Raw genomic sequence first — 57,671 nt, forward strand, 5'->3', positions numbered from 1 at the left:
CACAACGGAATGCCGCTGAATATCCTGCAGGACCAGAACCAAGTACAACAACCTGGGCTTTAATTTCTTTGCTCATTTTGACCTCTTGTAGTCATTATCCCTAACAGCTCGATGGGTATCTTATTTTTCTTGGGGCGCCAACAGTTTACAAACTTGTTAACAGATTAAAAAATAAATCCCTTTGGGCTGTGAGCTAGACAACACTTCGGTTTACTCTAGCGCCGGTTTTCAATTGCGCTGCACCAAAATGTGTCTGTCATAATGTAAATTGCCATCATGCGTTAGCAAGATGGCAATAGTATGTAGTGTTATAGAACCAAGCGACGGATGTCAGATAGGCAGCCGTTTAGGTACGTAATAAAGCGTGCACCTTCAGCGCCATCGATCACTCGGTGATCGTAGGACAATGACAGTGGCAGTTGCAGACGCGGTTCAAACTCTTTACCGTTCCACACAGGCTTCATCTCAGACTTAGATACCCCAAGGATACCCACTTCTGGTGCGTTAACGATTGGCGTGAACGCGGTGCCGCCAATGCCGCCAAGGCTTGAAATAGTAAAGCAGCCACCTTGCATGTCGCCAGCGGTCAATTTACCTGAACGTGCTTTCTTAGAAATCACCATAAGCTCTTCTGATAGCTCGTAAATGCCTTTCTTATTCACGTCTTTAAAGACAGGAACAACAAGACCATTCGGAGTATCAACGGCGATGCCCACATTCACGTATTTCTTCAGAATGATGCTCTCACCGTCTTCTGACAACGAAGAGTTAAACGCAGGGAACGCTTCTAGCGCTTTCGCTACCGCTTTCATAATGAATACAAGTGGCGTGATCTTAACGCCAGACTCTTTCTTCGCTTCTACCGCGTTTTGCTCTTTACGGAATCTTTCTAGCTCGGTGATATCGGCGTTATCCCACTGAGTAACGTGCGGGATCATCACCCAGTTACGATGTAGGTTAGCGCCAGAAATTTTCTTGATCTTAGAAAGCTTCTGCTCTTCTACTTCACCAAACTTAGTGAAGTCGACTTTTGGCCAAGGCAGTAGACCCAGCGCTGAGCCATCGCCTTTACCTGATGCAGCTGCACCAGACTCTAGGCGTTTAAGCGCATCTTTCACGTAAGATTGAACGTCTTCTTTAAGGATGCGACTCTTACGGCCAGTGCCTTTCACTTTAGAAAGGTTTACACCAAACTCACGAGCGATACGACGAACCACAGGAGATGCATGCGCATACTCGTGATTCTCTTTGAAATCGCCCGTTGTTGCAGCAGGTGCCGCCGACGCTGGCTCTGCAGCTTTCGGTGCTGGAGCTGCGGCAGCCGGTGCGCTTGCAACTGGGGCAGCAGCTGGAGCGGCAGACTGAGTCTCGAATACCATGATGAGAGAGCCAGTAGAGACTGTGTCGCCTTCAGCCACTTTAATCTCTTTGATGGTACCAGCAAATGGCGCTGGTACTTCCATTGAGGCTTTGTCGCCTTCAACGGTGATCAAAGATTGCTCTTCGTCCACGCTGTCGCCCACAGCAACCATGATTTCAGTCACTTCAACTTCGTCACCACCGATATCCGGCACGTTCACTTCTTGCAATGCTGAAACAGCGGCAGGAGCAGCCGCTGGTGCTGCCGCTTCAGGATCTGCTGCAACAGGTGCACCGGCAGAAGCCGTTTCAAATACCATGATCAATGAGCCAGTGGTCACTTTGTCGCCTTCAGCGACTTTGATCTCTTTAAGCGTGCCAGCAAATGGTGCTGGTACTTCCATTGAGGCTTTATCACCTTCAACAGTCAATAGCGATTGCTCTTCGTCAATGCTATCGCCAACAGCAACCATGATTTCAGTGACTTCCACTTCATCGTCGCCGATGTCAGGTACATTCACTTCAACCAATTCGCTAGCAGCAGGCGCTGCGGCAGCGACTGGTGCAGCCGCAGGTGCTTCAGCAGCTGGAGCCGCTGAGTCTGCTTCAAATATCATGATCAGTGAGCCAGTGGTCACGTTGTCGCCTTCTGCGACTTTGATCTCTTTTACAACACCTGCTTGAGAAGCAGGTACTTCCATTGAGGCTTTATCACCTTCAACAGTAATCAGGGACTGTTCTTCTTCAACCTTGTCGCCAACGCTTACAAGAATCTCAGTAACTTCAACCTCATCAGCACCGATGTCAGGTACATTAATTTCGATTGCCATTGCTTATTTACCTTCTATTAATGCGCTGTATTAAGCGTACTGTGGGTTAGTTTTTTCAGTGTCGATATCAAACTTAGCGATGGCTTCTGCAACCACAGACTTTTCAATATCACCACGTTTTGCCAATTCGGTTAGTGCGGCAACAACAATGTAGCCTGCGTTAACTTCAAAGTGGCGACGTAGGTTTGCACGGCTGTCAGAGCGACCAAAGCCATCAGTACCCAGTACTTTGTAAGACTCGCTTGGCATGTAAGCACGTACTTGCTCAGCGTAGTTCTTCATGTAGTCAGTGACTGCAATTGCAGGCTCTTTACCTAGTACTGTTGTGATGTAAGGTACTTTCTCTTCAGCTTCAGGGTGAAGCATGTTGTCACGCTCTACCGCTTGGCCATCGCGAGTCAGTTCGTTGAACGACGTTACTGAGAACACGTCAGAAGCAACACCGTACTCTTCACTTAGAATCACAGCTGCTTTGCGAGCTTCGTTCATAATGGTGCCTGAGCTCATTAGTTGAACTTTGCCTTTGCTACCCGCGTGTGTTTCTAGCTTGTAGATACCTTTACGGATGCCTTCTTCAGCGCCTTCTGGCATTGCTGGCATTGCGTAGTTCTCGTTCATCACCGTTAGGTAGTAGTAAACGTTCTCTTGATCAGGACCGTACATGCGACGGATACCGTCTTGCATGATAACCGCTAGCTCATAAGCAAACGTTGGGTCGTACGAGATACAGTTAGGGATCGTATTCGCTTGAATGTGCGAGTGACCATCTTCGTGTTGTAGACCTTCACCGTTTAGCGTTGTACGACCTGCAGTAGCACCCAATAGGAAGCCACGTGCTTGTTGGTCACCTGCTAGCCATGCCATGTCGCCAATGCGTTGGAAGCCAAACATTGAGTAGTAGATGTAGAATGGGATCATTGGAAGATTGTTGGTGCTGTATGACGTTGCCGCCGCAACCCAAGATGCCATTGAACCTAGTTCGTTGATACCTTCTTGAAGAACCTGACCTGACGTCGCTTCTTTGTAGTAAGACACAATGCCCTTATCTTCTGGCGTGTAGTCTTGGCCGTGTGGGTTGTAAATACCCACCTGACGGAACAGACCTTCCATACCAAAGGTACGTGCTTCATCACAGATGATAGGAACGATGTTCTTACCAATGTTCTTATCTTTAAGCAGGATGTTTAGCGTACGAACATAAGCCATTGTGGTTGAGATATCACGCTTTTGCTCGCCAAGTAGTGGTGCAAATGCCTCTAGCTCTGGCACTTTAAACTCTTGAGTAAACTTAGGGCTACGTGCTGGTGTGTAACCGTGTAGCGACTTACGACGAGCGTGCAGGTAGTCGTACTCTGGTGTGCCTTCTTCTAGTTTCAAGTAAGGCAGCTCTGCAATTTTGTCATCAGAAAGAAGGTCTTCTAGGCCTAGACGATCACGTAGGTGTTGAACGTGAGTCATGTCCATTTTCTTCACACCGTGTGCGATGTTCTTGCCCTCAGCCGCATCGCCCATGCCGTAACCTTTTACAGTCTTAGCAAGGATAACCGTTGGTTTGCCATTGGTTTCTTTCGCGTTGTTGAATGCTGCGAACAGTTTCGATGAATCGTGACCACCACGCTTAAGTGCGAAGATTTCGTCATCAGTCATATCGGCAACCAATGCCGCTGTTTCTGGGTATTTACCAAAGAAGTGCTCACGCACGTAAGCGCCATCTTTAGATTTGAAAGTTTGGTAGTCACCGTCGATGGTTTCGTTCATTAGTTGAAGAAGTTTACCCGTGGTGTCTTTCGCCAGTAGCGCATCCCAGTTGCTGCCCCAGATAACCTTAACCACATTCCAGCCAGCGCCTTTAAATAGGCCTTCAAGCTCTTGAATGATGCTACCGTTACCCATAACAGGACCATCTAGGCGCTGTAGGTTACAGTTGATTAGGAAACATAGGTTGTCGAGTTTCTCACGTGAAGCAAAAGAGATAGCACCGCGTGATTCTGGCTCATCCATCTCACCGTCGCCTAGGAACGCGTACACACGTTGTGCGCCGGTCTCTTTCAGGCCACGGCCTTCAAGGTACTTAAGGAAACGAGCTTGATAAATAGCAGAGATAGGGCCAAGACCCATAGAAACCGTTGGGAATTGCCAGAATTCAGGCATCAGTTTAGGGTGTGGGTAAGAAGGAATACCTTTACCATCCACTTCTTGACGGAAGTTATCCAGTTGCTCTTCAGTCAATCGACCTTCAACAAATGCACGAGAGTAAATGCCAGGAGAAATATGGCCTTGGTAATAAACAAGATCGCCACCGTCCGTCTCATTTGGAGCACGGAAGAAGTGGTTGAAACAGACTTCGTAGAAGGCAGCCGCCGACTGGTAAGACGCCATGTGACCGCCAAGGTCTAGGTCTTTTTTCGACGCACGAAGCACAATCATGATTGCGTTCCAGCGGATGATCGAACGAATACGACGTTCAAGAGTCACGTCACCTGGGTAAGCGGGCTCTTGCGTTGCTGGAATAGTGTTGATGTAGTTAGTGTTGATACCTGTAGGCATATCAACGCCATCTAGACGCGCTTTATCAAGTACCGTTTCTAGAATGTACTGTGCGCGTTCAACCCCTTCTTCACGAACTACGGATTCAAGGGCAGCAAGCCACTCCTGAGTTTCTACCGTATCAACGTCATGCTTCATATCAGACATGTACTAGTTTCCTTTTGTTTATTATTTTTGGGTAAGTCCTACGACTCACCACCCTGTTGAACTCGACGTAAAGATCGCTCTCTGCGGCTCTCTTCTTTGGTTAAGTCCAACAACGTTTCTTCAATGTAGGCCAGATGTGAGTGTGACATTTCACGAGCTTTTTCTGGTTGCCCAGAAACAATCGCATTCACAATGTTGGCTCTGTGGTTGTTAACTCGCTGTATCGCTTCTTCACGGCGATGCAGCAATTCTAGATTCTGTTCAATATTTTGCTCAAGCAAGGGGGCAAGACTTCGGATAATGTGAAGCAGAACAACGTTATGTGCTGCTTCACAGATGCTTACTAATAGGTTCATCACCGCTTTTGATTCGGCGTTGACGTCACCTTGCTGTGCTTCTATGGCTTTACAGGCTACCTCGATGCGTTCCATATCCTCTTCAGTACCGCGCAATGCTGCATAGTAGGCGGCGATCCCTTCCATCGCGTGTCGCGTTTCTAGAAGGTCTAGTTGTGTCTCAGGATGAGTGGACAACAAATTTAGCAAAGGGTCAGAAAAATTCGTACTGAGTGTTTCACTTACAAAAGTGCCGCCGCCTTGCTTACGAGTCAGTAGCCTTTTGGCTTCTAGTCGCTGAATCGCTTCTCTAATCGACGGGCGAGAGACATCGAATTGTTTCGCCAACTCGCGCTCTGGTGGTAACTGTTGGCCTGGAGACAGAGTGCCCTCAAGTATTGAGCGTTCAAGTTCCTGCTCAATAACGTCTGAAAGTTTGGGCTGTCTAATCCGTTGATAAGCCATCGTTGCCTTGGGTCCTTTTATATGAGTATTCGTATTTCTCTGCCTGTAAATTGGTATGACCAATTTAAAGTGCGGGCAAAAAATACCATGTTTAAAACCAATTTGTCCACCAAAAATTGATTTACATCATTAAAAGGGGTCTGGCTTAACAAAATTTAAACCTTATACAAATTAAACGGAAAACTATTGGTCATACCATTCACCAGAGGCATATACATTCCCTCAATGACACAGATCAATAAAATCATGAGGTTAGCGACTTGGACTTAAAATAAGACAACAACAGTTATGGCAAGTTCCACCCAAAAAGTGGTCATGCCTAAGTGATTGAATTGAGCAAATACTCAAGCTCGCAAATTTCTCGATATGTCGACGTCATATTGTGCTTTCACGGTCAACAAAAGGGTTTGCTCCCGTTTCTACACAGGAGTACAATTTGACCCAACTCAATTAATGACCCTGTTTGGCCAGAACGACAATGATCAAAACTCACGATAGCGATGCACGATTAGACTACCTAAAACAAGCCCTACCCGCTGAGGTAACAAGAGCGGTCACCGACACATTGCGAGAAGATCTTGGTGGGGTTTTAGACGCGAATGTTGATATAACAGCGAACTTAATCGATGAAGCTACGCAAGGAGTTGCAACCATCATCACTCGTGAGCATGGCGTGTTCTGTGGACAAATGTGGGCCGATGAAGTGTTTAAACAGCTGGGCGGAAAAGTGTCTATCGAGTGGCACGTCAGCGACGGCGATCAGGTCGAACCTAATCAAACATTATGTACCTTAAGAGGCCCAGCGCGCACATTATTAACCGGTGAGCGTAATGCAATGAACTTCATTCAAACGCTATCTGGATGCGCAACAACTGTCGCAGAGTATGTGCGTGAGCTCGAAGGAACAAAGTGCAAGCTTTTAGATACTCGCAAGACCATCCCTGGTCTGCGCAGTGCACTAAAATACGCTGTAGCATGTGGTGGTGGCTATAATCATCGAATCGGTGTGTTTGATGCGTTCTTAATTAAAGAAAATCACATTATTGCTTGCGGTGGAATTGTTGAAGCCATTAGCAAAGCCAAAGAGTTGGCCCCTGGCAAACCTATTGAGATCGAAACTGAATCACTAGAAGAGTTGACTGTTGCCATAGATGCAGGCGCCGATATTGTCATGCTGGATAATTTCACGTTGCAGATGATGCGCGATGCCGTTGAGATAAACCAAGGCCGTGCAGTGTTAGAAAATTCTGGCAACGTTACCTTAGGCACGTTAGGTGATATCGCGCAAACTGGAGTCGATTACGTATCGGTCGGTGCACTAACCAAGCACCTTAAAGCAATGGATCTGTCCATGCGATTTCAATAAGTAAAATTGAAATCCCTTATCAAGCTAAAATAGCCGCGTAATTGCGCGGCTATTTTTATTTAACGGCAAGCAAGACTACAACACGCCTTTGCCTTTCATCATTCTTAAGCCTTCACGCTTAATACAATCCACCAGCGGATTGTCCACCATATCTCGTCGCCAGACAAAAGAGAGCATTCTCTCCATCTTTAACTCAGGAACATTGATACTGGCCAAGCGTCCTGCTTGAATATGCTGCTCTACATCCAACCAAGGTAAGCACGTGAGGTAAGAGCCATTTTCGACCAAGCTGCGGATAACCGGAACGTGCTCGTACTCGCGCCACACATCTAAATCATCTATTAAATGATGAATGGTACTATCAAAAATTTTGCGAGTCCCCGAACCGAGCTCTCGAAGCACCCATTTCGCTTGTTCCAATTGGGCCAAAGTAACCCGATCAAGGTTAGCAAATGGGTGGTGTGATGAAGCAACAACGGTTAAGTGATCGCGGCACCACACCTCTTGCTCTAAACGGTGCTCATCGCAGCGCCCCTCTATGATCCCGAGGTCACACTTATAGTCCAACACATCTTCAATAACGTGTTTGGTACTCTTCACATCTACGTCAATTCGCATCTCAGGAAAGGAGGTATCAATTAAACTGATGAGATCCGGAACCAAGTGTTCTGCTGGTGTCTGACTAACATGTAACTGTACCGCACCACTTAATAAATGTTGCTCATGAAAGCCCATTTCTATCTGTTGAGCGTCTTGCAGCAACTTCTTTGCTTTTGGCCTAAGCCACTTTCCCCAGTGCGAAAGCATCATCTGTTTGCCATTACGTTCAAACAGTTGTCGCCCTAGGAGCTTCTCTAATTGAGAGAGCGACATGCTTGTCGCCGATTGTGTTAAGCACAGTCTTTCTGCCGCTTGGCTTACGCTGCCAGTTTCGGCCACAGCATCAAACACTGCCAATTGTTTTAAAGAATATCGCATCTATGCCGCCTACGTTGAGTTTTACCAATAGGGTAACTCTATCGCAATGACCCATCAATATTATTGATGTATCCATTCATTACTATCAATTTTTTATCTGCATAAAATTGCCGTAATTTAGATTGTGTTGTCGAGGTGTAGAACACAAAACAACAAATTACTCATTATTTATTAATTCATTACAGGAGGAGTCATGGACGCACAACCAGTGCAAAACGAGCTTTGCTTGACTCCCAAGCAAATGATGGAACAAGCCGAGCAGTATGCGCTTGGTAAATCGCAAAAGCCGACAACCACAACATTGCTGTTAGCAGTGATGGCGGGGGCATTTATCGGACTTGCGTTCTTGTTTTACATTACCGTCACTACTGGCAGCAGCGGTGAAGCTTGGGGATTAAGTCGCTTTGTAGGCGGCATCGCGTTTGGCCTAGGCCTTGTGTTGGTCGTACTTTGCGGAGCGGAACTTTTTACAAGCTCAGTACTGTCGGCCATATCACTCGCGAATAAACAGATAAACCTGGGACAAATGCTTTCCCTTTGGGGCAAAGCTTATGTCGGTAACTTTGTTGGCGCTATTACACTTGCCTTTTTGGTGTTTGGAGCCGGTCTCTACAACCTTCACGATGGTGCGTGGGGACTGAATGCACTATCAATCGCTGATCATAAACTGCACCACAGTTTCACCGAGGCATTTATTCTTGGTGTGCTTTGTAACCTTTTAGTTTGTCTAGCGATTTGGTTAACGTTTAGTTCTAAAACGGCACTTGGAAAGTCGCTATTGGTGCTATTGCCTGTCAGCCTATTTGTTAGCAGTGGTTTTGAACACAGCATTGCCAACATGTTTATGGTCCCACTTGGCATTGCAATCGTAGAATTTGCTCCTGCGAGTTTTTGGCAGTCCATCGGTATGCAAGCAAGTCAATTTACAGACCTCAATGTAAGCCACTTTATTGTCGCTAACCTCATTCCCGTCACACTAGGCAACATTGTCGGCGGTGCGGTATTAGTCGGATTGACCAACTGGGTGGTTTATCGTCGCCCATCACTAACAACAACCCCAACAACAAAAATTACTCCACTATCACTTTCGCCTTCGGAGGCCACTATGTCTATGTCAGTTACTGTTAAAGAAATCCTTAACCCTACTCCAATCACTGTTGTTGCTGGCAGCCGCGTAGCAGTCGCTATCGACAAGTTGAATGAAAATAACCAAACCAGCGCTCCGGTAATCAATCAATCGGGCAACTTGGTAGGCTTTTTCTCTATTCATGATGTCATGGTAGAAATGTGGTGCACCGATTATCGTGCAACAACCGACTTAAAAGTTGAACAAGTGATGAGCAACGAACTGATTACTGTCGATGCGAATCAAGATATCTCTGCGGTCATCGAATACCTATGTATCGATAAAGAGCAGCTTTACCCAACATCTACTATGGGTTACGCGACTCGCTTAGCAACAGGAACTCTTTCAGAACGTGCTCGTGCACTTAAAGTAAGCCGTCCAAAGATTATCCCAGTAATCGAAAATGGTGAGTTTATTGGTACAGTAAGTCATAAAGAAATCCAAAGCGTCCTTCGTCCACTGTTTGGTGCAACAGAAAGCCAAGCGACCTTGAGCGAAGTCGAAGATGCGCAAATGGCATAATTGAGCTTAGTTCGACACTAATTGAAAGGGCGAGTGCTAGGTACTTGCCCTTTTTGCTATCAATAACCTAATCGCCTTGGTGCTTATTGCCACTGCCGTACCCAATGTAAAAATTGTTGCTTTTTCTCTACAGGGCCGAGTAAACGTATCCAATTTTTCTTTATTGCTTCTGACAAACTAATGGATCCACTCGCGATGCCATCAAGTACATCCCACTCCGTGATCACCACCAGTTCTTGAGGGGTAATATCACTATTTTTTCCGGTAATACTTGTACCATTCACATCACTTGCATGACCCCGAATTGCTTCAAACACTACAAACTCAAGCTGATCTTTGCTCTCCTTTGAAAGCTGACTACGCACTGTAAAAAGCTGAAAGTTAATTGGCTTGTTCTGATTGTTAAAACGATCATGCTGGCGAGCCTCAACAACAGCGCCAAAAACATCCAATGATCCAGGTAAAGTTACCATTGAGAATCCAGTACTCTGATGCAACCCGCAAGCTATCGCGATACTTGGAAGCATGAGTAATAAAAACAGCAGTTTTTTGGTCATGGTTGTATCAGTCCTTATCCATTAACAATAAAAAAGGGATCATTGTTAAATGATCCCTTTAATACTTAGTGCGTCATGCTTTTTTGCTGCTTTTATTAGCGAACAATTAGCATCAGCTGTTCTGGTGACATTGGCTTATCAAAGTAGCTCATGAATAAGCCAAACTTCTGAATGTCGCCGTTGGCAAACGAAAAGTTACCTTGTTGCATGTTAAGACCAATAGTCTGCTGAGCGTTTGGACCCGCTAGCAAGATTTGGTTCAATACATCTCGAGTCGTATCGATTTGCACGTCAGCTTGGCTGTTGTCGCCAATGTGTAGCTGAGCAATACCGTTGCGAATTTCGATGGTGAACGCTTCGTTAGTGTCGGAGAAGCGATACGTCAGCATCATGTTCACATCAAGCGTGTTCTCAGCAATCAACGTTGACGTCATCATGTCAAAGATTTGCTGGCTCGGCAGCGCGGTCATTACATCCACAGACGCAAAGCTGATCATGTTAGAGAAGTCACGAGTACCTTCAAGCTCAGCTGCGGCATTGAGTGCCCAGTTTCGCCAGTTGATATTAACCTGTTCTGCAGCCCAAGCCTTATAAGCGACCGCTTTAAGTTCGCGCGCTTCCATATCGTCTTTATTTACCGTGATTGGGTACGACAAAATTTCTGCTGCAAAGGTATAGTTACCGGCATCAATAGCTGCTTGTGCGGTAGTCATGATGTTGTCACGACCGCCCATGATTTCTACGAACGCTTTAGCGCGCTGCTCGTATGACATTGGCTCAAGCTGCCATGGATCCGCTTCGAAGAAGCCGTTATAACCCACATAGATTTGGCGTACAGCATGAGCAACAGTACCGTAGTGCTCACCCAACCATGGATGTGATGCTAGGTGATCCGGTAGTTTCACAACTTCCACCAACTCGTCTGGGGTCATACCCTTATTCATGTAACGGATGGTTTGATCGTGCGTGTATTGAATCGCATCGCGGTAAGCCGTCAGTACGTTAGATACCGCTTCTTTACCTTCTACTGGGCGACCGTGTGAGTTGATCATTATTTCTGTATCGAACTCACGCATCACGTCAATGCCTTTAAACCACATTGAAGGATCACGGAATTTAGTCCCGCGGATGGTGTGAAGGTTAGGGAAGTTTTCCCCTTGCAGAACTTCTGCAGCATGCAGGATTTTTTGTTCTGGCAAGTAAACCACAACTTCGTCTTTGGTCTCAGAAGGAACGTTGACGATTTCTAAGTTCACGCCTGCAATGGTGGTTACAAGCTTATCTTTAAATACAACGTTCGGCTCGATAAACGAGATATCACCTTGCATGAAACGGGGCCCTAGGCCATCGTTTACTGTGCCGTGCTCGCCCTCTTCTACATGCTTGGCACCGGTGTAAGACGTGCGATGACCAAATAGCGTTCCTAGGTTAGACGACCAGTTAGCAACCGCTGCGGTTAAACCTTCTTGAGCAATAATCTGCACTTCACCCGATGCGACTTCTTCGTCTGTCGCCCAAGCACGTACGCCAGAAATGTGGTCAATGTGGTTGTGAGAGTAAATAATCGCTTTTACTGGCTTGTCGGTGATAGCGCGGAACTGCTGTTTCACTGATTCTGCCATTTGCACTGACTCACCTGGATCAACGATGATAATACCGTCGTCACCTTCAATCATCACAGGAGTATCAAGACCAAAGCCGTAACCTAGGTAAACATTGTGATCAACTTGAATGATCGCTTGGTCCATTTTGCGACCATGTTTAGTCAATATTGGGTGTACGTGCTCAGACTCTTGAGTGTAAGCCAGTGAGTCGCCGGTTTTTGACAGCACTTTAATGCGCTCACCCGGTCCCCAGAACAAGTTTGATTCGTGCTCAAACAGCACACCATCATTGTAGCGTTCATCAAATTGAACATTTTGATATTGAGCTGCTGAACTGGTGCGCAATTCATGCCCGACGGTAGAGGTAGCTTCATCAACGGTGGGTGAGTTTATGCAACCGGACAGAGCTATGGTGCTTGATACAGCGAGCATTAGACGAGTAGGTGTAAGAAATGCTTTCATTAACGGAACCTTGTGTAAGAAGTATTCATCATTTGTGGCATAGCCTACTTGTTTCAATGACATACAAATACGATTAGTATCGATATTGATATATCGTATTTACGATATCATTAAGTCGAAAAATGCGAGACACTATGTACAGATTGAGCCTTGTAGTCGTAGGCCAAACGAACAATTAAATCGTCACTTTGAGCTTTAGATATTGATGAAGTGCATATAGGTGAGTAGAGTTGAAAATGACCCATCGTGTTCACGATAGATAACTCCAATTAGAGTATTAGGTTAATGCGAAACGATATACCAAACTTTAATCTGCTGGCTGTGTTTGCCGCAGTCATGGAGCATGGAAGCTTTAGCCGCGCTGCGGATTATATGGATACAAACCAATCAACGATCAGCACCGCGATCAATCGTCTAAAAAAACAGATCGGGAAAGAACTGTTTATTCGTAAGGGGCGCGGAGTCGTTCCAACCACCTTTGCCAATAATTTGTATGCTCAGATTAAATTGCCTATTCAAGAGCTTAATAATGTGTACAGTTCACTCGGTGAGTTTAACCCTAAACTCGCATCACGGCAGTTTGTGATCACCGCCCCTGAGCATCTTCAAGGGTTGTTGCTAGAGCAGTTTCACGACAATCAATGTCCAAATCTAACACTCAAGGTGTTTGATCAAAAAGCGGATGATCAAAGAGTCTTCGACTCATTGCAAACACAGCAATACGATCTAATGATTGATATTGTGCCGCCGACACACCACAACATTTTGTCCAAAAACTTATACTCGGGACAGTTTGCGATTGTCTGCAGTCATCAACACCCGCGCATTAATGGGTCTTTAACCGTTGAGCAGTATTTGCAAGAAACTCATGCGGTTCTGGAGCGTACTAGGAAACAAATGCACACTCTCGCGCATTTTACCGATCTCGACCTGAGTCAGCGCAAGGTCTCGTATCATGGACGCTCTCTATTTAGTAATTTGTTAATGACCAGTCAATCGGAGTGCTTAACTGTGGTTCCATTGTCTATGGCAGAGCAGTACGCCGAGCGATTACAGCTACAAATACTGACGCCTCCATTTAACTATCAGCTTGTTAATAACTACATGATCTGGCTGAATAAAATGGACAACGATCCGGCCCACCTTTGGCTTCGACAACGAATAACCGACATCATTGATCGCAACAAAAACTCTAACGAGGCCTAAGCGTCCATTTTGGGTGTACATACCCGCATAAAAAAAGCGCTAACCGAGTTAGCGCTTTTCTAAATGGATATTCGTTAGAGTGTATTAACGACCAAATGGTCCGCCCATTCCACCCATACCGCCCATGCCACCCATCATGCCTTGCATGTTGCGCATCATGCCGCGCATGCCACCTTTTTGCATCTTCTTCATCATTTTCTGCATTTGAGTGAACTGCTTCAGCATACGGTTGACGTCCTGAACCTGAGTACCAGAACCAGCTGCAATACGCTTTTTACGCGATCCTTTAATGATCTCTGGGCGCTTGCGCTCTTTCATGGTCATGGAACTGATCATCGCTTCCATCTGCTTAAACATTTTGTCGTCGACCTGATCTTTCACATTGTCTGGTAAATTCCCCATACCCGGGAGCTTATCCATCATGCCCATCATGCCGCCCATGTTTTGCATCTGCCCAAGTTGTTCGCGGAAGTCTTCTAAGTCGAAGCCTTTTTTCTCTTTGAACTTCTTAGCCATTTTTTCGGCGGATTGAGTATCGACATTACGCTGCAGATCTTCAATCAGTGACAACATGTCACCCATACCAAGAATACGTGAGGCAACACGATCTGGGTGGAAAGCTTCTAATGCGTCGGTCTTTTCACCGACACCCAAAAACTTAATCGGCTTGCCAGTAATATGACGAACAGACAGCGCAGCACCACCACGGGCATCACCATCGACTTTGGTTAAGATAACACCGGTTAATGGTAGAGCATCACCAAAGGCTTTAGCGGTATTTGCCGCATCTTGACCCGTCATTGCATCAACAACAAACAACGTTTCTACGGGCGTGATCGCGTTGTGAAGCTGCTGGATCTCGTCCATCATTTCTTCATCAATGGCTAAACGACCCGCGGTATCCACCAACAACACGTCGTAAAATTTCTTTTTCGCGTGATCTATCGCTGCATTAGCGATATCGAGCGGCTTTTGATCCGCAGACGAAGGGAAGAAATCAACATTGACGTCATTGGCTAAGGTTTCCAACTGTTTTATCGCCGCAGGGCGATAGACGTCGGCAGACACAACCAATACTTTTTTCTTGTCGCGCTCAGTTAAGAGCTTCGCAAGTTTACCGACACTGGTAGTTTTACCCGCACCTTGTAGACCGGCCATCAATACGACCGCAGGCGGCTGCGCAGCTAAATCAAGTGCTTCGTTCGATTCCCCCATTACGGCTTCAAGTTCAGATTGAACAATCTTAATGAACTCTTGGCCAGGTGTGAGTGATTTGTGTACTTCTACACCTACCGCACCTTCTTTAACACGCTTAATGAAGTCCCGTACAACCGGTAAGGCAACGTCTGCCTCCAAAAGGGCCATGCGCACTTCACGCAGGGTCTCTTTAATATTGTCTTCAGTGAGTCGACCTTTGCCGCTAATGTTTTTTAGCGATTTGGATAAGCGATCCGACAAATTTTCAAACATACTAAGTTTCGCTCTAAAATCCGATAAATTGGCACAAGTATACCCGAACACCACCATGATAAGTAGCGCTTAACCTGACCATCCTCTCAGTTGTAAATGGGGGCATTGGTCAAAAATAAAACCTCAGAGCTAAAATTGGAGAGAAGTTGGGGTATGTAAAGCCATCAACTCGCAACAAATTGTGTGTATAATGAGGGAATTGACACTCTTTCATCAAAGTATATGGACGCACTACTAGTCATATTAGCCATTGTTGCTTACAGCCTTGCTATGGCCGTGATCCTACCAGGATTGTTGCATAAAAAAGGTATCCCGATGTCCAAAGCACTGACACTTTCTGGTGTAGGACTGCTTGCGCATGGTGCGTTGACCGCGTCGTTAATATTTGAAGGCCAAGGGCAAAACTTAGGCTTACTGAATGTGACCTTATTGGTCAGTTTTATCATCTCCTGCGCGCTCACAATTACTATACCAAAAACCAAATTGTGGTTTTTGCTGCCAATTGCGTATGGATTTTCCATTCTAAATCTAATTGCAGCGACCTGGCTGCCTGTTGACTACATCACTCACCTTGAAGGACGAATTGGCATTGTCTTTCACGTATCGATGGCCCTATTTTCCTATGCTACGCTAACGATCGCTGCACTTTATGCGCTGCAGATGGCGTGGTTAGATTACAAACTCAAGCACAAGAACTCCCAAGCCCTTAATCCAAACTTACCACCGTTACTTAAAGTTGAGCGTCAATTGTTTAACCTTATATTGGTCGGCACAGGATTACTGTCGGTGACACTCGTCACGGGACTTCTGTTTGTACCAGACATTTTCGCGTCAGGAAAAGGTCATAAAATTTTGTTCTCATTCGCTGCATGGATCATTTACAGCGTATTGATTTGGGGACATTTCAAACAAGGTTGGCGCGGTAATAAAGTCACTTGGATGACGCTAATTGGCGCGATATGCCTCACTTTAGGGTACTTCGGCAGCCGATTCGTGCGGGAAGTTTTATTGACTTAACGTATTGAATAACCACTCAAGAACCCCAATAGATCATTGACAGCGCCTAGCGATTAGGTCATTAATTAACCATATCGACTCTCATAATTCGACTCACAAAGGACCATTGCATTGGATAGTATATCCACCGAGCTTCTGTTTGGCTTGCTTGCCGGATTAATCATAATTTCTGGTTATTTCTCAGGCTCTGAAACGGGCATGATGTCTCTAAACCGTTACCGTTTAAAACATCTCTCTAAGCAAGGCCACAAAGGCGCTCAGCGAGTTGAAAAGATGCTTGGTCGCCCAGACCGCCTCATCGGCCTCATTCTCATCGGCAATAACCTCGTTAATATTCTTGCTTCTGCCATCGCCACCATTTTAGGTATGCGCCTGTATGGTGATGCCGGTGTGGCTATTTCTACCGGTCTACTCACCTTGGTGGTGCTGGTCTTTGCTGAGGTCACGCCAAAAACTCTAGCCGCTCTTCACCCTGAGCGTGTAGCGTTTCCAAGTAGTGTGGTACTCAGCGTTCTTATGCGTTTGCTGTCTCCATTGGTTATCTTGGTTAATGCCATTACCAATGGATTTTTGCGTTTGATTGGCATAGGTACCGCTCACACCGTTGAAGAGCACTTAAGCTCGGAAGAGTTGCGCACCGTGGTGAATGAAGCAGGCAGCCTCATCCCAAGTCGCCACCAAGATATGCTCATTTCTATTCTGGATTTAGAGCACGTTACAGTGAACGACATAATGATCCCACGTAACGAAATCACCGGCATCGATATTAATGATGATTGGAAATCAATTGTTCGCCAACTGACCCACTCTCCGCATGGTCGAGTGGTGCTCTATCGCGATCAAATAGATGAAGTGGTCGGCATGCTTAGGCTGCGTGAGGCTTATCGTCTAATGCTCGAGAAAAACGAGTTCAACAAAGAAACGCTACTAAGAGCTGCTGACGAGATCTACTTTATTCCAGAAGCCACACCGCTGAATGTTCAATTGCTCAAATTCCAGCGTAACAAAGAACGCATTGGCTTAGTGGTTGACGAATATGGTGACATCATCGGTTTGGTGACACTAGAAGACATTTTAGAAGAGATTGTGGGTGAATTTACAACCTCGATCGCTCCAAGTTTGTCAGATGAGATCACCCCTCAAAATGACGGAAGCTTCCTAATCGAAGGCAGCACTAACATTCGCGACATCAACAAAGGACTAGGGTGGGCACTGCCTACAGACGGTCCCCGTACGTTGAATGGATTGATTGTTGAACATCTCGAAGATATTCCCGAGAGCCACTTGAGCATTGAAGTTGCCAACCACCCTATGGAAGTGGTTGAGTTTGCTGAAAACAAAATCAAGATGGTTAAGGTCTACCCTCAACGAGGCTAAACCAACCAGTCAATAAAAAAGGAGCCATTTGGCTCCTTTTTTGATTCGAACTGATCGCTATACTTTTAGCTCGTTAAGCATAGAATCAGGCAGCGCTAAATCGTCATTTCTATTTACGCCTACACCCTTTGCAATAATATCTTCTGCAATGGCTTTTGCTTCTTCAAGCGAGTGCATAGCTGCGGTGCCGCATTGGTATTCGTTGAGCTCTGGGATCTTGTTTTGGCTCTCGACTTTTAGCACATCTTGCATTGCCGCTAACCACGCGTCCGCAACCTGTTGTTCCGTCGGAGTACCGATAAGGCTCATGTAAAAGCCTGTACGACACCCCATAGGTGAAATGTCGATGATCTCAACGCTGTCACCATTAAGGTGCGCACGCATGAAGCCTGCGTACAAGTGCTCAAGAGTGTGAATTCCACGCTCAGACAATAGCGACTCGTTAGGTTGTGTAAAACGCAGATCGAACACAGTGATGGTATCGCCTGATGGGGTCTGCATTGTTTTTGCTACGCGAACCGCAGGGGCTGCCATGCGTGTATGATCTACAGTAAAGCTATCCAGTAATGGCATGACTTTCTCTCCTTTAGGTTGCCCTTTTAGGCAACGTTTTCGATTCAATTCTGTTTATTTAGTCTATTGATTTAAGTAATCAAAATAGTCGGCGAGGAAGGTATCAAAGTCCTTATCATCCGCCGCTTCAATATTTTGCTGTTTGAGTTCAGAGTCTTTTCGTTCATGCTCAAACGTGCAGTTACTATAAACCCTAAATTCTCGTTTAGCATAAGAATTGGCATACTCTTCACCCAACAGTGAACCCACTGTCGTTTGGCCGCCACGAAGCTTGATATCGCGAAGCAGTTGACCCGATATGGTCAGCTCAGGATCGTCGATCCAAGTTTCAAATTTAGAGATCGCTTCTTTATAGAAGTGACCTCCTTTGGCGTTATCCATCTCAATGGCGATGGCTTTAAAGTCGACAAATATGCGTTTGGCCCACTCTTGAAGTGAAAGTTTTTCGCCTTCACAACCAATCGTCAGCATCAGGCCTTTCTCACGACCCTTCTCAATTACCGAGTTCCAGTTCTCACGCCAGCAGTTGAGCTCGCAATCGTCCATAGGCGCCGAATCGCTCAGTGCGCACCATGTTAAGAATATATCCAAAAACAGGATCTGCTCTTTTTTGATACCGATTGAGCTGTAAGGGTTAACGTCAAGAGAGCGTACTTCAATATATTCGACACCTTCTCGGCCAAGCGCTTCTGACGGTTTTTCACCGTGACGAGCAACGCGTTTAGGGCGGATGGGGGCATAAAGTTCGTTTTCGATTTGCAGAACATTACTGTTCAACTGCTTGTACTCACCGTCGACTTTAACGCCGAGTTTGGCAAATTTCTCAGAGGGTGCACGAATGGCTGAATTCAACCCATCCAAGTAGTGGTCGAGCGAGTTAAAGCCTATATTTAATGAGCTCTGCTCACTGTTGGTGTAACCAAGATCACTTAATCTCAAAGACGTTGCCTTGGGCAAGTAGAGAGTGCCATTTAGATCTTCAAACTCTAAGTCGGTTTCACGACCGTTTAAAAACGACGAACAGATTGCTGGCGATGCGCCAAATAAGAACGGGATCAACCACCCAAAACGGTAGTAGTTTCTGATCACGCCAAAGTATGCGTCAGATTGAGAGCCTTGTCTTTGCTGCGCATCTTGCTCACCAAACAATTCGTCCCAAAACGCTTGAGGGAATGAAAAGTTGAAATGAACACCCGAGATAATCTGCATCAAACTGCCGTAGCGGTTACGCAGACCTTCACGGTAAAGCGTTTTCATTTTGCCGCTATTCGACTGTCCGTACTGCGCCAAATTAATATCAGTTTCTGCACCAACGTAGCAAGGCATCGACATTGGCCACATTTTTTCATCACCTAATTGAGCTTGAGTGAAGTGGTGAATATCGGTTAATTGATCTAGAAGCTCATTCACATCATGCGAAACAGGGGTAATAAACTCCAGTAACGATTCAGAATAGTCTGTAGTGATCCACTGGTGAGTAAGCGCCGAACCGAGGGCTTTTGGATGTGGCGAAGTGGCTAAGCTCCAATCACCTTGATAGCGAAGTGTTTCACGCTCTACCCCGCGCCCTATGTGTAAAAAGGCGTCCTTGTTGCGTGCTACTCGACGAAGCCGCGTTGAAAAATCAGTCAAAACAGTAACCACTTACCTTAAATGCGCCGTCCCCACTTCGCCCACTGCGAAAATGTGTGGCACTAAAAAACAAAGGGGATTTTCCCATCCCCTTTGTATATGTTCGCTATGGTGCAATTTCAAGTTGCTGTAGCGGAATATTTAACGCCTTGAGCTGTGGGATCAATGATTCAGCATCCCCGACAACGACAATTTGATAGTCGTCAGGGTTAAACCATTTTGCTGCCATCTCATCGAGCGTCTGTTTATCGACGGTTGCGGCAATACGATTTCTTGTATTTAAGTAATCATAATCAAGGCTATACGTGAGTATACTACTTAAAAGCTGAGCTTTCTGCCCCGGAGTCTCATATTTTAGAGCGTCTTGTTGCCCTACCGCCATACGCATAAAGTTTAGCTCTGCATCCGTCATACCTTGACTCGAATATTGCTCAAGTTCTAACAGTATCTCTTTAATCGAGTCCACTGTTGAATCAGCCCTTACTTGCGCATTAAACACAACAATGCCCACTTCTCGATTGCTTGCAAAGTAGCCGCTGGCACCATAGGTGTACCCTTTGTCTTCTCTAAGGTTCTGATTTATGCGGCTGTTAAAATTACCTGCCAAATTAAAGTTAGCCAATTGCGAAAGGTAAAGCTCACCTGTGGCGTCAAACGGCATGCCATTGCGCACTAATCGCACTATGGTTTGAGGAGCTCGAGGCTTATCAACCACATAGATAGATTGCCCTGTTGGCGCATCGATAGTTTTGCGACGTAAAATTGGGGCGGTTTCCCCTTCCCAGCGTTCAAATCGTTGCAGTTGTTTCTTTAGCTCTCGTTCACTGATATCACCGACAACCAGCACTTGTGCGCCGTGCGGTGAGTAGTGTTGTGCATAGAACTGCTTCACATCATCTAAGGTTAAAGATGCAACAGAGTCGCTAGTACCGTCGCTGCTGCGCGCGTAAAAGGAATCACCAAATGCCACTTGTCGAGTTGCTTGAGACGCCAACCAAGAAGGCGTTTGATGTTCATACACCAAACCTTCTAGGGCTTGCTGTTTGATACGGGCAAAATCTGATTCATTAAATGCAGGTTTAAAGAGCGCCTCTTCGACAACATCTAGGGTTTCTTCAAAATGCTCGCTCAAACTCGACACAGTGATGCTGGTGGTGTACTCCCCAGAGCGAATTGACACACTACTACCCAACCCATCGAGTTGAGCTTGTATCTCTTCACTGTCGCGCAATTGAGTTCCTTCACTCATCATTGATGCCGTTAAGCCTGCAATGCCTTCTTTTCCAATTGCAGCATAACGATTACCTGCAGGCATCCGTAATTGGAATAGCACTGTTGGCGTTTCACTTGAAACAGTGCCCAGCACCTCTACGTCGTTGTCGGTGTGGAACTGATACAGTTTGGGTAAGGTCACGCTAACAGCGGTGCCCACTTGTGGCATCACGCTGCGATCAAAATTATCCACCGCAGTTCGAAGATCAAGCTGATCTTCTGACACCTTTTGGTATTCAGGCAATGTGCGTTCTGGCGTGACAAAGTTAGCCGGTCTGGCCGCCAATTGACTCTCACCCTTAGGCACTACGCTTAGCGTCACGCGTGGCTTGTCTTTGACATAAGTAAGATAGCTTTGATACACAGACGCTTGATCAACGGCATTAATCGCTTCTAAGTTCGACTGCAATCTATCTGGTTGCCCATAAAACGTCTCGTTTGAGGCAAGCATAGAGACTTTACCCGACACACTTTGCAGCGAGAATATAGAGCTGGCTTTAGCTGAGCCGGCGATTTGGTCTAGTTGGCTTTGCTCTACTTGCTCTAAGGTAAAGTTCTCCATAATGTCAGAGACTTGATCATAAATAGGCCCAAGGTTTGCCTCATCGCCAGAATTGACCATCACTACCACATAGAAGTTGCAAGCGAGTTCTGAGCAATCACTGTACGCCGCTGCACTCAGTGCTTTTTGGGTTTTCACCAACTCTTGATACAAAATACTGTTTCGACCATTGCCTACTATTGTGGCCAATGCTTCTAGCGAGCGCTGATCGTCAGCACCGCGGTAAGAGGTAGGCCACCCCATAACCATCATCGGTTGGCGGATTCGATCTTCTAAAGTCACAAATCGATCTTCAGGCAGTACAGCTGGCTGTTTTGGTGCAGACTCTACAGCTGGCCCTTCTGGGATCGACCCAAAATACTGACTTATCCATTCCATCGTTTGCTGTTCATCAATGTCGCCGCCAATAGTCAACACCGCATTGTTGGGGCCATACCAGCGAAGGAAAAACGCTTTTAGGTCATTAACATCGACGCGATCTAAGTCTTCAACGTAACCGATGGTTTGCCACGAGTAAGGGTGTCCTTCTGGGTACATCGCTTCGCCCAGTTTTTCCCATGTGAGGCCGTATGGGCGATTGTCATAGTTTTGCGCACGCTCATTTTTAACAGTGTCTCGCTGGATTTCAAACTTACGCTGAGAGACCGCCTCAAGTAAAAAACCCATTCTGTCTGATTCCATCCACAACACTTTTTCCAGTTGGTTAGACGGAACCGTTTGGTAGTAATTTGTTCGATCGCGGTTGGTGGTGCCGTTTAAATCACCGCCGGCTTCAGTAATGATCTTAAAATGTTCTTGATCGCCAACATGCTTAGAGCCTTGGAACATCATATGCTCAAAGAAATGAGCAAAGCCTGACTTCCCTACCTCTTCACGGGCCGAACCGACGTGGTAAGTCACATCGACGTGCACCAATGGGTCGGAATCATCAGGGCTTAAAATAACGGTTAAACCGTTGTCGAGAACATATTTGGAGTAGGCAATTGAGGCAACATTGGATTGTTTCTCTACTTGCTCGACCAATGTGTAGCCAAGCTTTTCTTCTTCAACCGGTGCTTGAGAAGACGGATTGCTGCATCCGACCAAGATCGCACCCAATCCAAGCATGGTCACACTTGTGGCCAGTTTGTTTACCCAATTATTTTGCATCTTTTCCCCTCAAAAAAACCCATAGTACAGTGCGGCCATCGTTGCATACCGTAGGGCTTTACCTATGGCAATGGCGATCACACAGGGTATAAACTTTAGCCGTAACCACCCTGCAGCAAGGCAAAGTGGGTCACCAATAACCGGCAACCAACTAAAAAGTAAAGCAAACACGCCGTAGCGCTCTATATAGTGTATAGCCTTTTGACTGTTTTTTTGGCGACTAGTTCGATTTGGTAGCCACAATCCAATCCAATAGTTGGTTAATCCACCAAGCGTATTCCCGACAGTTGCAGCAACTAAAATGGCCACCAAGGGTTCAGAGGCCTGGTTAAGTGCAACCAATAGAGCGGCCTCAGAACCACCTGGTAATAATGTGGCACTTAAAAAACCTGTCCAAAAGAGTATCAGTAATGGGGATCCTGCAAACCATTCAGCGATCCATGAAAATATCGTTTCCACTAGTGACTAAGATCTAACAATACTTTTCCGCGTGTATGCCCCGTTTCAACTTGCTGGTGCGCCTTGACGACATCGGCCATCGAAAAGACCGTCTGAATGTCAATTTTCAACGAGCCGTCACCCACCATATTAAGCAACGTCGTAAGTTGTTCAGTATTAGGCTCAACAAGCATTCCTTCGGCGGTTACGCCGATGTTTTCAGCCTCTGCCTTTATTTTATCGGCAGTAATGGTGGGAATAGTGATGACTCTCGAGCCTGATTTTAGGCATTTCATTGCATCAAGTGCGACGTCGCCACCAATCAGATCAATCAGCACGTCAATGCCCTGTAGCTGCTGAGATGCGGGGGCAACATGATAGTTAATCGCGGTCGCACCGAGTGTTGCCATGTAATCCAAATTAGTTGCGCCACAGGTTGTATAAACATCGGCACCTGTTGCTACGGCCAATTGAACGGCAATATGTCCCACGCCGCCAGCTCCACCTAGAATCAAAACCGATTGACCAGGCTCTATGCTGGCTTTTTGAACCGCCTGCATCGCCGTTAATCCGGCTAAAGGTAGTGCTGCTGCAGCTTCGAATGTAATCGAGTTTGGCACTTTTAGAAGCTCTTGGCTCACCACATTGAGGCGCTGAGCATAAGCACCCGCCTCGAGGGGAAACCCTATGAACCCGACAACATGATCGCCAATGGAAAAGCCTGATACAGAGTCACCGACAGCCAATACTTTGCCGACTAGGTCGTAACCTGGCGTCCAAGGTAAATTGTCTTTATTGCTTTGTGCTGCCCACCCAAGACCGGCTCGCGTCTTCACATCGATAGGATTAATCGATGCAAACATACCTTCAACTTGCACCTCATTGTCTGCTGGTGCTGCAAGTTCCGCTTCAACAATTTCTAAGGTTTCCGCTGGCCCAAACTGGGGAATGACGACTTTAAAAGAGGTTGGCATAGCATCGAGCTCCATATTGGCTAAACAAAAAAGAGGCGCATAAATGCGCCTCTTTGACTATAAACCATTTTATTACAACACACTAACTCAACAATCAGTGTAGTGTCAGTATTAGCCCACGATTGCCAACAAGATACCTGCAGCCACCGCTGACCCTAATACTCCAGCAACGTTAGGTCCCATAGCGTGCATCAACAAGAAGTTCTGGTTATTTGCTTCCAGCCCAACTTTATTTACAACGCGCGCCGCCATCGGTACAGCCGAAACTCCAGCCGCGCCGATCAGTGGGTTGATGTCTTCTTTGGTGTATTTATTCAGTAGTTTAGCCATAAGAACACCCGTAGCAGTACCAATAGAGAATGCCACTGCACCTAAGCCCAAAATACCCAAAGTTTCAACGTTGAGGAACTTGTCAGCTTGAAGTTTAGAGCCTACACCTAGTCCCAAGAAGATGGTCACTATGTTGATCAACTCGTTTTGCGCAGTCTTTGATAGGCGATCAACCACACCGGCTTCACGCATAAGGTTGCCCAAACAGAACATACCGACCAGTGGCGTCGCTGACGGTAAGAACAAGATAGTCATGACCAACACTACAAGTGGGAACATGATTTTCTCGAATTTACCAACATGACGCAGCTGAGCCATCTTGATTTTACGCTCTTCTGGATTAGTCAGCGCCTTCATAATTGGTGGCTGAATAATTGGAACCAGTGCCATGTAGCTGTATGCTGCAACCGCAATAGCACCGAGCAAATCAGGTGACAACTTACTGGCTAAGAATATTGCAGTAGGACCATCGGCCCCCCCAATGATGGCGATTGACGACGCATCTTGCATCGAAAATTCCATACCTGGGATGTAGTTCAGCAAGATTGCGCCAAATAATGTCGCAAAGATACCAAACTGAGCCGCTGCGCCTAACCAGAGTGTTTTAGGGTTAGCGATCAAGGCACCAAAATCGGTCATTGCACCAACGCCCATGAAAATGAGCAATGGGAATACACCCGTCGAGATACCCATTTCGTACACGTAGTACAGAAGACCACCTGGCTCTGTAAAGCCAGCATTAGGGATATTGGCTAGAATGGCACCAAAGCCAATCGGCAATAACAGCAAAGGTTCAAACCCTTTACGAATTGCCAAAAATAGGAGCCCACACCCCACGGCAATCATACACAGCTGACCAAACTCAAAGTTGGCAATCCCTGTCTCTGACCAAAGTGTCAGTAATCCATCCATTGCCTTATTACTCCAAGCTTAATAGTGGTGAGCCTACTTTCACAGCATCACCTTCTTTAACGTGTAAGTCGTGTACGACACCGCCTCGTGATGCACGTACTTCGGTTTCCATCTTCATGGCTTCAAGGATAAGCAATACATCGCCTTCTTCGACTTCCTCACCGGTTTGTACATTCACTTTAAAGATGTTACCGGCTAATGGCGCAGGAACATCTTCGGATGCCGCTGACGATGCAACAGGTGCCGCAGGCGCTGCTTGTGACGCACCTTTAGCAGGAGCCACAGAAGTCACTTCGCCTTGAGGCCCAACTTCAACATCGTAAACTTGACCATCTACTTTCACGGAATAGGCTTCAACACCACCTTTAGCTGGAGCCGCAACAGGTGCTTCAACTACAGGCTCTTTGCCTGGAGCCGGTTCAAAGGCATCCGGGTTGTGACGGTTTTTCAGGAACTTAAGACCTACTTGAGGGAACAATGCGTAAGTCAAAACATCATCAACCGTATCCTCGGCCAAAGAGATCCCTTCAGCTTTAGACTTCTCTAGCAGTTCAGTGGTCAATGCATCCAGCTCGTCGTCTAGCAAATCGGCAGGACGACAGGTAATAGGTTCTTTCCCGTCTAGCACTTTAGCTTGTAAGTCGGCGTTAACTGCAGCCGGAGCCGAACCGTATTCACCTTTTAGTACCCCTGCAGTCTCTTTAGTGATGCTCTTATAGCGCTCGCCAGTTAAGACGTTGATCACCGCTTGAGTACCCACAATTTGAGAGGTCGGCGTTACCAGTGGAATAAAACCAAGATCCTCACGAACACGAGGGATCTCTTCAAGCACTTCATCAATGCGATCCGCCGCGCCTTGCTCTTTAAGTTGGCCTTCCATGTTAGTTAACATGCCGCCCGGAACTTGAGCGATAAGGATTCGAGAATCAACGCCTTTTAGCGCACCTTCCCACTTCGCGTATTTCTTACGTACTTCGCGGAAGTAAGCCGCTATAGGTTCAATTTGGTCAAGCTTGAGGTTGGTGTCACGTTCTGTCTCTTGCAGCATAGCGACAACGGTTTCCGTTGGCGTGTGACCGTACGTACAGCTCATTGACGAAATTGCAGTATCAAGAATATCAATACCAGCTTCAACGGCTTTAACGGCTGTTGCCGTAGAAAGACCAGTGGTCGCATGACAATGCAACGCAAGCGGAATATCACAAGACGCTTTAATACGAGTAATAAGCTCTTCCGCTTCGTACGGACGCAGCAGACCAGACATATCCTTAATACACAGCGAGTGGCAACCTAAGTCTTCTAAACGTTTAGCCAAATCGACCCAAGTGTCAGCGTTGTGCACAGGGCTTGTCGTGTACGATAACGTACCTTGCGCATGTGCACCGACGTCGACCGCTGCCTTTACCGCAGTTTGGAAGTTACGCACGTCGTTCATTGCATCAAAAATACGGAATACGTCCATTCCGTTGCTGTGTGCACGCTCTACAAATTTTGTAACCACATCATCAGCATAATGGCGGTAACCCAGTAGGTTTTGACCACGCAATAGCATTTGCATTGGTGTATTTGGCATTGCTTTTTTGAGCTCGCGTAAGCGCTCCCAAGGATCTTCGCCTAAAAAGCGAATGCAAGAGTCAAAAGTAGCGCCTCCCCAAGTTTCGAGAGACCAGTAACCGACTTTATCAAGTTCGGCTGCAATAGGTAGCATGTCTTCAATACGCATGCGGGTTGCAAATAAAGACTGATGAGCATCGCGAAGCACGACATCAGTTAAAGCAAGTGGTTTAGACATGGGCTTAACTCCTTTTAAATTGTTCTACTTCGCTGAAGTTGCACGGTACTTATGTACAGCTGCAGATATAGCGGCCACCGTTTTCGGATCGACGTCCGAACTATTTTGATTATTCGCTTTGGTGGAGGTATTACGTTTTACGGGTGCGCTTACCACTTCCTCTTTGGGAGCGATTTTCGACAGCAGCTGCACCAATACAATCAGTATGGAGAGGAATACAAACACAACCAGCATGCCGGTAAGCATGAGAGTTGCCGCATCCACTAATTGGCTTCCAATATTTGTCATTGTGAGTCCTTTCTCATCGTCCTGACATTCCGCTGCTTGGTAAGCAAGACAGCGACAGACCTAGGATTATGTCTTTTGCTTGAAGCTTGTCAAACATCTGTCATCTATTCTGAATACAGCGTCAAAAACACAACTTTACTCGGTCATTGCGTCCGGTAGTTTATGAACTAACTATTTTGACTAAAAAAAATACTACTAAATAGCGCAAAGTAACATGAGGCCCATCAACTAAATCCGAATCTAGTATCGACTCACATCAAAAAAAGCAGAAAAAACAGAAAGATGTAATAGAGGTGTATGCGAATATGATGCAGAAATGTTAAAAAACCCCGTATTACTCAGTGTAATTACGGGGTTTCTTAATAATGGCGCGCTCGGAAGGATTCGAACCTTCGACCGCCTGGTTCGTAGCCAGGTACTCTATCCAGCTGAGCTACGAGCGCGCAATGTTCTGTGTATCGATGTGCCTATTGAAAGGGAAGATGGCGCGCTCGGAAGGATTCGAACCTTCGACCGCCTGGTTCGTAGCCAGGTACTCTATCCAGCTGAGCTACGAGCGCGCAATATTCTGTCTATCGATGTATTTTACTGAAAGAAAAGATGGCGCGCTCGGAAGGATTCGAACCTTCGACCGCCTGGTTCGTAGCCAGGTACTCTATCCAGCTGAGCTACGAGCGCGCAATATTCTATCTATCGACGTATTCACTAAAAGAAAGATGGCGCGCTCGGAAGGATTCGAACCTTCGACCGCCTGGTTCGTAGCCAGGTACTCTATCCAGCTGAGCTACGAGCGCGCAGAATTCTATTTAATGATCGTCTATTTCAGCAAAAAAATGTATGGCGCGCTCGGAAGGATTCGAACCTTCGACCGCCTGGTTCGTAGCCAGGTACTCTATCCAGCTGAGCTACGAGCGCGCAATTTTAAAGCGTGTGAAATATATCACATTTCACTAATTTAGAAACAAAAAAATTGACCCTTTGGCCAACTATTTTCGCAGCAAATTAATGGCGGTGAGGGAGGGATTCGAACCCTCGATACGGCTACAAACCGTATACTCCCTTAGCAGGGGAGCGCCTTCAGCCTCTCGGCCACCTCACCACATTGTTATTCTCTGCTTTGAAACAAAGAATGGCGCGCTCGGAAGGATTCGAACCTTCGACCGCCTGGTTCGTAGCCAGGTACTCTATCCAGCTGAGCTACGAGCGCGCATTTTGCTATAAGCTATTGCTTTTAGCTTCCACAAGAATGGCGGTGAGGGAGGGATTCGAACCCTCGATACGGCTACAAACCGTATACTCCCTTAGCAGGGGAGCGCCTTCAGCCTCTCGGCCACCTCACCATCTTGCGGACGCACATATTACGATTTGGGCGAAATATGTCAAACAAAATTTTGGGAAAATACACGAAATACTGTGCGATAGCACAGTAATCGACCAAAGCGTGTAAAAAGCGCTGTTTTAGATGATAAAGCGCGCTGTTTTTTCTCGACTTTAGATCAAAAAAAGCCAGCGAATGCTGGCTTTTTCTTAGAAGCTGCTTGGTGCTACGTTACCGTTGCCTTTTTCAGCTTGAATGCGCATGTAAATTTCTTCACGGTGCACAGATACTTCTTTTGGTGCGTTTACGCCAATACGTACTTGGTTGCCTTTAACACCCAAAACGGTAACGGTAACTTCATCACCAATCATCAATGTTTCGCCAACACGGCGAGTCAAAATTAACATTCTATGCTCCTTGCAATTGTATTCACGGCATTATTTCTATTATTCAACAAAAAGGTCTAAAGGCAAAGCGACTTGTTACGAAACTCGTCGTTTTGACACTGAAAGTAACTCATTTTGATCCACATACACATCGTGAATGATATTTGCTGCTTTATCAAGGTATTCCGGTGCGAGAAGCATCATTGTATGTCTCTCACATAAAGAGTGAGAAACAATTTCAATGTCATCTTCGGCCAACAGAGCCTCCAATGCTTGAATACTGCTCAAATTGGAACGTCCAATTAGCGACACTGAACACACGTCGTCAATATGAACGGCTTCTTCATGAATAACTTGCATGAGTTTAGCAAGATCCACTTGAGACACCACCACACCACTTTGATCTTTCGACAGTACTCTAAACACTTCTAACTCTTGTTCGTTACACTGCGCAACCAATTTATCAATGGTTTCATTGTTGGACGTTATCTGCATCAGGTTGCGACGCAATGCAACCCCTACAACGCCCCCACTCGACTCTTGAGCCTTCACTAAAGTTCCTTGCAAAGGAGAGAACGACGACAATACGCGAATAGGCAGGTTATGTTGCTCTGCAAACTCGACACAAGGGAGGTGCAATACTTTTGCACCATATTTGGCCATATCAATCATATCTTGAAAACCAATAGTGTCGAGTTTGCGCGCAGCAGTGACGACCCTTGGGTCGCAACTGTAGACGCCATCCACATCGGTGTAGATTTGGCACTCTTTGGCACCAAGATAACCGGCTAAAGTCACGGCAGTCGTATCTGATCCGCCACGGCCTAAAGTCGAAATATTGCCTTGTTCAGTGATGCCTTGGAATCCCGCTACAATGACGATTTTTCCTAATTGAAGTTGCTGATTAATAGCGTCGGTATTAATACCAATGATGCGCGCTTGAGCGTGCTTTTCATCGGTTTGAATACCCGCTTGCCATCCAGTTAGCGAGACAGCATCGTGTCCTAACTTTTGTAGCGTCATCGCTAGAAGCGACATAGACACCTGCTCACCAGCAGACAGTAGGACATCCAATTCTCGAGAAGAAGGTAAGGTATCGACTTGATTGGCGAGTACCTGAAGACGATTGGTTTCTCCCGACATCGCTGAAACAACGACTACTACGGAATGCCCATGTTCTTTGGTTTTAATAACCTGCTCTGCCACCGCTCTAATGCGGTCGATAGAGCCTACTGAGGTGCCACCAAACTTCTGTACGATAATCGAATCTGTCACTGTATTGCCTTAACTACTATCATTTAGCCTCACCTGTTGGTGCGACTACTCCAAATTTAGAAAAAAATAAAACCAAGTGTGCTACTGAGTAAAACTCAATACTACAACTTGGTTTCCTGAATGATTTTGCGCCACGTCATGTGAACGAGGCGCTATTCTATTCATATTTACATACGGGGCAAGTAATTTTTACAAGCGCTCTTCCAGCCAAGCTTTCACTTGCTCGACAGCCTGTGGCAGTGCTGCGATGTCTGTCCCGCCTGCCTGTGCAAGATCTGGACGACCGCCACCTTTACCACCAACTTGTTTGGCCACGAAGTTCACCAAATCACCCGCTTTGACTTTGCCAGTAAGATCTTTAGTCACACCTGCCACTAGGCTGATTTTCTCATCACTAATGTTCGCCAGCAAAACGATGCCTGTGCCCACTTGGTTCTTGATGTCATCAACCATGGTCTTAAGATTCTTAGGATCCGCACCTTCAAGACCAGCAATAAGGACTTTAACGCCATTCACTTCGGTCACTTTACCCATGATATTGGCACTTTCTGCTACTGCAATTTTCTCTTTTAGTGCAGAGATTTCTTTTTCAAGTGATTTGGCTTTTTTGCCCGCATCAGTGATCTGAGTTTGGAACTGCTTCACTTGAGTGTCGATTGCATCTAGCGCTGCATCAGCCGTGACCGCTTCAATACGGCGAACACCTGCAGCAATACCACCTTCTTGTGTGATTTTGAATAAACCAATATCACCGGTAGCACTAGCGTGTATACCACCACACAATTCTGTCGAAAACTCGCCCATAGACAGTACGCGAACTTCATCATCGTATTTTTCGCCAAACAGTGCCATTGCACCTTTTTGCTTGGCCGATTCTATGTCCATGATGTCGGTCTGGATAGTGTGGTTGCGGCGGATTTCACTATTCACCAAACGCTCAACTTGTTTGATCTCTTGCTTGGTCATTGCCTCAAGGTGAGAGAAGTCAAAACGTAAGTTTTCTGCCTTAACCAGTGAGCCTTTTTGATTCACGTGCTCGCCCAAAACTTTGCGAAGTGCAGCGTGCAGCAAGTGAGTCGCAGAGTGGTTAAGAGATATTGCGGCGCGGCGCGCTTCATCAACTTGAGCGGTCGTTGCGTCGCCTACTGCGATAACACCCTGTTTTAGAGAGCCGTAATGAGCAATGGCGTTACCCAGTTTTTGTGTATCTTCAACAACAAACTCACCAGACTCAGTGATCAATAGGCCTGCATCACCACATTGGCCGCCAGATTCTGCATAGAAAGGCGTATCAGCTAAGATAGCTATTGCATGGTCACCAGCGGACAGGTTTTGAACTTCTTCACCGTCTTTAAAAAGAACAGAAATGATACTTTCACCTTTTGCAGTGTTATAACCACAAAACTCAGATTCAGCATCGGTTTTAATTGATGCGTTGTAGTCCGTACCAAACTGACCCGCTTCTCTAGCACGCGCACGCTGCGCTTCCATCGCTTGCTCAAAGCCAGCTTCGTCGATAGTCAGCTTTCGCTCACGTGCGACGTCGTTGGTAAGATCCGCTGGGAAACCGTAGGTGTCGTAAAGTTTAAACACGGTTTCACCGTCAAGTACATCACCCTCTAGATTATCGAGTGCATCGTTTAGAATTGACATACCGCGCTCTAGCGTACGACTAAAGTTTTCTTCTTCGATTCGCAATACTTTTTCAACGATGGCACGTTGTTTTTGCAGCTCAAGGCCAGCAGTTCCCATCACTTCAATTAGAACGCCCACCAACTTGTGGAAGAAAAGGCCTTTGGCACCCAGCTTGTTACCGTGTCGCACTGCACGACGAATAATACGGCGAAGTACGTAACCACGGCCTTCGTTTGACGGCATAACACCATCAACAATTAGGAATGCACAAGAACGGATGTGATCAGCAATTACTCGTAGCGACTGGTTGCTTAGGTCGTCGTAGCCAACGACTTCAGAAGCTGCTTTGATTAGGGTTTGGAATACGTCGATTTCATAGTTTGAGTGCACGCCCTGCATAATGGCAGAGATACGCTCAATACCCATGCCCGTATCAACAGAAGGCTTTGGAAGAGGCTCCATAGTGCCATCAGCATGACGGTTAAACTGCATGAAAACGTTGTTCCAAATTTCGATGAAGCGATCACCGTCTTCTTCTGGTGTACCAGGTCGGCCACCCCAGATGTGTTCACCGTGATCGTAAAAGATTTCAGTACACGGTCCACATGGCCCCGTATCACCCATCTGCCAGAAGTTATCTGACTCGTATGGCTTGCCACCTTTTTTGTCGCCAATACGTACGATTCGATCGGCTGGAACACCAATTTGCTTATTCCAGATATCGAACGCTTCGTCATCGGTTTCATAAACTGTCACAAGCAGCTTATCTTGAGGCAGTTGCAGAACTTGAGTTAGAAACTCCCACGCAAAATTGATGGCATCTTCTTTGAAGTAATCACCAAAGCTGAAGTTACCTAGCATTTCAAAGAAAGTGTGGTGGCGTGCAGTAAAGCCAACATTTTCGAGGTCATTGTGTTTACCACCGGCACGTACACAACGTTGGGCAGTGGTGGCGCGAGTGTAACCACGCTTTTCCAACCCAAGGAAGCAGTCTTTAAACTGGTTCATCCCTGCGTTGGTGAACAATAGAGTAGGATCGTTGTGAGGAACCAGAGAAGAAGAGTCTACGATCTGGTGGCCTTTGCTCTCGAAAAACTTAAGGAACGCGTTGCGAACCTCGTCAGTGCTCATGTACATGCAGCTTTACCTGAAATTTGGGTGTGAAAATTTTGCCCATTGTAAAGCAAGCGATAACAATCGACTAGTGCTGAATACTCCCCAAACAGTCTATCGCGTACTTGATTTCGTCAAAATCAAACCCTCGATACTGTAAAAAGCGCACTTGTTTGGCGTACTCTTTGGTGTCTGTGCTTTTTTGGCCTTTAAATCGTTTATCCGCGGTCTCTTTGGCTAATTCAAACCAGTCGACACCTTCCTCTTCTAACGCACGCAATGCGATAGACTCCGATACCTTTTTTAAACTCAAGTCTTGTAAGATACGTCGTTTGCCATGCCCCTTGTATATATGCTGCCTTACTTGGCTTTTAGCGAATCGTTCATCATCTAAATAGCGGTGTTCAATACAGAAATGCAGCGCGTTATCGATATCTGCAAGTGGGTATCCTTTATTCAGCATTTTTTGGCGTAATTCATATTCACCATGATCACGTCGACTCAACAATTGAATTGCCGCGGATTTAGCGTCTACTTTAGGGGTGTAGGGTGATCGAGAAGAGTAATTCATCGGTAATCGCCTCCATGCTGAGAGTTTTGACTCATGTCTGCGCGTCAATAATGTCGAGGTTACTGCAATTCACACCGTGAGTGATGTTTAAATGCATACGACATTGTTAGCGCTCTACAAAAAAATAAGCCCCGTCAAAAGACGGGGCTTATTTAAGTGTTTGTTTTTAAAGCTCGTCTTCTACTTCCGCTTCTTCAGCTGTTGCTGTAGAAAGCAACATCTCACGAAGTCCGGTATCAATTTCAGTCGCTACTGCTGGGTTCTCACGTAAAAAACGACCCGCATTCGCTTTACCTTGACCAATCTTGTCACCATTGTAGCTGTACCAAGCACCTGCTTTTTCAACCAACTTGTGCTTCACACCAAGATCCACAAGCTCACCTTCACGGTTAAAACCTAGACCATACATGATCTGAGTTTCAGCTTGCTTAAATGGTGCTGCAATCTTGTTCTTAACCACTTTAATACGAGTCTCGTTACCAACGATTTCGTCGCCTTCTTTAATTGAGCCTGTGCGGCGGATATCAAGACGAACTGAGGCGTAAAACTTAAGTGCATTACCACCAGTAGTTGTTTCAGGGTTACCGAACATAACGCCAATTTTCATACGGATCTGGTTGATAAAGATACACATACAGTTTGACTGTTTTAGGTTACCCGTCAGCTTACGCATCGCTTGAGAAAGCATACGTGCTTGAAGACCCATGTGACTATCACCCATTTCACCTTCGATTTCGGCTTTAGGTGTCAGTGCCGCAACAGAGTCGACAACCATTACGTCTACTGCGCCTGAACGTGCAAGAGCGTCACAAATCTCTAACGCTTGCTCACCAGTATCGGGTTGTGAAACCAGTAACTCTTCGATATTAACACCGAGTTTTTCTGCGTAGACAGGATCTAGAGCGTGTTCTGCATCGATGAATGCACAGGTTTTGCCAGCGCGTTGCGCCGCTGCGATCAGTTCAAGCGTCAATGTAGTTTTACCTGACGACTCTGGCCCGTACACTTCAACAATACGGCCCATAGGTAGACCACCAGCACCAAGTGCAATATCAAGTGACAATGAACCAGTAGAAATGGTTTCTACATCCATTGAGCGGTTGTCACCAAGACGCATGATCGAACCTTTACCAAATTGCTTTTCGATCTGTCCTAGGGCTGCGGCTAGTGCCTTTTGCTTGTTGTCGTCCATTGCGTCCTCTTAAATCGTGTCAAACTGTACTGTTTATGAATTGAATTATACTGGTAATTCATACAGTGTCTATACCTGTATAAAAAATTAATTATTTTTTCACACTTTGCATTATCCATTGCAGGGCAAAGACAATGGATTGTTCACGAACCGAGCGTCGGTCCCCGTCAAAGTGTTGGGTAGTAATTTGGGGTTCATGACCTTGTATTTGAATACCAAAACAGACCGTGCCCACTGGCTTGCCATCTACCGCGCCAGTTGGCCCTGCGATACCCGTTACCGAAATCGCAACCGAAGCTTGGCTATTTTTAAGAGCGCCTTGTACCATCTCTTTTGCGGTCTGCTCACTCACAGCACCGTAGGTAGCCAATGTTTGTGCCGTCACATCAAGCATATCGATTTTGGCTCGATTGCTATAAGTCACATACCCTCGGTCCAAAAATGCCGAACTGCCTGAAATGTCAGTGACCCAGTTTGCAATACCACCAGCAGTACAGCTCTCGGCAGTAACAAGTACATGGCCTGTTTCCAACATGACGGTGGCAAATTCTGCAATCAAATTATCTTTAACCATGAAGTGCTCTCTTTTCGTGGTGCGTTGATTCACGTATCCTAAGCGCCAACCGTTTCCAGTAAAGTGACAATAGGTAAGATTCGTGACCTCTGCACCAAAACATACGCCAATGATGCAACAGTACTTAAAACTTAAGGCAGAGAACCCCGATATTCTGCTGTTTTATCGCATGGGTGATTTTTACGAACTCTTCTACGATGACGCAAAACGAGCGTCACAACTACTCGATATATCGCTGACTAAACGAGGCGCCTCAGCCGGAGAGCCGATTCCGATGGCTGGTGTCCCATTTCATGCTGTTGAAGGGTATCTTGCTAAGCTTGTTCAACTTGGCGAGTCCGTCGCTATATGCGAGCAAGTGGGTGACCCTGCAACCAGTAAAGGTCCTGTCGATCGTAAAGTCGTACGCATAGTAACCCCTGGTACAGTCACGGACGAAGCCTTATTAAATGAACGCAGTGACAACCTAATTGCGGCAATTTATCAACAAGGTGACAAATTCGGGTATTCGACACTAGATATTACATCTGGCCGATTTTTATTATGCGAACCAGCAACGTTGGAGGCCATGCAAGCTGAGTTGCAGCGTACCTCTCCTAAAGAGCTGCTGTTTGCTGAAGACTTTGAAGCTGTACAACTGTTTGAGTCGCGCAACGGTAATCGACGACGCCCGATTTGGGAGTTTGATCTCGACACAGCAAAACAACAACTTAACCAGCAGTTTGGCACAAAAGATTTAGTGGGCTTTGGCGTTGAGCAATCCACATTTGGTTTATGCGCAGCAGGCTGCTTAATACAGTATGTCAAAGATACTCAGCGCACTGCTTTACCGCATATCCGCAGTATCACGGTCGACAGCCAAGATCATTCAGTGATCCTCGACGCGGCCACGCGTCGCAACCTTGAGCTTACTCAAAACCTCGCTGGAGGAACCGATAACACTCTAGCCGAAGTCTTAGACAAAACCGCTACGGCAATGGGCAGCCGAATGCTTAAGCGCTGGATACATCAGCCGACACGCTCGATTTCGGAAATCAACCAACGCCTTAATGCAGTATCAGAAATTAAAGAGTCGGCGATGTTTGACGAGATTAACCCATCTCTCAAGCAGATTGGCGACATTGAACGTATTATCGCTCGCTTAGCCATTCGATCAGCAAGACCACGCGATCTCTCTCGCTTGAGAACCGCATTGGAAGAGCTACCTAACCTTTCAGCAATCTTAGAACCGGCATCCGATGCTTATTTGCAGGCACTTCGCGAGCAATCCTCACCTTTGGACGAGTTGTTTGACCTGCTCAATAGGGCTATAAAAGATAACCCTCCAGTGGTGATCCGCGACGGTGGCGTCATCGCAACCGGCTACAATGCCGAGTTGGACGAGTGGCGCGCTCTTGCTGACGGTGCCACTGAGTATCTTGAGAAGTTAGAAGCCGATGAGCGTGACCGACACGGTATCGATACTCTAAAGGTTGGTTATAACGCAGTGCACGGCTTTTTTATTCAAGTAAGCCGCGGCCAGAGCCACCTTGTGCCTGCGCACTATGTGCGCAGACAAACACTCAAAAACGCAGAGCGTTACATTATCCCTGAGCTCAAAGAGCATGAAGATAAAGTGTTGAGTTCAAAATCCAAGGCGCTGGCAGTCGAAAAGAAGCTGTGGGAAGAGCTGTTTGATCTCATCATGCCTAGCATTGAGCAATTACAGATCCTTGCGTCGGCGTTGTCTCAACTCGATGTTTTGCAAAACCTCGCTGAACGCGCAGAATCACTCGACTATTGTCGTCCTGAATTTGTAGATACACCTCAGATTAACATCAGTGGTGGCCGTCATCCGGTTGTCGAGCATGTGTTGGATGAGCCTTTTATTGCCAACCCTGTATCGCTTCACTCAACGCGAAAGATGCTGATTATTACTGGCCCAAACATGGGAGGTAAGTCGACCTACATGCGTCAGACGGCACTTATTGCATTGCTGGCTCACATCGGCTCTTTCGTCCCAGCAGAGAGTGCCAGCATGGGTATCCTAGATCGCATCTTTACCCGTATTGGCGCCTCTGACGATCTTGCTTCTGGTCGGTCGACATTCATGGTCGAAATGACTGAAACGGCCAACATCTTACACAACGCCACCAGCAATAGTTTGGTGCTTATGGATGAAATTGGACGCGGTACAAGCACTTACGATGGACTTTCTCTCGCGTGGGCGAGCGCAGAATGGCTAGCCAAAAAACTTGGCGCAATGACCCTGTTTGCCACACATTACTTTGAGCTCACCGATATGCCTGGTTTGTTACCAAACCTTGCCAATGTGCACCTAGATGCCATTGAACATGGCGAAGATATTGCGTTTATGCATGCTGTTCAAGAAGGGGCCGCTAGTAAGTCTTATGGTTTGGCTGTTGCTGGGCTAGCAGGCGTGCCTAAAGCCGTTATCCGTAATGCTCGTAATAAACTGAGCCAATTGGAAACCCAATCGCCCCCAACAAACAGAGCCACAGTTAAGCAAGAGCATCAATTGAGCTTGATCCCAGAGCCTTCTGAAGTAGAAGTGGCCTTGCAAGCGATAGACCCCGATGAACTCACACCTCGTCAAGCCTTAGATGAGCTCTATCGCTTAAAAAAACTCACCCACTAACAAAAAAACGCCACTCCAAAAGGAGTGGCGTTTTACAATGAATAGTACTTTTATTGGTTGTCTTAAGCTTCTTTGTCGATATCGAACAACGATTCCATGCTTAAGCCATGTTTAATCACTATTTCTCTTAACCTTCTAAGGCCTTCTACCTGGATCTGTCTTACACGTTCACGAGTAAGAGAAATCTCACGCCCTACCTCTTCCAACGTTGAAGGCTCATAACCAAGCAGACCAAAACGACGCGCCAAAACTTCTTTCTGTTTGGGGTTAAGTTCATCAAGCCACTGGATCAGTGAACTCTTTATATCACTGTCTTGAGTAGAGACTTCAGGATCGGAGTGATTATCGGGAATAATGTCTAGCAGTGCTTTATCACCATCACCGCCAATTGGGGTATCAACAGAACTGACACGCTCGTTCAATCGCAGCATTTTACTGACATCTTCGACAGGTTTGTCTAGTTGTCGTGCGATCTCTTCGGCAGTCGGCTCGTGATCCAATTTTTGTGATAGTTCACGTGCAGTACGCAGGTATATGTTTAACTCTTTAACCACATGAATAGGCAGACGAATGGTTCTAGTCTGGTTCATGAGTGCGCGTTCAATAGTCTGTCGTATCCACCATGTCGCGTAAGTTGAGAAACGGAAGCCACGCTCTGGGTCAAATTTCTCTACGGCTCGAATCAATCCTAAATTGCCCTCTTCAATAAGATCAAGCAGTGCTAGGCCACGATTTGAGTAGCGACGAGATATTTTAACCACCAATCGAAGGTTACTTTCGATCATGCGCTTGCGAGCTGCATCGTCGCCGCGTAATGCACGACGTGCGTATAAAACTTCTTCCTCGGCAGTAAGGAGTGGTGAGAAGCCAATTTCTCCTAAATAGAGCTGTGTGGCATCAAGGTTTTTGGATGAGTCGTCAAAGTCTTCTTTAACTGTTTTAGTTTCGACAGCTGCGGGTGTCTCTTCGATTGCCGCAATGACAACTTCAGGTTCTGGTTGGTTGATTTCGTTAACTTTCGTTGCTGTGTTGCTAGTACTCATAGCGCCTCCCCTGGCGAGTCAGCAAGACATTACTACTCTCTATGTCGCTGAATTTAAGGCAAATATCTCATCGGATCGACGGACTTGCCTTGGTATCGAATCTCAAAGTGTAGGCGGACATCGGTTCGACCGGAGCTACCCATAGTCGCGATTTTTTGTCCCGCTTTCACACTCTGCCCTTCTTTTACTAACAGCGTATCGTTATGGGCGTATGCACTTAAATATTTGTCATTATGCTTTACGATTACTAAGTTACCGTAACCTCGTAGCGCACTTCCCGAATAGACGACACTACCATCAGCGGTGGAAACAACCGATTGACCGCGCGAGCCTGCGATATCAATCCCTTTATTTCCTTGATCCCCACTAGAGAACTTGTCTACGACACGACCTTTAGTGGGCCACTTCCACGACGCCACATTACTGTTACTAGATGACGTACTCTTTGCAGAATTGTTAATATTCTGATTTTCAACATACTCCTTTGTCGGCTGCTGTGCAACCGTTTGCGTCGAAGTTTTGTTGGCTGTCGGTTCGACTTTAGTTGTAGTGCTAGATGGGGAAGAACTAGCACCAGCCCCCGCGCTACTTGCGGTTGAGGCCGTTGCCACTGCCGCTGTAGTGGCTGCTGCATCAGCGGTGTTTTTTGTCTCGTTTTTTGTTGAAGTTGTTGCAGTTTTGGAAGCACTGTCACCCGATCCAGTACCAGCATAAGGCACTGGATTATAAGAGCGAGACCACAACTTAATTCTTTGTCCTGGCTTTATGGTGTAAGGCGGCTTAAGTCCGTTAAGTGCGACAAGGGTATTCACATCTTTATCGGTGATGTAGGAGATGTAGTACAACGTGTCACCTTTGTTAACCACGTAGTAACTGCCTCTATAGGTTCCTTTGTCATCGGTTTTATAACGATCGCCACTACCCGTTGGCGCGCACGCAACCAGCAGTAAGGTGATCATAATAACGGATAACAAACGAAACACTTAGCCAAGTTCTCCTGCAACCAATGGTACAAACTTAACCGGCTCAATCATTTGGTGAGTCACCGTACCATTAGACTTTTCAATCAAATACAAACTCTGTTGTTCGGTACCAATCGGTATGATCATTTTACCGCCGTCATTGAGTTGTTCTACTAAAACTTCCGGAACAACATCGGCCGCGGCGGTCACGAGGATGGCATCAAAGGGCGCTTTACTTGCCCAACCTTGCCAACCATCTCCATGTTTATACGCTACGTTATACACATCAAGCTGTTTGAGTCGACGCTTAGCGTCCCATTGAAGGGTTTTTATCCGTTCGATGGTATGCACTTTCTCGACCAACTGAGACAGAACAGCCGTCTGATAACCACACCCAGTCCCAACCTCTAGTATTTTACTGCTGTAATTAAGATCAAGCAGTTGCGTCATTTTCGCCACAATATAGGGTTGCGAGATGGTTTGCCCGCTGCCAATTGGCAACGCATTATTATCCCAGGCTTGATGTTGCATTGCTTGAGATAAAAATTGTTCTCTGGGCACTGTCGCTATAGCGTCCAACACTTCAGGTGCATCGACTCCCATCGATTGGAGCTGCTGCAAAAGCCTTTTCACTTTTGGCATCATCGATTAACTACTCTCCATCCCTGTTAGTTGTCCCGTGGATCCACTGCTTCATACTTGGAAGTGATTCATGAGCCGTGAGATCAACTTGAAGCGGGGTAATCGAAATACGGTTGTGCTCAATAGCATAAAAGTCTGTACCTTCCCCTGCATCTTGCTCTTTCCCTGGAGGGCCGAGCCAATAGATATCGTGACCTCTTGGATCTTGTTGTTTAATCATGCTTTCAGAGTGATGCCTTGCCCCAAGGCGAGTGATGTCTAGCTCCTCAATTGAAAGCGTATGAATGTCTGGAAAATTCACATTCAATAGACGATTTGTTGGAATTCGATTCTGTTGATGATGTTGAACCAATTGCTTGGCAATTTTTGCTGCTTGCGCAAAATGTTGGTGACCAACCAAAGAAAAAGCGATGGATTGCACTCCTAAGAAGTGTCCCTCCATCGCAGCAGCTACTGTGCCAGAATAAAGCGTATCATCACCAAGGTTTGCGCCGTGGTTAATTCCTGCCAACACTAAGTCGGGTAAATCGTCTTTCATCAACTCATTAAGCGCAAAGTGCACACAGTCGGTTGGTGTGCCTTGCACTGAATACACATTCGGCTCAATCTCACTCACGCGCAGTGGCGTCTCTAGAGTTAGAGAGTTCGATGCGCCAGAGCGGTTACGATCAGGGGCAACGATGGTCACCTCTGCGATATCGGCTAATTCCTTTGCTAACGTTCGGATACCTTCAGCATGCACACCATCGTCATTACTCAGTAGTATTCTCACCTAATTTTTTCCTTGTGTCGCATCTGGGTAATGTCTTTCAGGCTCGGTTGTTAATGCAAGCTCTCGCACTATGGTCGTTGCAAAGCAGCCGCTATCGAGCTCAAAGTTGAGCGTGAGATCATTACCTTGCCATTGCCACTCAAATTTTTCTGGCTTAAGCATTACTGCACGGCGGTCATGACGCATACGATTTCCACGAATCAGCGCCATTAGATCGGGCTCTTTATCTAGCTGTGCCTGTTCCAGTTGCAGAGCATCTTGCGCAGTCGGCAATGCGTTATCGCCCGCAAGCGCGGCGGTAATCTCACCCTGATCAGATGAAACGTTGCCAATATTCTGCTCATTGATCAACCTAAGCTCATCACCTATTTGAACTAGGTCTCCCAAAACAGGTGAATTAAAACAGTTTTGTTTTATTCTCTCAGCCACAATCTGATTAAAGATCCATGAACGAGCTGCAGAAAGATATAAGCTGCGCTTGTTTTGGTTACGAGTGCGAACATTATCACGCCCCCAACGAGCGGCTTCTGTGACATTGTTGCGATCACGCCCGAATCTTTGCTCACCAAAATAATTAGGGACACCATTTTCAACCACTTTTTTAAGTCGCTCTTCGACGTCGTCAACGTCTGAAACATTGGTAAGCACAATCGAAAACTGATTGCCGCTGTTATCACCTGGGCGAAGCTTCTTATTATGGCGTGTTTGTTTAAGGATTTTGACGCTTGGGTAAAGCTTTTCAAAATCGGCAAAGTCCAATTCGTGTTTTGGTAAATGGATACTGAACCACTGCTGCGTGACTGCATGACGATCTTTAAGGCCTGCCCAAGAGACATCTTTGGTTTTAACCCCGCAGAATCTCGCTAGTTCGTTCGCCACAAAACTGGTATTTTCACCGGTTTTTTCGATTCGAAGTAAGACATGCTCACCTTCACCGGTTAACTCAAAGCTTAATAGCTCATCGACTTTGAAATGCTCAGGGGCACCTTTTATGGTGGCGTTGGCTTTAGGCGCACCGTATAGATAAGGCCATTCGATCTCAGTAGACATTAGATGCTCTCCTTTTGAATAAGAACAACCGCTTCAGCAGCAATGCCCTCTTTTCGACCCACAAACCCGAGTTTCTCGGTGGTCGTGGCTTTTACATTAATTGCGTCTAACTCACTGCACAAATCTTCAGAAATCGCTTTGCGCATAGCTTGTATATGTGGCGCCATTTTAGGGGCCTGAGCCATAATCGTTACATCTGCATTGACTAGGCAATAACCTTTAAGTCTTACTTGTCGGTATACTTCTTTTAGCAAGTCACGACTGTTTGCGCCTTTCCACTCATCATCGGTATCCGGAAAGTGGTGACCTATATCACCTGCGGCGATCGCTCCCAGTAGAGCATCTGCTAGTGCATGCAAAGCAACATCACCGTCGGAGTGAGCCACTAAGCCCAACTCATAAGGAATAGAAACACCGCCAATTATCACTGGGCCGTCTCCACCAAATTTGTGAACATCAAAGCCGTGCCCAATTCTAAACATCTGTCGTCTCCTGAAAGTCTCGCTTGCTTAAGTAAAAAGTCATTAATTCTAAATCTTCTGGTGAGGTCACCTTGATGTTATCAGAGCGCCCCGCAACAATGCTTGGAAAACGGTCGATATTCTCCATTGCAGATGCTTCATCAGTAATTACCGCCCCGGTTTTTAGCCCATGCTCTAATGCCATTTTTAACTGCTCGGCATTAAAAAGCTGTGGAGTAAGCGCGTGCCACAGTTTTTCTCGGTCCACCGTTTGAGTGATCTCTCCTGACATATTACTTCGCTTCATAGTGTCTTTTACAGGCGAAGCCAAAATCGCACCCACGGGATGCTTTACACCGGTATCGATTAAGCGAGAGATGTCCTGATGTGACACATTAGGTCGTGCAGCATCGTGTACCAGCGCAAAGGTATTGTGTGGCTCTACAACTGCATTAAGTCCCGATAGTACTGAGTCCGCTCTTTCTTTGCCACCGCACACTCGTGTGACGCGTGGATCGTTAGACAGTGGCAGTGAATCGAAGTAAGGATCTTGTTCACTCAGCGCGATTATCACCCGATGAATTAATGGGTGAGCCAACAACTGGTGCACGGTGTGCTCCAAAATAGTTTTATTTTGTAGAGTTAGATACTGCTTAGGTCGATCCGCTTGCATACGACTTCCCACACCAGCGGCGGGCACGATAGCAACGATTGAGAGCGTATTTTCTGGCATCTGAAAATGTCTAATTCTTAATTAATGTAATGAGGGGTAGCACAACGGTTTGAGGAAACTCTATGGCGTTTCGATAATTCGGTAAAAGGTTTCCCCTTCCTTTATCATGCCTAGCTCGTGACGCGCACGCTCTTCGATGGCGTCCAAACCTTGGCGCAAATCGTCTATTTCGGCGTACATTTCATTATTGCGCTGGAGCAGTTCGTTATTCACCGCTTGCTGCACATCAATCTCTTGCCTTACTTCGGCGTAATCTTGATAGCCATTAGTGCCGAACCACAGTGAATACTGTAACCAAGCTAAGATCAAAACTAAGGCTGCGGTAAAACTTCGCATAGTGCTCAACATCCGTGATTGTTGCTGCATATATACCATATTTTGCCGATTGTCGCGACCAGCGAAAGCATGTTGGGGTCAGAGTAAGTAAATGGGGTCAGAGTCGAATGACTCTGACCCCATTTACTTACTCTGACCCCCAAAAAAAACGCCCTACCTAAGTAGAGCGTTTAAAAGCAAAATCAGTTAATTCAAAAAGAATTATTGACCTTTAACTTCTTTAAGACCGTTGTAAGGTGCTTTTTCACCTAGAGCTTCTTCGATGCGGATAAGTTGGTTGTACTTAGCAACACGGTCAGAACGGCTCATAGAACCAGTCTTGATTTGGCCTGCAGCTGTACCTACCGCAAGGTCTGCGATAGTTGCATCTTCAGTTTCGCCAGAACGGTGAGAGATTACTGCAGTGTAGCCAGCGTCTTTAGCCATCTTGATTGCAGCTAGAGTCTCTGTTAGAGAACCGATTTGGTTAAACTTGATAAGGATAGAGTTAGCAACACCCATTTCGATACCTTTCGCTAGGATCTTAGTGTTAGTTACGAACAGGTCATCACCTACTAGTTGAAGCTTGTCACCTAGTAGTTCAGTTTGGTGCTTGAAGCCATCCCAATCAGACTCGTCTAGACCGTCTTCGATAGAAACGATAGGGAACTTGCTAGCTAGCTCTGCTAGGTAGTGGTTGAACTCTTCAGAAGAGAAAGTCTTACCTTCGCCCTTCATGTTGTAGATGCCAGCTTCTTTGTCGAAGAACTCAGATGCAGCACAGTCCATAGCTAGAGTTACGTCTTTACCAAGCTCGTAACCAGCAGCAGCAACAGCTTCTGCGATAACTTCTAGAGCTTCAGCGTTAGACTTAAGGTTAGGAGCAAAACCACCTTCGTCACCAACTGCAGTGCTGTAGCCTTTAGACTTAAGAACTTTAGCTAGGTTGTGGAATACTTCAGCGCCTACACGTAGAGCTTCTTTAAGAGTTTTAGCACCAACTGGTTGGATCATGAACTCTTGGATGTCAACGTTGTTGTCTGCGTGCTCACCACCGTTGATGATGTTCATCATTGGTAGAGGCATAGAGAACTGACCAGCAGTACCGTTTAGTTCAGCAATGTGCTCAAAAAGAGGCATGCCTTTAGCAGCAGCTGCTGCTTTAGCGTTTGCTAGAGATACAGCTAGGATTGCGTTAGCACCAAACTTAGATTTGTTTTCAGTGCCGTCTAGGTCGATCATAACTTGGTCGATGTCAGCTTGTGCTTTTGCATCTTTACCAACTAGTGCTTCAGCAATTTCGCCATTTACAGCTTCAACTGCTTTAAGAACACCTTTACCTAGGAAACGTGCTTTATCACCATCACGTAGTTCAAGCGCTTCACGAGAACCAGTAGAAGCACCAGATGGCGCAGCCGCCATACCTACGAAGCCACCTTCTAGGTGTACTTCAGCTTCAACAGTTGGGTTACCGCGAGAGTCGATGATTTCACGACCTAGAACTTTAACGATCTTAGACATTAGTCCTTCCTCAATTATATTAAATGTCAAAATTAAAGGCAGCTGCACATCTTAAGCAACCGCCCGTATCCTTTTACTTCAATTCGCCACGTTGGTTTTCGCCAGCCGCTTTAACAAAGCCGGTAAACAGCGGGTGACCATCGCGTGGTGTCGATGTAAATTCTGGGTGGAATTGAGCCGCAACAAACCAAGGGTGTGCTGGGTTTTCAATCACTTCCACCAACTTCTTATCCGCAGACAAACCCGATACTTTTAGACCAGCTTTTTCAATTTGCGGACGAAGATTGTTATTCACTTCGTAACGGTGACGGTGACGCTCATGGATCTTCGCATTACCGTACAGCTCGTGAGCTTTGGTGCCTTTTTCTAGGTGACACAGCTGCGAGCCAAGACGCATAGTACCGCCTAAGTCAGACGTTTCTGTACGCTCTTCAACTTTACCTTCTTTATCGACCCACTCAGTGATTAGGCCAACAACAGGGAAAGGAGATTCTTTATTAAACTCTGTAGAGTGAGCACCTTCCATATTCGCCACATTACGCGCGTATTCAATCAGTGCTACTTGCATACCTAGACAAATGCCTAAGTAAGGAATTTTGTTTTCACGCGCATACTGAGCAGCCATAATTTTGCCCTCAATACCACGATCGCCGAATCCGCCAGGAACCAAGATTGCGTCTAGCTCTTCAAGGACTTCAAAGCCTTTTGACTCGACATCTTGTGAATCAACATACTTAATGTTGACGCTTAAGCGGTTCTTAAGACCTGCGTGCTTAAGCGCTTCGTTCACTGACTTGTATGCATCCGGTAGTTCGATGTATTTACCGACCATACCGATAGTCACTTCGCCTGTTGGGTTAGCATCTTCATAGATAACTTGTTCCCATTCAGACAAATCAGCTTCTGGTGCGTTAATGCCGAATCGAGTACATACGAGATCATCCAGGCCTTGGCCTTTAATCAGTTGAGGGATCTTGTAGATAGAGTCGACGTCGCGCATCGAAATAACCGCTTTTTCCTGAACGTTACAGAACAGAGCAATCTTACGACGCTCGTTGGCAGGAATGTTGCGGTCACTACGACAGACGAGAATATCAGGTTGAATACCGATAGAAAGCAGCTCTTTCACTGAGTGCTGTGTTGGCTTAGTTTTCACTTCACCGGCTGCGGCAAGGTAAGGAACCAACGTTAGGTGCATAAACATGGCACGCTCGCGGCCAAGCTCTACAGCTAACTGACGAATCGCTTCCATAAACGGTAGCGACTCAATATCACCCACTGTTCCGCCAATCTCAACGATGGCAACATCATGGCCTTCGCCGCCGGCAATTACACGGTCTTTGATGGAATTGGTGATATGTGGAATAACTTGAATTGTGGCGCCTAAGTAGTCACCACGACGTTCGTTACGTAGAACGTCTGCGTATACACGACCTGCAGTAAAGTTGTTGCGTTTGGTCATCTTGGTACGAATGAAACGCTCATAGTGACCAAGGTCAAGATCGGTTTCTGCACCATCTTCAGTTACGAACACTTCACCATGCTGCGTCGGGCTCATGGTGCCTGGATCGACATTAATGTAAGGATCAAGCTTCATAATGGTCACGTTAAGACCACGAGCTTCTAAAATTGCTGCCAGCGATGCTGCTGCAATACCTTTACCTAGGGAGGATACGACCCCGCCAGTCACAAAAATATAATTTGTCGTCATGTTTAACCTGAAGTTGGTTGAATGAGGGAAATGGGTTCTCTGGACGGGACGCAACTATACCAAAACCCCTTTTCCACTACAACGTGAAATCTAGCACACCCTCTGCTTTTGTTTCTTGCTGTAAATCAATAATGAAAAAAAACTACACTATTGTCTAGTTTTTCCGCTTTCTTGCTGTTTCACTCGGTTCCAGAACCCATCTAACTGATCAAGGTTGTAATCTTTTAACGTTTTACTTTCAGCCTGTACCATCATTTCTACTTTTCTAAAGCGAGATTCAAACTTTTGGTTGGCTTTTAGCAGTGCTTGGTCAGGGTTTTTGCCTAGATGCCTAGACAAATTAACCACCGCAAACAACAGATCGCCAATCTCTAACTCAAGCGCGTCTTGGTCGATGTCGACTTGCACCGCCTCATCCACGACCTCTTGGACCTCTTCTTGAACCTTATCCACCACTGGGCCCAAGCTGTCCCAATCAAACCCTACTTTAGCGCACGCCTTTTGCATTTTTGTGGCACGTAAAAGTGGCGGCATCGATGCTGGTATTGAGTCTAGAATACTTTGTGCATCTTTGCTTACTCCTGTTTCACTCGATGATTCTGTAGACAAGGCCTGTGTAGCTTTAAGCGCCTTTTCTTGCTGTTTAATCTGCTGCCACTGCGCGTTAAGTTGTTCGTCACTGAGGTCACGAGAAGCTTGTTCGTCAAACACATGTGGGTGTCGCCTAACCAACTTCTCGTTGAGCGTTTCCACCACATCCGAAAAATCGAACCACTGCTGCTCTTTGGCCATCTGAGCATAAAAAATCACTTGAAACAGCAGATCGCCCAGCTCTTCTTTAAGGTGTGCCCAATCTTGCGAATGAATAGCGTCGGCAACTTCATAAGTTTCTTCAATAGTGTGTGGGACTATCGTCTCGAACGTTTGTTTGCTGTCCCAAGGGCACCCTGTTTTAGGGTCCCGAAGTTTCGCCATAATCGACTCTAGTTGTTCTATTGGGTGACTCATTGCCGTTCTCCTGCATTAATACCAACCAAACCAATTTCCTGACCAGTTAATGACTTCGATGGGTATAACATTAAATTTCAAATAGTCTGCGTTTAATAAAAAAGCGAGATGACAACACCTCGCTCTATTAGTCAGACCATATTTTTGCATTTCTTAGATTAAAGCCACTAACCTTAAATCATAGTCAGCAACGAAAGGCATTACCCCATTCGCTTCACTGACATAACATCTCTTATTTGCTCAACGCGTGACAAAATACGACTGAGTCCTTCAACATTGGGGAGCTGTAAGTCAAAATCCATCACCAACATTTGACGACGATAATCATTGCGGCTGCGCATAGTCGGCACCTTCACTTTTTCGTTGGCAAGTAGCGTTGTAATGTCTTTCAGTAACCCCACACGTTCCAGTGCTTCTACACGAACGGTGACCACATAGTTGCCGACAAACCCGCCGCCCCAGACGGTTTCGATGATCCGTTCAGGTGCGTGATGCGATAACTCTTCAAGCTGAACACAATCGCTGCGGTGAACTGAAATGCCGCGACCTTGAGTGATATACCCACAAATGTCGTCACCGGGGATAGGCTGACAACAACGCGCAAGGTGACTCATTAGGTTATCAACCCCTTCCACCACAACCGCGTCTTTATGCGGGCGACTGGTCGCAGGCGCTTTCTCTTTGGACTCTTGCAGTTTCTCAAGAACCTGTTTGTCTTCTTCTTCAGCGCTCGGTTTATTCACCATAGCATTGATGTGATTAATGATCTGATTGATCCTTAAATCACCGCTGCCAATACCAGCGTATAACTCGTCAGTTGAGTTCACGTTAAAACGCTTTAGAGCGTAGCTAGCGGCATCCTTCGATTTGGCGCCAACTTTAGCCAACTCTGCTTCGAGTATTTCTTTACCCGCTTCAATGTTTTTCTCGCGAGATTGCTTTCTAAACCACGCGTTGATCTTCGCACGGGCTCGTCCTGAGTGCACAAACCCCAAAGATGGGTTTAACCAGTCTCGTGATGGGTTCGGCTCTTTAGAGGTGATGATCTCAACCTGATCGCCCATTTCTAATTTGTGGGTAAACGGCACTATGCGGCCAGCGACCTTGGCCCCAATACAACGGTGCCCCACTTCTGAGTGAATGTGGTAGGCAAAATCGAGTGGTGTTGCGCCCATTGGAAGGTCGACCACATCCCCGCGCGGCGTAAACGCATAAACGCGATCGTCAAAGACTTGTGAGCGAAGCTCATCGAGCATCTCACCAGAGTCCGACATCTCTTCTTGCCAATCTAGCAGCTTACGCAACCAAGTGATTTTTTCATCGTAGCCACTACGACCACCGCTGCCACCCTCTTTGTATTTCCAATGCGCCGCGACTCCGAGTTCCGAGTCCTCATGCATCTGCTTGGTTCGGATCTGTATTTCGATGGTTTTGCCGCCCGGCCCAAGTACCACAGTGTGGATCGATTGGTAGCCGTTGGGTTTTGGATTGGCAACGTAGTCGTCAAACTCCGACGGGAGGTGCTTATATTTGGTGTGAACGATGCCTAGCGAGCCATAACAATCTTGCAGTTTGTCAGCAATAATGCGCACCGCTCGCACATCAAACAGTTCGTCAAAAGCGAGGTTTTTCTTCTGCATCTTTCGCCAGATGCTATAAATGTGTTTCGGTCTGCCCGTCACTTCGGCATTAATGCCGGTCGCTTTCATTTCCGACAATAAATCATTCACAAAATCATCGATGTAATGCTCGCGATCAATGCGGCGCTCTGCTAATTGCTTGGCAATGGCTTTATATGTATCGGAGTGTTGGTACCGAAAGGCGTAGTCTTCTATTTCCCACTTTAACTGACCGATACCCAAGCGGTTGGCCAATGGCGCATAGATATTGGCGCACTCTTTAGCGACAGCTTGCCTAACTTGATCCGGTGCATCTTTCACTTCGCGTAGGTTACAGATTCGCTCTGCCAACTTAATGACCACACAGCGAAAATCGTCGACCATTGCCAGCAGCATTCGACGAACATTATCGACTTGCGCAGTTGCGCTGCCCGATTGTGAGGTGTTTAGGTGGCCAATTGCGGCCATCTCTTCGACGCCATCAATTAGCTTGATGATCTCTTTGCCGTACTCCTCTTCAAGGAGTTCGCGCTCAAACATACCGCTGGATACGACAGGGAATAACATCGCAGCGATCAGTGTGGAACGGTCCATTGATAAGGTGATCAAGATTTCTATCATCTCTCGACCACGCCACAGTAGCAGCTCTTTCTGTTCGTGATTATTTAGCAGTTGCTCACATTCGAGATACACTTTGTGCAGACGTTTAGCAGATTTAGCGTCTAACGCTAAGCTTTCTATCCAACCGTCTAACTCAAAGGCTTCATCTTTGTGTATGTGAGCACTTCGAACTGCAACCATCTTAACAATGTCCTTATAGTAATGATGTTTATTATCGGCATTTTAACCAAAAACCGTTCTTTGCGTAGGCTTTTTTATATGGACTACGCTTTTTCAAACAGCGCCATACTCTCGATATGCGCTGTGTGGGGAAACATATTCATGATCCCCAATTTAGCCAACACATAGCCATTATCCAGTAACACTTTACTGTCTCGACTTAGCGTAGTTGGGTTACAAGATACGTACAGTATTTTCTCAACACCTAATGCAGGGAGCTGCTCTACGATTTCTGCCGCCCCCGCACGCGCTGGATCGAGCAATATTTTGGTCATTGTGCCGCTTTCTATGCCAAATTGTGTCAGGTTTTTGTCGAGCCTGTACTCTTCCAAATTAGCATGCAAAAACCGTGCATTACTGAGCTGATTTTTAGTGGCATTGTCAGACGCGCGCTCGACCATGTCGGGTACACCTTCAATGCCAATGACACTGTGTGCTTGTTTGGCTATTGGTAAACTAAAGTTTCCCATCCCACAAAATAGATCCAATACATTGTCTTGTTGATGGATAGCCAACCAATCCAAAGCTTGAGCAACCATCTCCTTGTTCACTTGCGCATTAACTTGAATGAAGTCGCTAGGTAGAAAATCAAGTTCAATAGTGTCAAGCGTATAAAATGGTGCAGGACCAAGATTTCGCTGTGCTTGCTGATCACCGGCGTGCAAGTAATAAGTCAAGGAGTGTTGGGTACACAATGCTTCCCATAACGCTGCGTCAGACTGCGTCAGCGCTTGTGTGACACGCAAATACAAGGTTAAGCCGCTGTCTGTTTGTGTTAACTCTATGTGTCCAACAGACTCTGCACGACTCATGTTATTAAGCGCTTCTCTGATCGGCGCGATCAATAGTTGTAATGGCTCAGCTAGTACTGGGCACTGTTTAACATTAACAATGCGATTGCTTTTCTTTTCTCTAAATCCAAAATCAATCGTCCCAGCCTTACGATCTTTACGCACACTGAAGCGAACTCGCCTGCGATACCCTATCTCACTTGATAAAATAGGGGCATCCTGTGCAATCGATACTTGCGCGAACTTTTGCATTTGCTGCGTTAAGCTCTGCTGCTTCATCTCGACCTGCTCAGCGGCATTTAAGTGCTGGAGATTACACCCACCGCATTGATGGTAGTGTGGACAAATGGGATCGACGCGACTCTCGCTGGCACTAAGAACTTTAATTAGCCTAGCTCGAGCAAACTTACTTTTTTGCTCAACATTTTGAACAAGCACGCGCTCGCCGGGCAATGCTCCTTCAACAAAGACCAGCTTCTTTTGTTTGTAGCCGATCCCTGCGCCTTGGTGATCCAAGCGTTCAATGTTGATCTCATAGTGTTTAGCATCAATGCTAGTTTTCTTGCTCGGCTTAAATATTCTTGCCATTTCGAACGTTCTCGACGGTGTAAGAATCGACTGTGCAAACGAGTAGGCTGCCACACAAATTCAATTCAATGATTGTTGTTAGATAAAGAGTTGATTAAGCTATCATAATAAACAGACAATGCGGTTCTCAGTGCCGTTCACTGCCTAGCCAGCTCAGGATAACCCTGCATTAGAGCTCGCCACGCATTCTCCCATAGAACTATACAGATTGTAATAATAGTAAAATGACACGATACGGTTTAAGAGCGCGAGTATTAACCCTCACCCTAGCCCCAACACTCATAGTGGGATTATTACTGAGCCTATTTTTTACCTTAAATCGTTATAACGATCTGGAAAAACAGTTAATTGACTCAGGAACCAGCATCAGTGAACCACTGGCACTGGCCAGTGAGTTGGCGCTTAACCAACAAAACCGCGAAGCAGTAAGACGCCTTATTAGCTACGCTCACCGCAAACACTCTAACGTTGTTCGTAGTATTGCGGTGTTTGATAGTAAGCACCAATTGTTTGTTACTTCTAATTTCCATCCAAACTTTGACAGCCTTAGTTTCAGTCAAGAGGCTGAAATTCCGATGCACAGTCAGACTGAAATGGTTAATGGACACCTTGTTATCCGCTCACCAATTCGTGCAGAGCAGCGACTAGTGCTACCGAGTGAGTCGCAAACGACTGCACCTACGCTAGGCTACATTGCTATTGAGCTGGATCTTTCTGGATTGAGACTGCAACAGTATCAGGAAATTGTTATTGCGTTAGGCGTGATGTTGCTGGGCTTAACGCTGTCGGGCATATTTGCCTACAGGTTGATGCAAGACGTGACGGTTCCTATTAGCCGAATGAAAAACATTGTGGATGCCATTCGACGTGGACAGTTGGACTCTCGAATTGAGGGCACCATGCACGGTGAGCTAGATTCCCTTAAAAATGGTATCAACGCCATGGCGATCTCCTTGGCTGAGTACCACGTCGAAATGCAACACAGTATTGACCAAGCGACATCAGACCTTCGAGAAACCTTAGAGCAACTAGAGATTCAAAACGTTGAGCTCGATATCGCTAAAAAGCGCGCTCAAGAAGCCGCGCGAGTTAAGTCTGAGTTCTTAGCAAACATGTCACACGAACTCCGCACACCGCTCAATGGCGTAATCGGGTTTACTCGACAAATGCTCAAGACACAGCTATCTCGCAGCCAAGCCGACTACTTGCAAACCATCGAACGCTCAGCCAATAATTTGCTTAGCATTATCAACGACATATTAGATTTCTCGAAACTTGAAGCTGGGAAGCTATCTCTTGAAAATATCCCGTTTGAATTTAGAGGCAGCATTGAAGAGGTCGTCTCTTTACAAGCAACCAGCGCACACGAAAAAGGACTTGAGCTTAGCCTCACCATTGACCCAAGCATTCCGCCTAGCATCGTCGGTGATCCGCTGCGTATTCAGCAGGTTCTCACTAACTTAGTTGGCAATGCGATTAAGTTTACCGAGCGCGGCAACATTGATATTTCGGTTGAACTGAGAAATCAGTCAGACGACTCCGTTGAACTGCAATTTATGGTTCAAGATACTGGTATTGGTATCTCAGAGCGCCAGCAGTCCGAGCTATTCCAAGCCTTTAGTCAGGGTGATGCAAGCATCTCTCGTCGCTATGGTGGTACCGGTCTTGGCCTAGTGATCACTCAACGACTGGTGAAACAGATGGGTGGTGAGATCACACTGACCAGCCGACTTCACCAAGGTTCTAGCTTCTGGTTTACCATTGTCGTGAGCAGTAGCAACCTCCCTGTCGATTACGTCTCTATCGAGCGACTTGCTGGGCGTAAGCTTCTGTTAATTGAGCCTAATTTGAATGTTGCTAACGCAACTAAATACCAGCTTAAGGATGTGGGAGTAACTATTGAGCATCACACACAGATGCCACAGAAATCGGATCAACTCGATCTCGTTATTTACAATTTAACCCCGAATGCACCGATTGATCATCAACAAGAAAAACAACGCCTCATTGAAATTGCTAACGCGTCGCAGGAAATGGTTGTCGGCGTGCCAAGTACCGAACTTGCCTTTGCTGAACAGTTAAACGAAATAGACAATCTTACGCCACTCACAAAGCCATTCGCTCGTGAGCGATTACTGGAGGCACTGCTTCGACACGCGCCACCTAGCGCATTAACGACGCCAATAGAGTTGCCGTTGAGCGTATCTAAATTACCCTTGAAGGTCTTAGCTGTCGATGACAATGGCGCCAATCTAAAATTAATCACTGCATTGTTAAATGAGCTGGTGGACTCTGTCGTATCTTGCACTAATGGGCACGAATCTGTCCATGCAGCGCAGCAGCAAGCGTTTGATATTGTATTTATGGATATTCAAATGCCTGGCATGGACGGCGTTGCAGCTTGTGAAGCGATTAAAACCACGGCACTTAATAATGCGACTCCTGTGATTGCGGTTACGGCACATGCAATGTCAGGGGAGCGCGATCGTTTAATCAATGCCGGTATGGACGACTATTTAACCAAGCCCATCGATGAACAAAGATTACAGCAGTTGCTGACCGAGTGGAGCCCAATTGATGTCTCTAATGTTTTATCTGAGAGTCAGCTTGATGAGAGTGGCGCCGCGACAAAAGCGGAAGAAAGTACAGCAGAGGCTCAACACCTCGATATGATCATCGATTGGGAGTCTGCATTGGTTCAAGCCGCGCGCAAACCAGACTTGGCAAAAGAGATGCTGCAAATGTTGGTTGAGTTGCTGCCAGAGGTTGAGCATGAGGTCAACAATGCCCTTCAAGAGCAAGGTGATAAGCAGTTGCTGTTAGATCTTGTGCACAAGTTGCATGGAAGTTGCGCGTACAGCGGTGTACCACGCCTTAAAGGGATCTGTCATCAACTTGAGTCCGCCCTTCGTAGCGGAAGTAACATCGAAGACGTCGAACCTGAGCTGTTTGAATTGCAAGATGAAATGGAAAAAGTGAAGATCGCTGCACCGCTTTACTTGAAAGCCTAGCATTGCTTTATAATCGGTATTAAGACTCTAGTATTACCGTCGCCACGGCATAGTGGCGCTCGTCAGATATGGAAAGGTGCACATGGTTTACACCCATTGAAGCTGCACGTTTTTGCGCTTCACCACTCAAGGCGAGAAGCGGCTTACCATACTCATCATTGCTGGTGTCGAAATCTTGAAAACTAACCCCTTTTGCTATGCCAGTCCCTAAAGCTTTCGACGCAGCTTCTTTGGCCGCAAAGCGTTTGGCTAAATACTTGGCCTGCTGCTTGGTTTGACAAAAAGTTTGCCACTCTTGCTCGGTCAGTATGCGACGGGCAAAAGGATCGCCAGTACGAGCGAGCGCTTTTTGCACTCGCTCAATCTCGGCAATGTCTGTTCCCAAGCCGAGAATGGCCATTTAGCGAGCCTGATCCATGATTGCTTTCATATCGGCTACTGCTTTACTTAACCCATCAAATACCGCTCGTCCCATAATTGAGTGACCGATATTGAGTTCATAAATCTCAGGCAGTGCCGCGATAGGGCCAACATTGTGATAGGTAAGACCGTGACCCGCGTTGACGGTGATACCAAGGTCGTCAGCATAACTGGCGCCAGCGGCGATTTTCTTCAATTCAGCTTGCGCCTGCTCTTCGCTAGTCGCTTCTGCGTAGTGGCCTGTATGAAGCTCAATAAAAGGGGCTTCACACGCTTTTGCAGCATCAATTTGAGCTTTGTCGGGGTCGATGAACAGAGACACTTTAATACCAGCATCAGACAGAGTTTTAGTTGCTGCTTTAACGCGTTCTAAGTTACCAGCAACGTCCAAGCCACCTTCAGTGGTCAACTCTTCACGCTTTTCTGGTACTAAACACACAAACTCTGGTTGAGTATCCAGCGCGATTTGCACCATTTCGTCGGTCACGGCCATCTCAAGATTCATTCGCGTCTGAATGGTTTCACGAAGAATACGTACATCACGATCTAGGATATGGCGACGATCTTCACGAAGGTGGATAGTGATGCCATCCGCACCAGCGCGCTCCGCGATTTCGGCTGCGTGTACTGGATCTGGGTATTTGGTTCCACGAGCGTTACGTAAGGTTGCGATGTGGTCAATATTGACCCCAAGAAAAATAGGATTCATTGATTTAAACTCCGTGCGCGAGGAACAAATAACTCGCGACTCTTTAATGGTTTACCGCCAAGATAAGGCTTTAACGCCATGCGTGTAAAGCGTTTAGCAGCTTTAAGTTGAGAAGGGGTAGTAAAACGCCGCTCACTAATTGCGATGAGCTCGTCACCTTTAAAGGTCATCTGATCCATTTTGATAGAGGCGATAAACCCTTTCTGCTCTCGAAAGCGATACGTCATATCGGGTTCGATAGGCTCGCCAGTTCCAGCACAATGCAAAAAATCGACGCCATAGCCCATAGCGGACAGCAAAGCTAACTCAAATCTTCGTAATGCAGGTTCGGGATTTTCGGTGGCGGCTAGCTCTGTAAGAACAAGCAAGTAATCGTGGAACAGCGCAGGAAAAGGGACTTCTTTAGCCAACACTCGCCCCAGCAACTCATTGACATACATGCCGGAATACAACGTAACTCCAGACAAAGGTAATCCGAGGCTTATGGGTTCACATTGACGCAGGGTTTTCATCGAACCTTGCCCACCCCACTTTAACAATAATGGGGTGAAAGGTTGCAGCGCTCCTTTGAGTTGGGAGCGCTTACTACGAGCGCCTTTGGATAACAGCGTGACGCGACCATACTCTTCACTGAACACATCCAGAATCAAACTGGTTTCAGTATAAGGACGTCGGTGCAATACGAAACAGCGCTGTAATCCATCACTCATAGGCGTTTAAAGGTCGTCAATGTACCCTAAAGAGCGTAATGCACGTTCGTCATCGGCCCATCCAGATTTCACTTTAACCCATGTTTCTAGGTACACCTTACGACCAAACAGCTCTTCCATATCTAAGCGTGCTTCGCGGCCAATGGTTTTGATCTTTTCGCCTTTTTTGCCAATGACCATTTTCTTCTGGCCATCACGTTCAACCAAAATTAGCGCGTTGATGTGAAACCCATCTGTTTCTGGGTTGTAATCGAAACGCTCAATTTCAACGGTGACTGAGTAAGGCAGTTCTTCGCCCGTAAAACGCATCAACTTTTCACGGACAATTTCTGAAGCCATAAAACGCTGAGATCGATCGGTCACATACTCTTCCGGGAAGTGATGCGTGGCTTTTGGCAAATGATCACGGACGTGCTTACGCAGTACGTCGATGTTCTTGCCTTGCTTGGCGGAAATAGGCACCACATCCACAAACTGCATTTTTTGAGACAGCTCATGCATGTGGTTCATGACGTCATTGCGGTCTTTAACGTTATCCACCTTGTTGACACACAATACGACTGGGAAATTGGACTTAGCCAACTTCGTCAGCACCATCTGGTCATCAGCCGTCCAGTGCGTACCTTCCACAAGGAAGAACACCAAATTAACATCACTTAACGATGAATTTGCAGCTCGGTTCATTAAGCGGTTTATGGCGCGCTTTTCTTCAATGTGCAATCCAGGGGTATCTACGTAAATCGCTTGATAATCACCCTCGGTCTCCACGCCCA

At 46.3% G+C, this 57,671-nt stretch carries 46 protein-coding genes and 8 tRNA genes (2 of these 54 cut by a window edge); 7 read left to right on the forward strand and 47 right to left on the reverse strand.

Annotated elements, in window-relative coordinates; translation table 11 throughout:
- The 4 genes from lpdA to pdhR all read right to left on the reverse strand — a co-directional run.
- A protein-coding gene (lpdA, locus tag JQC93_RS15705) for a dihydrolipoyl dehydrogenase (RefSeq protein WP_205159359.1) crosses the window boundary here: on the reverse strand, positions 1-76 show its 5' end (the start). The gene continues 1,349 nt to the left of window position 1, outside the view; 76 of the gene's 1,425 nt are visible here — the first part of the coding sequence; its start codon is at positions 74-76; its stop codon lies off the left edge, out of view.
- Between the two features lie 232 nt (positions 77-308).
- Complete coding sequence (aceF, locus tag JQC93_RS15710) at positions 309-2,189, reverse strand: pyruvate dehydrogenase complex dihydrolipoyllysine-residue acetyltransferase (protein WP_205159360.1); 1,881 nt, start codon at positions 2,187-2,189, stop codon at positions 309-311.
- Positions 2,190-2,219: 30 nt separating this feature from the next.
- Positions 2,220-4,883, reverse strand: coding sequence for a pyruvate dehydrogenase (acetyl-transferring), homodimeric type (gene aceE, locus JQC93_RS15715; protein WP_205159361.1), 2,664 nt, complete (start codon positions 4,881-4,883; stop codon positions 2,220-2,222).
- 38 nt (positions 4,884-4,921) lie between these two features.
- Complete coding sequence (gene pdhR, locus JQC93_RS15720) at positions 4,922-5,683, reverse strand: pyruvate dehydrogenase complex transcriptional repressor PdhR (RefSeq protein WP_205159362.1); 762 nt, start codon at positions 5,681-5,683, stop codon at positions 4,922-4,924.
- 478 nt (positions 5,684-6,161) lie between these two features.
- Between pdhR and nadC the strand changes: the two genes are divergently transcribed.
- Positions 6,162-7,049, forward strand: coding sequence for a carboxylating nicotinate-nucleotide diphosphorylase (gene nadC / locus JQC93_RS15725; protein ID WP_205159363.1), 888 nt, complete (start codon positions 6,162-6,164; stop codon positions 7,047-7,049).
- A gap of 75 nt (positions 7,050-7,124) precedes the next feature.
- Here nadC and JQC93_RS15730 read toward each other — a convergent pair whose 3' ends face one another.
- A complete protein-coding gene (locus JQC93_RS15730) occupies positions 7,125-8,027 on the reverse strand; it encodes a LysR substrate-binding domain-containing protein (protein WP_205159364.1) in 903 nt (300 codons plus the stop codon).
- 193 nt (positions 8,028-8,220) lie between these two features.
- Between JQC93_RS15730 and focA the strand changes: the two genes are divergently transcribed.
- On the forward strand, positions 8,221-9,675 hold the full coding sequence (focA, locus tag JQC93_RS15735) for a formate transporter FocA (RefSeq protein ID WP_205159365.1): 1,455 nt from the start codon (positions 8,221-8,223) through the stop codon (positions 9,673-9,675).
- Between the two features lie 83 nt (positions 9,676-9,758).
- Here the strand turns inward: focA and JQC93_RS15740 are convergent, their stop codons facing one another.
- Entirely contained in the window at positions 9,759-10,232 is a 474-nt protein-coding gene (locus JQC93_RS15740) for a hypothetical protein (protein WP_205159366.1), read from the reverse strand.
- A 95-nt stretch (positions 10,233-10,327) separates the two neighbouring features.
- Positions 10,328-12,268, reverse strand: a complete 1,941-nt coding sequence (locus tag JQC93_RS15745) for an alkyl sulfatase dimerization domain-containing protein (protein ID WP_408068614.1) — start codon at positions 12,266-12,268, stop codon at positions 10,328-10,330.
- Between the two features lie 315 nt (positions 12,269-12,583).
- Here JQC93_RS15745 and JQC93_RS15750 point away from each other — a divergent pair, with 315 nt between their 5' ends.
- Positions 12,584-13,504: a LysR family transcriptional regulator gene (locus tag JQC93_RS15750; RefSeq protein ID WP_205159368.1), complete on the forward strand. Its 921-nt coding sequence runs from the start codon at positions 12,584-12,586 to the stop codon at positions 13,502-13,504.
- Positions 13,505-13,588: 84 nt separating this feature from the next.
- Here the strand turns inward: JQC93_RS15750 and ffh are convergent, their stop codons facing one another.
- Positions 13,589-14,974 (reverse strand): signal recognition particle protein, encoded by a 1,386-nt coding sequence (gene ffh / locus JQC93_RS15755; RefSeq protein ID WP_205159369.1) that lies wholly within the window; start codon positions 14,972-14,974, stop codon positions 13,589-13,591.
- Positions 14,975-15,196: 222 nt separating this feature from the next.
- On the opposite strand from ffh, the gene JQC93_RS15760 reads away from it, so the two are divergent.
- On the forward strand, positions 15,197-15,991 hold the full coding sequence (locus tag JQC93_RS15760) for a cytochrome C assembly family protein (RefSeq protein ID WP_205159370.1): 795 nt from the start codon (positions 15,197-15,199) through the stop codon (positions 15,989-15,991).
- Between the two features lie 111 nt (positions 15,992-16,102).
- Positions 16,103-17,368: an HlyC/CorC family transporter gene (locus JQC93_RS15765; protein WP_205159371.1), complete on the forward strand. Its 1,266-nt coding sequence runs from the start codon at positions 16,103-16,105 to the stop codon at positions 17,366-17,368.
- A 57-nt stretch (positions 17,369-17,425) separates the two neighbouring features.
- Here the strand turns inward: JQC93_RS15765 and luxS are convergent, their stop codons facing one another.
- The 22 genes from luxS to JQC93_RS15875 all read right to left on the reverse strand — a co-directional run bounded on the left by luxS (position 17,426) and on the right by JQC93_RS15875 (position 35,354).
- A complete protein-coding gene (gene luxS, locus JQC93_RS15770; protein WP_205159372.1) occupies positions 17,426-17,941 on the reverse strand; it encodes an S-ribosylhomocysteine lyase in 516 nt (171 codons plus the stop codon).
- A 63-nt stretch (positions 17,942-18,004) separates the two neighbouring features.
- Positions 18,005-19,573, reverse strand: coding sequence for a glutamate--cysteine ligase (gene gshA, locus JQC93_RS15775; protein ID WP_205159373.1), 1,569 nt, complete (start codon positions 19,571-19,573; stop codon positions 18,005-18,007).
- 106 nt (positions 19,574-19,679) lie between these two features.
- Positions 19,680-22,514 (reverse strand): M16 family metallopeptidase, encoded by a 2,835-nt coding sequence (locus JQC93_RS15780; RefSeq protein WP_205159531.1) that lies wholly within the window; start codon positions 22,512-22,514, stop codon positions 19,680-19,682.
- 51 nt (positions 22,515-22,565) lie between these two features.
- Positions 22,566-23,015: a YqaA family protein gene (locus tag JQC93_RS15785; RefSeq protein WP_205159374.1), complete on the reverse strand. Its 450-nt coding sequence runs from the start codon at positions 23,013-23,015 to the stop codon at positions 22,566-22,568.
- On the reverse strand, positions 23,015-23,968 hold the full coding sequence (locus JQC93_RS15790; RefSeq protein WP_236009612.1) for an NADP-dependent oxidoreductase: 954 nt from the start codon (positions 23,966-23,968) through the stop codon (positions 23,015-23,017). The genes JQC93_RS15785 and JQC93_RS15790 overlap by 1 nt, the downstream gene beginning before the upstream one ends.
- A 111-nt stretch (positions 23,969-24,079) precedes the next feature.
- Positions 24,080-25,210: a sodium ion-translocating decarboxylase subunit beta gene (locus JQC93_RS15795; RefSeq protein WP_205159376.1), complete on the reverse strand. Its 1,131-nt coding sequence runs from the start codon at positions 25,208-25,210 to the stop codon at positions 24,080-24,082.
- Between the two features lie 7 nt (positions 25,211-25,217).
- Complete coding sequence (oadA, locus tag JQC93_RS15800) at positions 25,218-27,002, reverse strand: sodium-extruding oxaloacetate decarboxylase subunit alpha (protein WP_205159377.1); 1,785 nt, start codon at positions 27,000-27,002, stop codon at positions 25,218-25,220.
- 24 nt (positions 27,003-27,026) lie between these two features.
- Complete coding sequence (locus tag JQC93_RS15805) at positions 27,027-27,290, reverse strand: oxaloacetate decarboxylase subunit gamma (RefSeq protein ID WP_084888161.1); 264 nt, start codon at positions 27,288-27,290, stop codon at positions 27,027-27,029.
- Positions 27,291-27,656: 366 nt separating this feature from the next.
- Positions 27,657-27,733 (reverse strand) — tRNA-Arg (locus tag JQC93_RS15810).
- A 40-nt stretch (positions 27,734-27,773) separates the two neighbouring features.
- Positions 27,774-27,850: transfer RNA gene (locus tag JQC93_RS15815), tRNA-Arg, on the reverse strand.
- Between the two features lie 41 nt (positions 27,851-27,891).
- A tRNA-Arg gene (locus tag JQC93_RS15820) sits at positions 27,892-27,968 on the reverse strand.
- Positions 27,969-28,007: 39 nt separating this feature from the next.
- Positions 28,008-28,084 (reverse strand) — tRNA-Arg (locus tag JQC93_RS15825).
- Between the two features lie 44 nt (positions 28,085-28,128).
- Positions 28,129-28,205, reverse strand: a tRNA-Arg gene (locus tag JQC93_RS15830).
- 91 nt (positions 28,206-28,296) lie between these two features.
- Positions 28,297-28,389, reverse strand: a tRNA-Ser gene (locus tag JQC93_RS15835).
- Positions 28,390-28,420: 31 nt separating this feature from the next.
- Positions 28,421-28,497 (reverse strand) — tRNA-Arg (locus tag JQC93_RS15840).
- Positions 28,498-28,537: 40 nt separating this feature from the next.
- A tRNA-Ser gene (locus tag JQC93_RS15845) sits at positions 28,538-28,630 on the reverse strand.
- Positions 28,631-28,817: 187 nt separating this feature from the next.
- Positions 28,818-29,015, reverse strand: a complete 198-nt coding sequence (gene csrA / locus JQC93_RS15850) for a carbon storage regulator CsrA (protein ID WP_205159378.1) — start codon at positions 29,013-29,015, stop codon at positions 28,818-28,820.
- Positions 29,016-29,090: 75 nt separating this feature from the next.
- On the reverse strand, positions 29,091-30,269 hold the full coding sequence (locus JQC93_RS15855) for an aspartate kinase (RefSeq protein ID WP_205159379.1): 1,179 nt from the start codon (positions 30,267-30,269) through the stop codon (positions 29,091-29,093).
- A gap of 189 nt (positions 30,270-30,458) precedes the next feature.
- Complete coding sequence (gene alaS / locus JQC93_RS15860) at positions 30,459-33,041, reverse strand: alanine--tRNA ligase (RefSeq protein ID WP_205159380.1); 2,583 nt, start codon at positions 33,039-33,041, stop codon at positions 30,459-30,461.
- Between the two features lie 64 nt (positions 33,042-33,105).
- Positions 33,106-33,588 carry a recombination regulator RecX gene (gene recX / locus JQC93_RS15865; RefSeq protein WP_205159381.1) on the reverse strand — a complete coding sequence of 161 codons (483 nt, stop codon included), beginning with the start codon at positions 33,586-33,588 and terminating at the stop codon, positions 33,106-33,108.
- A gap of 166 nt (positions 33,589-33,754) precedes the next feature.
- Positions 33,755-34,780 carry a recombinase RecA gene (recA, locus tag JQC93_RS15870; RefSeq protein WP_205159382.1) on the reverse strand — a complete coding sequence of 342 codons (1,026 nt, stop codon included), beginning with the start codon at positions 34,778-34,780 and terminating at the stop codon, positions 33,755-33,757.
- A gap of 91 nt (positions 34,781-34,871) precedes the next feature.
- A complete protein-coding gene (locus tag JQC93_RS15875) occupies positions 34,872-35,354 on the reverse strand; it encodes a CinA family protein (RefSeq protein WP_205159383.1) in 483 nt (160 codons plus the stop codon).
- A 109-nt stretch (positions 35,355-35,463) separates the two neighbouring features.
- Between JQC93_RS15875 and mutS the strand changes: the two genes are divergently transcribed.
- On the forward strand, positions 35,464-37,992 hold the full coding sequence (gene mutS / locus JQC93_RS15880; RefSeq protein ID WP_236009619.1) for a DNA mismatch repair protein MutS: 2,529 nt from the start codon (positions 35,464-35,466) through the stop codon (positions 37,990-37,992).
- Positions 37,993-38,054: 62 nt separating this feature from the next.
- Here the strand turns inward: mutS and rpoS are convergent, their stop codons facing one another.
- The 13 genes from rpoS to rlmD all read right to left on the reverse strand — a co-directional run bounded on the left by rpoS (position 38,055) and on the right by rlmD (position 52,048).
- A complete protein-coding gene (gene rpoS, locus JQC93_RS15885) occupies positions 38,055-39,035 on the reverse strand; it encodes an RNA polymerase sigma factor RpoS (RefSeq protein ID WP_205159385.1) in 981 nt (326 codons plus the stop codon).
- A gap of 53 nt (positions 39,036-39,088) precedes the next feature.
- On the reverse strand, positions 39,089-39,994 hold the full coding sequence (locus JQC93_RS15890) for a peptidoglycan DD-metalloendopeptidase family protein (RefSeq protein ID WP_205159532.1): 906 nt from the start codon (positions 39,992-39,994) through the stop codon (positions 39,089-39,091).
- Between the two features lie 24 nt (positions 39,995-40,018).
- Positions 40,019-40,642 (reverse strand): protein-L-isoaspartate(D-aspartate) O-methyltransferase, encoded by a 624-nt coding sequence (locus JQC93_RS15895; protein ID WP_205159386.1) that lies wholly within the window; start codon positions 40,640-40,642, stop codon positions 40,019-40,021.
- A 7-nt stretch (positions 40,643-40,649) separates the two neighbouring features.
- Positions 40,650-41,411: a 5'/3'-nucleotidase SurE gene (gene surE, locus JQC93_RS15900; RefSeq protein WP_205159387.1), complete on the reverse strand. Its 762-nt coding sequence runs from the start codon at positions 41,409-41,411 to the stop codon at positions 40,650-40,652.
- Entirely contained in the window at positions 41,412-42,461 is a 1,050-nt protein-coding gene (gene truD / locus JQC93_RS15905) for a tRNA pseudouridine(13) synthase TruD (RefSeq protein WP_205159388.1), read from the reverse strand. It lies immediately after the preceding gene.
- The gene (gene ispF, locus JQC93_RS15910) at positions 42,461-42,943 is read right to left on the reverse strand and encodes a 2-C-methyl-D-erythritol 2,4-cyclodiphosphate synthase (protein ID WP_205159389.1); all 483 of its coding nucleotides are present in this window, start codon (positions 42,941-42,943) and stop codon (positions 42,461-42,463) included. Before ispF ends, truD begins: the two co-directional genes overlap by 1 nt.
- Positions 42,936-43,655 carry a 2-C-methyl-D-erythritol 4-phosphate cytidylyltransferase gene (gene ispD / locus JQC93_RS15915; RefSeq protein WP_205159390.1) on the reverse strand — a complete coding sequence of 240 codons (720 nt, stop codon included), beginning with the start codon at positions 43,653-43,655 and terminating at the stop codon, positions 42,936-42,938. Before ispD ends, ispF begins: the two co-directional genes overlap by 8 nt.
- A gap of 60 nt (positions 43,656-43,715) precedes the next feature.
- Positions 43,716-43,991, reverse strand: a complete 276-nt coding sequence (gene ftsB / locus JQC93_RS15920; RefSeq protein ID WP_084883942.1) for a cell division protein FtsB — start codon at positions 43,989-43,991, stop codon at positions 43,716-43,718.
- A gap of 201 nt (positions 43,992-44,192) precedes the next feature.
- Positions 44,193-45,491, reverse strand: coding sequence for a phosphopyruvate hydratase (gene eno / locus JQC93_RS15925; RefSeq protein ID WP_205159391.1), 1,299 nt, complete (start codon positions 45,489-45,491; stop codon positions 44,193-44,195).
- A 73-nt stretch (positions 45,492-45,564) separates the two neighbouring features.
- Positions 45,565-47,202: a CTP synthase gene (locus JQC93_RS15930; protein WP_205159392.1), complete on the reverse strand. Its 1,638-nt coding sequence runs from the start codon at positions 47,200-47,202 to the stop codon at positions 45,565-45,567.
- Positions 47,203-47,349: 147 nt separating this feature from the next.
- Positions 47,350-48,210, reverse strand: coding sequence for a nucleoside triphosphate pyrophosphohydrolase (gene mazG, locus JQC93_RS15935; protein WP_205159393.1), 861 nt, complete (start codon positions 48,208-48,210; stop codon positions 47,350-47,352).
- A gap of 200 nt (positions 48,211-48,410) precedes the next feature.
- Positions 48,411-50,630, reverse strand: a complete 2,220-nt coding sequence (gene relA, locus JQC93_RS15940; protein WP_205159394.1) for a GTP diphosphokinase — start codon at positions 50,628-50,630, stop codon at positions 48,411-48,413.
- Between the two features lie 83 nt (positions 50,631-50,713).
- Entirely contained in the window at positions 50,714-52,048 is a 1,335-nt protein-coding gene (gene rlmD, locus JQC93_RS15945) for a 23S rRNA (uracil(1939)-C(5))-methyltransferase RlmD (RefSeq protein ID WP_205159395.1), read from the reverse strand.
- A gap of 224 nt (positions 52,049-52,272) precedes the next feature.
- Here rlmD and barA point away from each other — a divergent pair, with 224 nt between their 5' ends.
- Positions 52,273-55,059 (forward strand): two-component sensor histidine kinase BarA, encoded by a 2,787-nt coding sequence (barA, locus tag JQC93_RS15950; protein WP_205159396.1) that lies wholly within the window; start codon positions 52,273-52,275, stop codon positions 55,057-55,059.
- A gap of 19 nt (positions 55,060-55,078) precedes the next feature.
- Here the strand turns inward: barA and acpS are convergent, their stop codons facing one another.
- The 4 genes in view from acpS to era are tightly spaced (at most 6 nt apart) and all read right to left on the reverse strand, a layout consistent with a single transcriptional unit that may run on beyond the window.
- Positions 55,079-55,459 carry a holo-ACP synthase gene (gene acpS, locus JQC93_RS15955; protein ID WP_205159397.1) on the reverse strand — a complete coding sequence of 127 codons (381 nt, stop codon included), beginning with the start codon at positions 55,457-55,459 and terminating at the stop codon, positions 55,079-55,081.
- Positions 55,460-56,188, reverse strand: coding sequence for a pyridoxine 5'-phosphate synthase (gene pdxJ / locus JQC93_RS15960; protein WP_205159398.1), 729 nt, complete (start codon positions 56,186-56,188; stop codon positions 55,460-55,462).
- On the reverse strand, positions 56,185-56,898 hold the full coding sequence (recO, locus tag JQC93_RS15965; RefSeq protein ID WP_205159399.1) for a DNA repair protein RecO: 714 nt from the start codon (positions 56,896-56,898) through the stop codon (positions 56,185-56,187). The genes pdxJ and recO overlap by 4 nt, the downstream gene beginning before the upstream one ends.
- 6 nt (positions 56,899-56,904) lie before the next feature.
- Positions 56,905-57,671, reverse strand: the 3' portion of a protein-coding gene (gene era / locus JQC93_RS15970) for a GTPase Era (protein WP_205159400.1). 217 nt of this gene lie beyond the right edge of the window; the window shows 767 of its 984 coding nt (coding positions 218-984); its start codon lies beyond the right edge, outside the window; its stop codon occupies positions 56,905-56,907.

The sequence above is a fragment of the Vibrio ulleungensis genome (assembly GCF_016900875.1).
Lineage (GTDB): Bacteria > Pseudomonadota > Gammaproteobacteria > Enterobacterales > Vibrionaceae > Vibrio > Vibrio ulleungensis.

What these genes read in the sequence shown, in the direction of transcription:
- ftsB (WP_084883942.1), bottom strand. Translation starts at nt 43,991, where the DNA reads ATGCGAAGTTTTACCGCAGCCTTAGTTTTGATCTTAGCTTGGTTACAG.
- eno (WP_205159391.1), bottom strand. Translation starts at nt 45,491, where the DNA reads ATGTCTAAGATCGTTAAAGTTCTAGGTCGTGAAATCATCGACTCTCGC.
- ispF (WP_205159389.1), bottom strand. Translation starts at nt 42,943, where the DNA reads ATGTTTAGAATTGGGCACGGCTTTGATGTTCACAAATTTGGTGGAGAC.
- pdhR (WP_205159362.1), bottom strand. Translation starts at nt 5,683, where the DNA reads ATGGCTTATCAACGGATTAGACAGCCCAAACTTTCAGACGTTATTGAG.
- relA (WP_205159394.1), bottom strand. Translation starts at nt 50,630, where the DNA reads ATGGTTGCAGTTCGAAGTGCTCACATACACAAAGATGAAGCCTTTGAG.
- rpoS (WP_205159385.1), bottom strand. Translation starts at nt 39,035, where the DNA reads ATGAGTACTAGCAACACAGCAACGAAAGTTAACGAAATCAACCAACCA.
- ispD (WP_205159390.1), bottom strand. Translation starts at nt 43,655, where the DNA reads ATGCCAGAAAATACGCTCTCAATCGTTGCTATCGTGCCCGCCGCTGGT.
- ffh (WP_205159369.1), bottom strand. Translation starts at nt 14,974, where the DNA reads ATGTTTGAAAATTTGTCGGATCGCTTATCCAAATCGCTAAAAAACATT.
- rlmD (WP_205159395.1), bottom strand. Translation starts at nt 52,048, where the DNA reads ATGGCAAGAATATTTAAGCCGAGCAAGAAAACTAGCATTGATGCTAAA.
- JQC93_RS15875 (WP_205159383.1), bottom strand. Translation starts at nt 35,354, where the DNA reads ATGGTTAAAGATAATTTGATTGCAGAATTTGCCACCGTCATGTTGGAA.
- mazG (WP_205159393.1), bottom strand. Translation starts at nt 48,210, where the DNA reads ATGAGTCACCCAATAGAACAACTAGAGTCGATTATGGCGAAACTTCGG.
- JQC93_RS15745 (WP_408068614.1), bottom strand. Translation starts at nt 12,268, where the DNA reads ATGCTCGCTGTATCAAGCACCATAGCTCTGTCCGGTTGCATAAACTCA.
- oadA (WP_205159377.1), bottom strand. Translation starts at nt 27,002, where the DNA reads ATGTCTAAACCACTTGCTTTAACTGATGTCGTGCTTCGCGATGCTCAT.
- aceF (WP_205159360.1), bottom strand. Translation starts at nt 2,189, where the DNA reads ATGGCAATCGAAATTAATGTACCTGACATCGGTGCTGATGAGGTTGAA.
- JQC93_RS15730 (WP_205159364.1), bottom strand. Translation starts at nt 8,027, where the DNA reads ATGCGATATTCTTTAAAACAATTGGCAGTGTTTGATGCTGTGGCCGAA.
- JQC93_RS15740 (WP_205159366.1), bottom strand. Translation starts at nt 10,232, where the DNA reads ATGACCAAAAAACTGCTGTTTTTATTACTCATGCTTCCAAGTATCGCG.
- recO (WP_205159399.1), bottom strand. Translation starts at nt 56,898, where the DNA reads ATGAGTGATGGATTACAGCGCTGTTTCGTATTGCACCGACGTCCTTAT.
- truD (WP_205159388.1), bottom strand. Translation starts at nt 42,461, where the DNA reads ATGTCTACTGAGATCGAATGGCCTTATCTATACGGTGCGCCTAAAGCC.
- JQC93_RS15760 (WP_205159370.1), top strand. Translation starts at nt 15,197, where the DNA reads ATGGACGCACTACTAGTCATATTAGCCATTGTTGCTTACAGCCTTGCT.
- alaS (WP_205159380.1), bottom strand. Translation starts at nt 33,041, where the DNA reads ATGTACATGAGCACTGACGAGGTTCGCAACGCGTTCCTTAAGTTTTTC.
- JQC93_RS15805 (WP_084888161.1), bottom strand. Translation starts at nt 27,290, where the DNA reads ATGACAAATATTGGAAGCCAATTAGTGGATGCGGCAACTCTCATGCTT.
- pdxJ (WP_205159398.1), bottom strand. Translation starts at nt 56,188, where the DNA reads ATGAATCCTATTTTTCTTGGGGTCAATATTGACCACATCGCAACCTTA.
- nadC (WP_205159363.1), top strand. Translation starts at nt 6,162, where the DNA reads ATGATCAAAACTCACGATAGCGATGCACGATTAGACTACCTAAAACAA.
- barA (WP_205159396.1), top strand. Translation starts at nt 52,273, where the DNA reads ATGACACGATACGGTTTAAGAGCGCGAGTATTAACCCTCACCCTAGCC.
- luxS (WP_205159372.1), bottom strand. Translation starts at nt 17,941, where the DNA reads ATGCCATTACTGGATAGCTTTACTGTAGATCATACACGCATGGCAGCC.
- JQC93_RS15890 (WP_205159532.1), bottom strand. Translation starts at nt 39,994, where the DNA reads ATGATCACCTTACTGCTGGTTGCGTGCGCGCCAACGGGTAGTGGCGAT.
- recX (WP_205159381.1), bottom strand. Translation starts at nt 33,588, where the DNA reads ATGAATTACTCTTCTCGATCACCCTACACCCCTAAAGTAGACGCTAAA.
- JQC93_RS15780 (WP_205159531.1), bottom strand. Translation starts at nt 22,514, where the DNA reads ATGCTTGGATTGGGTGCGATCTTGGTCGGATGCAGCAATCCGTCTTCT.
- JQC93_RS15795 (WP_205159376.1), bottom strand. Translation starts at nt 25,210, where the DNA reads ATGGATGGATTACTGACACTTTGGTCAGAGACAGGGATTGCCAACTTT.
- JQC93_RS15930 (WP_205159392.1), bottom strand. Translation starts at nt 47,202, where the DNA reads ATGACGACAAATTATATTTTTGTGACTGGCGGGGTCGTATCCTCCCTA.
- recA (WP_205159382.1), bottom strand. Translation starts at nt 34,780, where the DNA reads ATGGACGACAACAAGCAAAAGGCACTAGCCGCAGCCCTAGGACAGATC.
- mutS (WP_236009619.1), top strand. Translation starts at nt 35,464, where the DNA reads ATGATGCAACAGTACTTAAAACTTAAGGCAGAGAACCCCGATATTCTG.
- aceE (WP_205159361.1), bottom strand. Translation starts at nt 4,883, where the DNA reads ATGTCTGATATGAAGCATGACGTTGATACGGTAGAAACTCAGGAGTGG.
- focA (WP_205159365.1), top strand. Translation starts at nt 8,221, where the DNA reads ATGGACGCACAACCAGTGCAAAACGAGCTTTGCTTGACTCCCAAGCAA.
- acpS (WP_205159397.1), bottom strand. Translation starts at nt 55,459, where the DNA reads ATGGCCATTCTCGGCTTGGGAACAGACATTGCCGAGATTGAGCGAGTG.
- JQC93_RS15790 (WP_236009612.1), bottom strand. Translation starts at nt 23,968, where the DNA reads ATGCCAACCTCTTTTAAAGTCGTCATTCCCCAGTTTGGGCCAGCGGAA.
- JQC93_RS15895 (WP_205159386.1), bottom strand. Translation starts at nt 40,642, where the DNA reads ATGATGCCAAAAGTGAAAAGGCTTTTGCAGCAGCTCCAATCGATGGGA.
- csrA (WP_205159378.1), bottom strand. Translation starts at nt 29,015, where the DNA reads ATGTTAATTTTGACTCGCCGTGTTGGCGAAACATTGATGATTGGTGAT.
- JQC93_RS15750 (WP_205159368.1), top strand. Translation starts at nt 12,584, where the DNA reads ATGCGAAACGATATACCAAACTTTAATCTGCTGGCTGTGTTTGCCGCA.